This is a genomic window from Embleya hyalina (assembly GCF_003967355.1).
In the GTDB taxonomy this organism is placed as follows: domain Bacteria; phylum Actinomycetota; class Actinomycetes; order Streptomycetales; family Streptomycetaceae; genus Embleya; species Embleya hyalina.
Map to the genome: position 1 here is coordinate 281,084 of NZ_BIFH01000013.1, position 56,543 is coordinate 337,626.

General features: G+C 72.5%; 54 protein-coding genes and 1 pseudogene (1 of these 55 cut by a window edge). 31 read left to right on the forward strand and 24 right to left on the reverse strand.

Annotated elements, in window-relative coordinates:
* Positions 1–184 precede the first annotated feature (184 nt).
* Complete coding sequence (locus EMA17_RS01290) at positions 185–1,609, reverse strand: gluzincin family metallopeptidase (protein ID WP_126634968.1); 1,425 nt, start codon at positions 1,607–1,609, stop codon at positions 185–187.
* A gap of 224 nt (positions 1,610–1,833) precedes the next feature.
* On the reverse strand, positions 1,834–2,472 hold the full coding sequence (locus EMA17_RS01295) for a TetR/AcrR family transcriptional regulator C-terminal domain-containing protein (protein ID WP_126634969.1): 639 nt from the start codon (positions 2,470–2,472) through the stop codon (positions 1,834–1,836).
* Positions 2,473–2,586: 114 nt separating this feature from the next.
* Between EMA17_RS01295 and EMA17_RS01300 the strand changes: the two genes are divergently transcribed.
* Positions 2,587–3,837: an FAD-dependent monooxygenase gene (locus EMA17_RS01300; RefSeq protein WP_126634970.1), complete on the forward strand. Its 1,251-nt coding sequence runs from the start codon at positions 2,587–2,589 to the stop codon at positions 3,835–3,837.
* Positions 3,838–3,876: 39 nt separating this feature from the next.
* On the opposite strand, the gene EMA17_RS01305 is transcribed toward EMA17_RS01300, so the two are convergent.
* Entirely contained in the window at positions 3,877–4,545 is a 669-nt protein-coding gene (locus tag EMA17_RS01305; protein ID WP_126634971.1) for a TetR/AcrR family transcriptional regulator, read from the reverse strand.
* Between the two features lie 79 nt (positions 4,546–4,624).
* On the opposite strand from EMA17_RS01305, the gene EMA17_RS01310 reads away from it, so the two are divergent.
* The 6 genes from EMA17_RS01310 (at position 4,625) to EMA17_RS01335 (ending at position 10,577) form a co-directional block, all read left to right on the forward strand.
* Positions 4,625–5,275, forward strand: a complete 651-nt coding sequence (locus EMA17_RS01310) for an O-methyltransferase (protein WP_126634972.1) — start codon at positions 4,625–4,627, stop codon at positions 5,273–5,275.
* Positions 5,276–5,708: 433 nt separating this feature from the next.
* The gene (locus EMA17_RS01315) at positions 5,709–6,221 is read left to right on the forward strand and encodes a hypothetical protein (protein WP_126634973.1); all 513 of its coding nucleotides are present in this window, start codon (positions 5,709–5,711) and stop codon (positions 6,219–6,221) included.
* Positions 6,222–6,782: 561 nt separating this feature from the next.
* A complete protein-coding gene (locus EMA17_RS01320) occupies positions 6,783–7,589 on the forward strand; it encodes a hypothetical protein (protein WP_126634974.1) in 807 nt (268 codons plus the stop codon).
* A gap of 241 nt (positions 7,590–7,830) precedes the next feature.
* Positions 7,831–8,226 (forward strand): hypothetical protein, encoded by a 396-nt coding sequence (locus EMA17_RS01325; RefSeq protein WP_126634975.1) that lies wholly within the window; start codon positions 7,831–7,833, stop codon positions 8,224–8,226.
* A gap of 177 nt (positions 8,227–8,403) precedes the next feature.
* Positions 8,404–9,900 (forward strand): serine/threonine-protein kinase, encoded by a 1,497-nt coding sequence (locus tag EMA17_RS01330; RefSeq protein WP_218042585.1) that lies wholly within the window; start codon positions 8,404–8,406, stop codon positions 9,898–9,900.
* Positions 9,901–10,013: 113 nt separating this feature from the next.
* On the forward strand, positions 10,014–10,577 hold the full coding sequence (locus EMA17_RS01335) for a helix-turn-helix domain-containing protein (RefSeq protein ID WP_126634976.1): 564 nt from the start codon (positions 10,014–10,016) through the stop codon (positions 10,575–10,577).
* A gap of 37 nt (positions 10,578–10,614) precedes the next feature.
* Here EMA17_RS01335 and EMA17_RS53725 read toward each other — a convergent pair whose 3' ends face one another.
* Positions 10,615–11,706, reverse strand: coding sequence for an AraC family transcriptional regulator (locus EMA17_RS53725; RefSeq protein ID WP_246126381.1), 1,092 nt, complete (start codon positions 11,704–11,706; stop codon positions 10,615–10,617).
* A gap of 386 nt (positions 11,707–12,092) precedes the next feature.
* On the opposite strand from EMA17_RS53725, the gene EMA17_RS01345 reads away from it, so the two are divergent.
* The gene (locus EMA17_RS01345) at positions 12,093–13,109 is read left to right on the forward strand and encodes a helix-turn-helix domain-containing protein (RefSeq protein WP_126634978.1); all 1,017 of its coding nucleotides are present in this window, start codon (positions 12,093–12,095) and stop codon (positions 13,107–13,109) included.
* Positions 13,096–14,289, forward strand: coding sequence for a hypothetical protein (locus EMA17_RS01350; protein WP_126634979.1), 1,194 nt, complete (start codon positions 13,096–13,098; stop codon positions 14,287–14,289). The genes EMA17_RS01345 and EMA17_RS01350 overlap by 14 nt, the downstream gene beginning before the upstream one ends.
* Before the next feature lie 42 nt (positions 14,290–14,331).
* Here EMA17_RS01350 and EMA17_RS01355 read toward each other — a convergent pair whose 3' ends face one another.
* Entirely contained in the window at positions 14,332–15,243 is a 912-nt protein-coding gene (locus EMA17_RS01355; protein WP_126634980.1) for a hypothetical protein, read from the reverse strand.
* Positions 15,244–15,734: 491 nt separating this feature from the next.
* On the opposite strand from EMA17_RS01355, the gene EMA17_RS01360 reads away from it, so the two are divergent.
* Entirely contained in the window at positions 15,735–16,730 is a 996-nt protein-coding gene (locus EMA17_RS01360) for a hypothetical protein (RefSeq protein ID WP_126634981.1), read from the forward strand.
* Between the two features lie 101 nt (positions 16,731–16,831).
* On the opposite strand, the gene EMA17_RS01365 is transcribed toward EMA17_RS01360, so the two are convergent.
* Positions 16,832–17,977, reverse strand: coding sequence for a Glu/Leu/Phe/Val family dehydrogenase (locus tag EMA17_RS01365; protein WP_126634982.1), 1,146 nt, complete (start codon positions 17,975–17,977; stop codon positions 16,832–16,834).
* 164 nt (positions 17,978–18,141) lie between these two features.
* On the opposite strand from EMA17_RS01365, the gene EMA17_RS01370 reads away from it, so the two are divergent.
* Both EMA17_RS01370 and EMA17_RS01375 read left to right on the forward strand, forming a co-directional pair.
* Complete coding sequence (locus EMA17_RS01370) at positions 18,142–19,128, forward strand: LysR family transcriptional regulator (RefSeq protein ID WP_126634983.1); 987 nt, start codon at positions 18,142–18,144, stop codon at positions 19,126–19,128.
* 612 nt (positions 19,129–19,740) lie between these two features.
* Complete coding sequence (locus EMA17_RS01375) at positions 19,741–20,595, forward strand: hypothetical protein (RefSeq protein WP_126634984.1); 855 nt, start codon at positions 19,741–19,743, stop codon at positions 20,593–20,595.
* Positions 20,596–21,413: 818 nt separating this feature from the next.
* Here EMA17_RS01375 and EMA17_RS01380 read toward each other — a convergent pair.
* From EMA17_RS01380 to EMA17_RS01395, 5 genes are all read right to left on the reverse strand, one after another.
* Positions 21,414–22,331: a hypothetical protein gene (locus EMA17_RS01380; RefSeq protein WP_126634985.1), complete on the reverse strand. Its 918-nt coding sequence runs from the start codon at positions 22,329–22,331 to the stop codon at positions 21,414–21,416.
* Between the two features lie 163 nt (positions 22,332–22,494).
* Positions 22,495–23,226, reverse strand: coding sequence for a hypothetical protein (locus EMA17_RS01385; protein ID WP_126634986.1), 732 nt, complete (start codon positions 23,224–23,226; stop codon positions 22,495–22,497).
* Between the two features lie 129 nt (positions 23,227–23,355).
* Positions 23,356–24,456 carry a carboxylate-amine ligase gene (locus tag EMA17_RS01390; RefSeq protein ID WP_160161264.1) on the reverse strand — a complete coding sequence of 367 codons (1,101 nt, stop codon included), beginning with the start codon at positions 24,454–24,456 and terminating at the stop codon, positions 23,356–23,358.
* A gap of 211 nt (positions 24,457–24,667) precedes the next feature.
* A complete protein-coding gene (locus EMA17_RS51540; RefSeq protein WP_160161265.1) occupies positions 24,668–25,597 on the reverse strand; it encodes a hypothetical protein in 930 nt (309 codons plus the stop codon).
* Complete coding sequence (locus tag EMA17_RS01395) at positions 25,594–27,024, reverse strand: vWA domain-containing protein (RefSeq protein WP_126634988.1); 1,431 nt, start codon at positions 27,022–27,024, stop codon at positions 25,594–25,596. The genes EMA17_RS51540 and EMA17_RS01395 overlap by 4 nt, the downstream gene beginning before the upstream one ends.
* A gap of 524 nt (positions 27,025–27,548) precedes the next feature.
* Here EMA17_RS01395 and EMA17_RS01400 point away from each other — a divergent pair.
* The 4 genes from EMA17_RS01400 to EMA17_RS01415 all read left to right on the forward strand — a co-directional run bounded on the left by EMA17_RS01400 (position 27,549) and on the right by EMA17_RS01415 (position 31,374).
* Complete coding sequence (locus tag EMA17_RS01400) at positions 27,549–28,766, forward strand: carboxylate-amine ligase (protein ID WP_160161266.1); 1,218 nt, start codon at positions 27,549–27,551, stop codon at positions 28,764–28,766.
* A gap of 183 nt (positions 28,767–28,949) precedes the next feature.
* Complete coding sequence (locus EMA17_RS01405; protein ID WP_126634990.1) at positions 28,950–29,765, forward strand: class I SAM-dependent methyltransferase; 816 nt, start codon at positions 28,950–28,952, stop codon at positions 29,763–29,765.
* Positions 29,766–29,902: 137 nt separating this feature from the next.
* Positions 29,903–30,754 (forward strand): metalloregulator ArsR/SmtB family transcription factor, encoded by an 852-nt coding sequence (locus EMA17_RS01410; protein WP_126634991.1) that lies wholly within the window; start codon positions 29,903–29,905, stop codon positions 30,752–30,754.
* A complete protein-coding gene (locus EMA17_RS01415; protein ID WP_126634992.1) occupies positions 30,751–31,374 on the forward strand; it encodes a dihydrofolate reductase family protein in 624 nt (207 codons plus the stop codon). Before EMA17_RS01410 ends, EMA17_RS01415 begins: the two co-directional genes overlap by 4 nt.
* 21 nt (positions 31,375–31,395) lie before the next feature.
* Here the strand turns inward: EMA17_RS01415 and EMA17_RS01420 are convergent, their stop codons facing one another.
* Positions 31,396–32,718: a phosphoribosyltransferase gene (locus EMA17_RS01420; RefSeq protein ID WP_126634993.1), complete on the reverse strand. Its 1,323-nt coding sequence runs from the start codon at positions 32,716–32,718 to the stop codon at positions 31,396–31,398.
* A 161-nt stretch (positions 32,719–32,879) separates the two neighbouring features.
* On the opposite strand from EMA17_RS01420, the gene EMA17_RS01425 reads away from it, so the two are divergent.
* The 3 genes from EMA17_RS01425 (at position 32,880) to EMA17_RS52885 (ending at position 34,826) form a co-directional block, all read left to right on the forward strand.
* Positions 32,880–33,848 carry a universal stress protein gene (locus EMA17_RS01425; RefSeq protein ID WP_126634994.1) on the forward strand — a complete coding sequence of 323 codons (969 nt, stop codon included), beginning with the start codon at positions 32,880–32,882 and terminating at the stop codon, positions 33,846–33,848.
* Between the two features lie 272 nt (positions 33,849–34,120).
* Entirely contained in the window at positions 34,121–34,285 is a 165-nt protein-coding gene (locus EMA17_RS51545) for a hypothetical protein (RefSeq protein WP_160161267.1), read from the forward strand.
* A 142-nt stretch (positions 34,286–34,427) separates the two neighbouring features.
* Positions 34,428–34,826, forward strand: a complete 399-nt coding sequence (locus tag EMA17_RS52885) for a hypothetical protein (RefSeq protein ID WP_174861282.1) — start codon at positions 34,428–34,430, stop codon at positions 34,824–34,826.
* Positions 34,827–34,898: 72 nt separating this feature from the next.
* On the opposite strand, the gene EMA17_RS01435 is transcribed toward EMA17_RS52885, so the two are convergent.
* The gene (locus EMA17_RS01435) at positions 34,899–35,363 is read right to left on the reverse strand and encodes an SRPBCC family protein (protein WP_126634995.1); all 465 of its coding nucleotides are present in this window, start codon (positions 35,361–35,363) and stop codon (positions 34,899–34,901) included.
* A 204-nt stretch (positions 35,364–35,567) separates the two neighbouring features.
* Here EMA17_RS01435 and EMA17_RS01440 point away from each other — a divergent pair, with 204 nt between their 5' ends.
* Both EMA17_RS01440 and EMA17_RS01445 read left to right on the forward strand, forming a co-directional pair.
* A complete protein-coding gene (locus EMA17_RS01440) occupies positions 35,568–35,759 on the forward strand; it encodes a toxin-antitoxin system HicB family antitoxin (RefSeq protein ID WP_126634996.1) in 192 nt (63 codons plus the stop codon).
* Positions 35,756–36,052: a type II toxin-antitoxin system PemK/MazF family toxin gene (locus EMA17_RS01445; RefSeq protein ID WP_126634997.1), complete on the forward strand. Its 297-nt coding sequence runs from the start codon at positions 35,756–35,758 to the stop codon at positions 36,050–36,052. The genes EMA17_RS01440 and EMA17_RS01445 overlap by 4 nt, the downstream gene beginning before the upstream one ends.
* Here EMA17_RS01445 and EMA17_RS51550 read toward each other — a convergent pair.
* The 3 genes from EMA17_RS51550 to EMA17_RS01460 form a co-directional block, all read right to left on the reverse strand.
* Entirely contained in the window at positions 36,022–36,486 is a 465-nt protein-coding gene (locus tag EMA17_RS51550; protein WP_160161313.1) for a permease-like cell division protein FtsX, read from the reverse strand. The genes EMA17_RS01445 and EMA17_RS51550 overlap by 31 nt on opposite strands.
* 82 nt (positions 36,487–36,568) lie before the next feature.
* Entirely contained in the window at positions 36,569–37,024 is a 456-nt protein-coding gene (locus EMA17_RS01455; protein ID WP_126634999.1) for a MarR family winged helix-turn-helix transcriptional regulator, read from the reverse strand.
* A gap of 52 nt (positions 37,025–37,076) precedes the next feature.
* On the reverse strand, positions 37,077–37,985 hold the full coding sequence (locus tag EMA17_RS01460; RefSeq protein WP_126635000.1) for a LysR family transcriptional regulator: 909 nt from the start codon (positions 37,983–37,985) through the stop codon (positions 37,077–37,079).
* An 86-nt stretch (positions 37,986–38,071) separates the two neighbouring features.
* On the opposite strand from EMA17_RS01460, the gene EMA17_RS01465 reads away from it, so the two are divergent.
* Positions 38,072–39,418, forward strand: coding sequence for an aspartate aminotransferase family protein (locus EMA17_RS01465; protein WP_126635001.1), 1,347 nt, complete (start codon positions 38,072–38,074; stop codon positions 39,416–39,418).
* A 101-nt stretch (positions 39,419–39,519) separates the two neighbouring features.
* Entirely contained in the window at positions 39,520–40,167 is a 648-nt protein-coding gene (locus tag EMA17_RS01470; RefSeq protein WP_126635002.1) for a TetR/AcrR family transcriptional regulator, read from the forward strand.
* A 4-nt stretch (positions 40,168–40,171) separates the two neighbouring features.
* Here EMA17_RS01470 and EMA17_RS01475 read toward each other — a convergent pair whose 3' ends face one another.
* Together EMA17_RS01475 and EMA17_RS01480 are read right to left on the reverse strand one after the other, a co-directional pair.
* Positions 40,172–41,356 carry a GDSL-type esterase/lipase family protein gene (locus EMA17_RS01475; RefSeq protein ID WP_126635003.1) on the reverse strand — a complete coding sequence of 395 codons (1,185 nt, stop codon included), beginning with the start codon at positions 41,354–41,356 and terminating at the stop codon, positions 40,172–40,174.
* Between the two features lie 41 nt (positions 41,357–41,397).
* Positions 41,398–41,970: a TetR/AcrR family transcriptional regulator gene (locus tag EMA17_RS01480; RefSeq protein WP_126635004.1), complete on the reverse strand. Its 573-nt coding sequence runs from the start codon at positions 41,968–41,970 to the stop codon at positions 41,398–41,400.
* A 332-nt stretch (positions 41,971–42,302) separates the two neighbouring features.
* Between EMA17_RS01480 and EMA17_RS01485 the strand changes: the two genes are divergently transcribed.
* The gene (locus tag EMA17_RS01485; protein WP_246126382.1) at positions 42,303–43,910 is read left to right on the forward strand and encodes an ABC transporter substrate-binding protein; all 1,608 of its coding nucleotides are present in this window, start codon (positions 42,303–42,305) and stop codon (positions 43,908–43,910) included.
* 32 nt (positions 43,911–43,942) lie between these two features.
* Here the strand turns inward: EMA17_RS01485 and EMA17_RS55195 are convergent.
* Positions 43,943–44,539: pseudogene (locus tag EMA17_RS55195) on the reverse strand (Uma2 family endonuclease); the annotation flags it as partial.
* Here EMA17_RS55195 and EMA17_RS01495 point away from each other — a divergent pair.
* Positions 44,538–46,238 carry a DUF885 domain-containing protein gene (locus EMA17_RS01495; RefSeq protein ID WP_126635006.1) on the forward strand — a complete coding sequence of 567 codons (1,701 nt, stop codon included), beginning with the start codon at positions 44,538–44,540 and terminating at the stop codon, positions 46,236–46,238. The pseudogene EMA17_RS55195 and the gene EMA17_RS01495 sit on opposite strands and share 2 nt — an antisense overlap.
* Positions 46,239–46,309: 71 nt before the next feature.
* Here the strand turns inward: EMA17_RS01495 and EMA17_RS01500 are convergent, their stop codons facing one another.
* Entirely contained in the window at positions 46,310–47,491 is a 1,182-nt protein-coding gene (locus EMA17_RS01500; RefSeq protein ID WP_126635007.1) for a cytochrome P450, read from the reverse strand.
* 308 nt (positions 47,492–47,799) lie between these two features.
* Positions 47,800–49,389, reverse strand: a complete 1,590-nt coding sequence (locus EMA17_RS01505; RefSeq protein WP_126635008.1) for an amidase family protein — start codon at positions 49,387–49,389, stop codon at positions 47,800–47,802.
* Positions 49,390–49,600: 211 nt separating this feature from the next.
* Between EMA17_RS01505 and EMA17_RS01510 the strand changes: the two genes are divergently transcribed.
* Entirely contained in the window at positions 49,601–50,458 is an 858-nt protein-coding gene (locus EMA17_RS01510; protein WP_126635009.1) for an oxidoreductase, read from the forward strand.
* A gap of 36 nt (positions 50,459–50,494) precedes the next feature.
* Here the strand turns inward: EMA17_RS01510 and EMA17_RS01515 are convergent, their stop codons facing one another.
* Entirely contained in the window at positions 50,495–51,046 is a 552-nt protein-coding gene (locus tag EMA17_RS01515; protein WP_126635010.1) for a GNAT family N-acetyltransferase, read from the reverse strand.
* 259 nt (positions 51,047–51,305) lie between these two features.
* Here EMA17_RS01515 and EMA17_RS01520 point away from each other — a divergent pair, with 259 nt between their 5' ends.
* Positions 51,306–52,127: an alpha/beta fold hydrolase gene (locus EMA17_RS01520; RefSeq protein ID WP_126635011.1), complete on the forward strand. Its 822-nt coding sequence runs from the start codon at positions 51,306–51,308 to the stop codon at positions 52,125–52,127.
* Positions 52,128–52,273: 146 nt separating this feature from the next.
* On the opposite strand, the gene EMA17_RS01525 is transcribed toward EMA17_RS01520, so the two are convergent.
* Positions 52,274–53,437, reverse strand: a complete 1,164-nt coding sequence (locus EMA17_RS01525) for a cytochrome P450 (protein ID WP_126635012.1) — start codon at positions 53,435–53,437, stop codon at positions 52,274–52,276.
* Between the two features lie 264 nt (positions 53,438–53,701).
* Here EMA17_RS01525 and EMA17_RS01530 point away from each other — a divergent pair, with 264 nt between their 5' ends.
* Positions 53,702–54,118: a nuclear transport factor 2 family protein gene (locus tag EMA17_RS01530; RefSeq protein ID WP_126635013.1), complete on the forward strand. Its 417-nt coding sequence runs from the start codon at positions 53,702–53,704 to the stop codon at positions 54,116–54,118.
* A 76-nt stretch (positions 54,119–54,194) separates the two neighbouring features.
* On the opposite strand, the gene EMA17_RS01535 is transcribed toward EMA17_RS01530, so the two are convergent.
* Complete coding sequence (locus EMA17_RS01535; RefSeq protein WP_126635014.1) at positions 54,195–54,593, reverse strand: VOC family protein; 399 nt, start codon at positions 54,591–54,593, stop codon at positions 54,195–54,197.
* Between the two features lie 113 nt (positions 54,594–54,706).
* On the opposite strand from EMA17_RS01535, the gene EMA17_RS01540 reads away from it, so the two are divergent.
* From EMA17_RS01540 to EMA17_RS01550, 3 genes are all read left to right on the forward strand, one after another.
* The gene (locus EMA17_RS01540; RefSeq protein ID WP_126635015.1) at positions 54,707–55,711 is read left to right on the forward strand and encodes a helix-turn-helix transcriptional regulator; all 1,005 of its coding nucleotides are present in this window, start codon (positions 54,707–54,709) and stop codon (positions 55,709–55,711) included.
* A 70-nt stretch (positions 55,712–55,781) separates the two neighbouring features.
* Complete coding sequence (locus EMA17_RS01545) at positions 55,782–56,033, forward strand: hypothetical protein (RefSeq protein WP_126635016.1); 252 nt, start codon at positions 55,782–55,784, stop codon at positions 56,031–56,033.
* Positions 56,030–56,543 carry the 5' portion of an amidase gene (locus tag EMA17_RS01550; protein ID WP_126635017.1) on the forward strand. 929 nt of this gene lie beyond the right edge of the window, so the window shows 514 of its 1,443 coding nt (coding positions 1–514); the start codon lies at positions 56,030–56,032; its stop codon lies beyond the right edge, outside the window. The genes EMA17_RS01545 and EMA17_RS01550 overlap by 4 nt, the downstream gene beginning before the upstream one ends.

A 56,543-nucleotide genomic window follows, 5' to 3' on the forward strand; every position in this document is an offset into this window, starting at 1 on the left:
AAAGCGGTCGTCTCGTCGAAGGCTTCGAGTCTCGGAGCTCCGCACGCCGGCGGCGGCCCACGCCACGCCCCGGACCAATCCCGCACCAGGCCCCCGCAACCACAAGCACACCGCCGCCGAAAACCACCCCCCACCCTCGGCCGGACTTCGCCGGGCCAAGTCGTCGGTGACCGGGGTTGGGTGGTTACTTGGTGAAGGCTTGGCGGAGGTTGGCCAGTTCGTGGGCCAGGATGTCCTGGTCGGTGAGGGGGCCTCCTGCGGCCAAAGTGTTGGCGTCGATGTGTTGGAACTCGGGCATTTGCATCGTGCCGCAGCAGGTGGAACGGTCCTGGTCCGCGCGTAGGCTGGGGGAGTTCCGGTCCGCCGGTTCGACGTTGGTCACCTCGTGGGTGCCGTCGCCTGTGTAGTCGGGGTCGGTCAGGTTCAGGCGGCCCTCCAGGACCGCGTCGAGTGGGGTCGGGGAGACGACGACCTCGCGGAGCGCGAATCTGTTGCGCAGGAACGTGCGGTGGTTTGCCGGGTCGTTGCGTTCGGCGGACAGGCGCAACATCCCGTTGACCACGTCGGCGTACGTTGCGTCGGTTGCGGGGGCGGCCACGATCGCGTCGAACAGTAGTTTGCAGAGGTGGTCGGCGACCTCGATGAGGACGATCGTGGGGTCCTTCGTTCGGGCCTGGCGGATGCGCTCGAACGCGTAGATGTCGGCGAGCGTGTCGTAGATTCCGCCGGTGAACACCTGCGAGATCGCGTGTACTTCGTTGCCGACCTCGCTCAGCTTGAGGTCGTTGTCGGCGTTGCGCAGTCCGAACGGGAGCCCGAGGGCCCGGCCGAACTGTTCGGCGAGGGCGGACAGGAACTGGCGGGCGTGCAGGTCGGCCTTGGCCAGGGCGACCAGTGCCTCGGCCTGGTCCGGCTGGGACAGGGCCAGGAAGATCGCGGTGAGGTCGCCGAAGGACTCGTGCAACCCGCCGGTCTGCGGGGTGTTGCCGCTGCTCAGCCAGCCGGGTTTGAGGCCGTCGAGGATGGAGTGTCCGGTCTCGTGCGCGACGATGTCCAGGGACCGGCACGTGAAGACCGGCGAAGTGCCGCCCTGGGGTGTGAAGAACAGGAACTTCAGTGCCTTGGCCGCCCGGCTGTAGAAGGCGTTGGCCCCGGATCCGGCTCGGGGGAAGACGGTCAGCCGGTCGATGTTGCCACCGACGTTCCAGGCGAACGGGATCGGCGCGCCGTCGTTGTGTCGTTCGTACATCGACACGGTCTCGCGCACCACCGCGAAGGTGTGCGCGCAGTCGAACTCGGCGGTGTCCGGCTCGAATTCGAAGTCGCCGGTGGTGTTCCTGGCGACCGGGGTCACCCCGGGAAGCTCGGTCGAGACGCGGGCGTCGGTGGGGCCGTTGAGCACGACCGTGGGTACGAACACCGACCGCACGGCCGGGTCGGCGACCGTCGGGTCCTGCTTGAAGATCCGGAACCGGTGGCCGGGAACCGGCGGCACCGGCACCGGAATCGGCCGCGGCGCGGGCCGCGGGACCGGCTGCGGGATCGGCGCCGGCGCGGGATCCCCGGCGCGCGGCGCGGGGATCGACGGGGCGGGGATCGAGTCGGTCACAACCGCGCCGTGAACGCTCCGGGGAATCGGCATGTATCCCGCCTTCCTGCAACGCGACACGGCGCGTTGCCGCCTGCCGGTAAGGGCGACCACGAAGAGCGGCACGGTTCGCCGCCGCCGCGGCACACCCGGGTACCCAGCAGACTCCGCCGGGTTCGCCGAATGGTCAATACAATGATTTACGCCGATTCGGGACACCGCCGGCGCACCCGAATTCGCCCTGGTTACACCCCTGTTGCGCCGGTCGTGGTGCCGATCCGGGCGGCCAGGCCGTCGAGGATCAGGCGTACGCCGTAGCGGAAACGCGCCGCGGAGTCGGTGGCCGTCAGGGCGTCGAGCGCGGGGCCGACGTCGGGGTATTCGCGGGCGTCGATGTCGACGGTATGTTCCTCCCAGACGCCCCGGGCGACGAGTTCGTCGCGCGCCTGCTCCTCGATGGTGTGGCCGAACACGAAGTGCAGCAGGGCGAACGCGGCGAGGGCGGCCTCCTCGCGCGGAGCCCCGGCGGCGATCACCGCCCGGATGGCGACCTGGCCGACCCGCAGCGTGTTGGGTTCGCGCACGTAGGTGCCGGAGACGACCCGAGCGCCGTCGCGGTGGGACATCAGCGCGGCGCGCAGCCGCCAGGCCAACTCCGCCAGCCGATCCAGTCCCGGTCGGTCGGGATCGACGTCGCCGACGCCCTCCATCAGCCGCTCGGACATCGCGTCCAACAGTGCCTGCTTGTGCGCGAAGTGCCAGTAGAGGGCGCTCGGTTGCACGCCGAGCACACCGGCGAGCCGACGCATCGTCAGCTTGTCGAGGCCATCCGTCTCGAGCATGGCCATGGCCCCGGCGAGCACGTCCGAGCGGTGTAGGCGCACCCTGTCGATCCCTTCGTCACCGTGTTGACACGTACCGCCACCCTACCTAACCTGAACACTGTTCTACATGAACACCGTTCAGGTCTATCGGACCTCGGAGAACGAGGAGAACCCATGGAGAACCGCAACGTGCTCGTCGTCGGTGCGAGCGTGGCCGGGCCCGCGCTCGCCTACTGGCTGCATCGATACGGCTTCGACGTCACCGTCGCCGAGCGCGCGCCCGCGCCGCGGCTGGGTGGGCAGGCCGTGGATATCCGGGGTGTCGCCCGCGAGGCCGTCGAGCGGATGGGCCTGGCCGCCGAGATCCGGCGCGCCCACACCGGTGCGCGTGGTCTGGCGTTCGTCGACGCCGCCGGGCGCAGTACCGCCACCGTGCCGGCCGACCTGCTCGGCCACTCCGGTGGTGCGGTCGCCGAGATCGAGATCACGCGCGGCGACCTGGTTCGCATCCTGCACGAGGCCACCCGCGCGGACACCGAATACGTCTTCGGCGACGGCGTGATCGGCCTCGATCAGGACGACGACGGCGTCACGGCACACTTCGCCGGCGGCGCCGATCGCAGGTTCGACCTGGTTGTCGGTGCCGACGGGTTGCACTCCGCTGTGCGGGCCGCGGTCTTCGGGCCGGAATCGTCGTACGTGCGGCCGCTCGGCTCACACCTCGCGATCTTCGCCACGCGCAGCCCCGTGCCGCTCGACGGCTGGTGGAAGTTGTACAGCGACCCGGTGCGCGGCGGTGCGCGGACGGCGGGCCTGTACCCGATCGGCGTGGACGGCGAGGCTCGCGCGATGTTCTTCTTCGACGCGCCGCCCCCGGAGTTCGACCGGCACGACGCGGTGGCCGGGCGGGAGTTCGTCGCCGACCGGTTCCGGGGCGCGGGTTGGGTCGTGCCCGCGCTGTTGGATGCCATGTGGGACGCGCCGGACTTCCATCTCGACGCGGCGAGCCGGGTGTACATGCGGCGCTGGTCGAAGGGCCGCGTCGTGCTGGCCGGTGACGCGGCGCACTGTCCCGCGCCGCTGTCCGGCATGGGTACCAGCCTCGCCTTGGTCGGCGCGTACGTTCTCGCCGGCGAACTCGCGAGCGCGGGCGGCGAGTACCGCACGGCGTTCGCCCGCTACCGGCACGAGATGGCCGACTACGTCGAGCGCGGCCAACGTCTCGCGCTCGACAACATCCCGGCGATCCTGCCCGGGAGCCGGACCGCGGTGTGGGTACGCGATCGCACCACGCGCATGTTGCCGTGGACGCGGCATCTGCCGCGCCTGCCCTGGGCGGGCGGCGACGGGACGGACGAGGCCGCGAGCGCGCTCACGCTCCGGGACTACGCGAAGCGGACGCGCCCGGTGGAGCGGACGGGCTGAACCGCGCAGGGTGGGAGGCCCTGTTCCGGCCCGGCGCGGTCAGGGAGTCGCGGGGCGTGCGTGGCGATCGAGGAAGGCTTCGACGAGGGCGTCGGTGTAGGCGTCGTCGATCGGCTCGTCGGTGACCAGGACGCGGTAGTAGAGCGGGCCCACCAGTCGGTCCGTCTCGCCGGCGATGTCGAGGTCGGCGGGCAACCGGCCGTCGGCGATGGCGCGTTCCAGGGCGAGGCGGTCGCGTCGGCGTTGCGCGTCGAGCCACTTGGCACGGAAGTCGCGGCCGAACGCCGGATCGTGCTGGGCCTGGGCGATCAGCGCGCGAAAGACCGCGCCGGAGTCGGACTTCGCGAGGAAGTACGCGAGCCGGCGCAGGTATTCGCGCAGGTCGCGGGCGAGGTCTCCGGTGTCGGGCATCGTCAGGTCCTCGGCGGCGTCCTCGAGGAAGGCGTCCATCAGCACGTCGGTCTTGGTGCTCCACCACCGGTAGATGGTCTGCTTGGCCACCCCGGCGCGGGCGGCGATGCCCTCCATCGTGACGCCGGCGAAGCCCTTCTCGACGAGCAGGTCGTCGGCCGCCTCGATCACCGCCAGGCGGGCTCGTTCGCTGCGTCCGTGTCGGTTGCCGTGGTGCTGTCGAGCCGATCCGCCGGGGGCATCCGATCCGCCGACGGTGGTGGTGCGGGCGTCGGCACCCGGTGTCCTCGATGTCATCTCGCCTCCTCGGGTCGAGGGTATTGCATCCGGGAAAGGCCGCTAGCGTAGACGCTACGTTGCGTCTACGCTGAGTGGCATGACATTCACTCACACGCTCGCCGACCCCCGCATCCGTACCGCCCTCGACCGGATGTTCGGACTGGCCGAGCGCGACGACGCCATCGCCGCGACACTGCCCGCCGGCTACGCCTCGATGTCGGCCCACGAGAAGGCCGACGCCGCCGCGGGGATCCACATGCCGATCTCCGCCGCGGGCGGTGTGCTGCTCTACAACCTGCTCCGGGCCACCCGCCCGACCACGGTGGTCGAGTTCGGCATGTCGTTCGGGATCTCCACGCTGCACCTGGCCGCGGCCCTGCGGGACAACGGCGCGGGACGCGTGTTCACCACGGAACTCAGCAAGGAGAAGATCGCCGCGGCCCGCGGCACCTTCGCCGAGACCGGCGTGGACGACCTGATCACCGTGCTGGAGGGGGATGCCCTGGACACGCTCGCCGCACTGGAGGCGCCCGCCGACTTCGTGCTGCTCGACGGCTGGAAGGACCTGTGCCTGCCGGTGCTGCGCCTGCTGGAGCCGCGCCTGCGGCCGGGCACGCTCGTGGTGGCCGACGACATCGACCAGAGCTCGATGCGGCCGTACCTGGACTACGTACGTGACTCGGGCAACGGCTACGAGAGTGTGAGCTTCCCGGTCGAGGACGGGATGGAGATCAGCTGTCGCCTGTGACGGGGCGGAGCCGGGTGCGGCGATAGGGGGCGCGGCGGCCGGGGCCGAGGGCCCGAGGGTCAGCCGAATCGCGTGCGAGGGGTGGGTTGTCGCGCGCGATTCGGCCTATCGGTCGCGCCGGGCGGTTTCTAGACTCCCCATGGGTTCCACCGGGATCGTGGGGCGGCAGGCCGATTTCCGGCCGCGGCCCCGGGCGTCGACGCGGGTGTTCGACCCGTTCATTCGCCATGCCATCCAGGGGGACACCGTGCGCGTCCGGAGGTCGGATCGCACGTCCCGACGGGCGCTCGTGCCGCCGCCGATCCCGCTCGCACCGGGAACGCGGCCGGAGGAGTACCAGCCCTTCGGGTACGGCGGACCCGTGGCTCCCGATGAATGGGGCCGCCACGGCGGAGACTTCGTCGATCGGGAGCGGGGGTCTCGGGGGAGGCTCGTGCTCGCGGCGTTGCTCCTGATCGCCGGCGCCGTCGTCGCCACCGTCCTGTTGACCGGTGGTGACGACTCCGCCGACGCGGCGGCGCCACCCGGACCGGGCACCTCGGGGGCGCCCGGCCCGGGGGCGTCCGGCGGCGTGAGTCCGGTGACCGGCGAACTGCTTGCCGCCTATCAGCCGCAGCAGGTGACCAGACAGGCCGTCGAGGGCGGGATCCGGGTGACCTGGCGAGCACCCGCGCGCACCGACGGGATCGCGGGATACCTGGCCATCGCGCAGAGTCCGTCCGGCACCTACCAAAAGACCGCGTTCCCGGCGACGAACACGCTGGACGCCATGCTCTCGGGGGACCCGGTGACCGCCGATTCGTGCGTGATCGTGGTGACGGTGATCGACGGAACACCCGGGATGAAGGTGGCACCGGGCGGGCTGGTGTGCGCGACCGGCGGGCCGGGGGCGCCCGGATCGGTGCCGCCGTCCGCCGCGACGAGGAAACCGGAATCCAAGCCCTGACCGAAATCGCGACCGAACCCGATGTCGACGCCGCGACGCCGTCGCCGACGCCCGGATCGGCACCGCCGGACCGTGCCGCCCGAGCCGTCCGCCCACACCGCGCCTCGTGCCCGTGCATGCGCTTCGCCTGACCGAAGGAGCCCTCGTGACCGGTCGTTCCACTCCTTCCGTGGTGCCCGCGTGGCCCGTCGTCCGCATCGAACTGTCGACGGACGGCAGGGTCCGGGTGGACGGGACCGAGGTCGCGGTGCCGCCGGGCGTCGACCCCCGCGCGACCGCGCTGGAGGCCGCCGCGGCGACCGCACGTCTCCTGCGCCGTCCGGTGCGGGTCGCCGCCGTCGAGCCGGACGGCACCCTGTTCCCGCTCATCGTCACCGGGAGCGGCGAGGCGACCGCGGCGAACGACCCGGTCGCCTCGCCACACAAGCGGCGCTCGCGCCCCGGCCGACGCAGGCGCGACCCAGAGGCCCCCACCTCACCGGTCCGGGGGTTCGGCGAACCGAGCGGGCCGACGGCCGTGTTCGGCGCTCCCGAAGCCCCGACGCGGGGCACCTCGGCCGAGTGGGGAGCCGAACCGACACCCACACCGATGGCCCCGGAGGACCTCGCACCACCGACGACGGACCTCCCACCGCCGAAGGCGGAAACCCCACCGACGCCGACGGCCACGCCCTCGCCTGCGACGGCGATGCCCACGCCCGCACCGACGCCCGCGTCCGCGTCCGCGACGTCCACGCCCCTGCCTGCGACGGGGATGCCCATGCCCGGACCGACGCCCGCGTCCGCGACGGCGACGCCCACGTCCGTGCCCGCGACGGGGTTGTCCGCGTCGATGTCCGCGCCCGTGACAGGGGAGTCCGCACCGACGCCCGCGTCAGCGTCAGCGATGGCGACGCCCACGCCTGCGATGTCGACGCCTGCGCCCACGCCTGCGATGTCGACGCCTGCGCCCACGCTTGCGATGGCGATGCCCATGCCCGGACCGACGCCCGCGTCCGCGACGGCGACGCCCACGTCCGTGCCCGCGACGGGGATGCCCGCGCCGATGCCCGCGCCTGTGACAGGGGAGTCCGCGCCGGTGGTGGCGCCTGGACCCGCGTCGACGGCGGCGCCCATGCCCCCGTCTGCGACGGGGATGCCGACGCCCGCGTCCGCGACGGGGTTGTCCGCGCCGATGTCCGCGCCCGTGACTGGGATGTCCGCGCCGGTGGTGGCGCCTGGGCCCGCGCCGACGGCGGCGACGCCTGCGCCCGTGTCGATGTCCGCGTCCGGGACGGGGATGTCCGCGCCCGTGTCGGCCGTGGGTCGGCAGGCAGGGTCGGTGGTCGGTTCGGGTGCGGGGGCGGCCGCCGGTTCGGCTGCGCCTGAGGCGTCCGCGTCCGCCTCGGCTTCGGTGGCCGCTTCGGGGTTGCCCGAGGTGGCCCCGTCCGCGTTCCCGGAGGATTCGGCGCGCGCCGCCTCCGCCGAGGGAACCTCGACCGGTTCGGAGGTGCCCTCCTGGCAGCCGCCGGGTCGGCGTACCGCGCCTGTGGCCGAGCCGGCCGTATTGCGACCGCCCGCTCCCGGGCCAGCCGATGCGCCGAAGCCGACCGTCGAACAGGCCCGGACCGTGGCCGAGATCGCGCGGTCGCTGCGCGCCGGCGATGGTGAGCGGGCGATGACGCTGGCCGCCGCCCTCGATGCGACCGTCGAGGCGGGCACCGACCAGCGGGCCGTGCCCGCCGCGCGTGAGGTGCACGCGTATGTGGCGCTGATGACCGATCGGCCGGGACTCGCGGTGGAGTTGTACGCCGATGCCGCGCCGGCCTGGGTCGGCCGGCCCGAGGAGACCGCCCGGATGGCCAGGAACGCGCACTACTCGTGGTTGCGCGTCGCCGAGCCGCGGTCCGCGTACGATCTCGGCGAGGTCGTACTGCGCGCGTACGCGACCCTGCCCGACGACCCCGGGCGTGAGGCGGTCCGCGACCGGATGCGCGCGTTGCGCTCGCGGCTGTCCGACGGGTAGCCCGAAGGCGCCCCCCGACGTGCCCCCGGAACCTCTGCGGAACGCCCCGGCGCGGCCCCGGAACCCGCGTCGTCCCGATCGCGTGAGGGCGACGATCCGGATTGCGTTCGCAAACCCGGGGCTACCCACGGGTAATGGGGTGGGGAGGAGCCGTGACCCCTGCGCTAGGGTGACGCCGTGCCTTCACCGCTCGCCGGCCGTTTCACCCTCGTCGACCCGGTCGGGACCGGAATGTCCGGCTCGGTATGGCGGGCGTTCGACCATCGGTTGGGCGGCTACTGTGCCGCCAAGCTGGTGCGTCCGGCCGACGCGGGCCTACTGCTGCGTGTGGTTCGCGAACAGGGCTTCCGGCTGGAGCACCGGCACGTCGCGTCGCCCTACACGTGGGTGGCCGACGGCGACGTACTGATCGCGATGGAGCTGTTCGCGGGCGGATCGCTCGCGTCGTTGATCCGCGACTACGGCGCGCTGCCGCAGTCGTACGCGGCGGCGATTCTCGGCCAACTCCTCGACGCCCTGGACCACGTGCACACGGTCGGCCTCCTGCATCGCGACGTCAAACCGGCGAACGTGCTGCTCGACGTGACCGGTCACGACCTGCCCCGCTGTCTGCTGGGCGACTTCGGCCTGGCGCTGCCGCAGGAGGGACCGAGGCTGACCGAGTCCGGTCATGTGGTGGGTACTCCGGGCTACCTGCCGCCGGAGGCGTCGCTCGGCGCGGCGCCGGACGTGCGGCGCGACCTGTTCGCGCTGGGCGTGCTGGCGTGGCAACTGCTCACCGGACACGAGGATCCGCCCGACGAGCCGCCGACCGTGCCGGTGGGAGCCGGTCCGTTGTGGGACCTCGTGGGTGCGATGACCTCCGCCGACCCGTACGGGCGGCCCGAGAGCGCCGCGCGGGCGCTGGCCCGGCTGCGGGAGATCGGGCGGAGCGCCGGGGAACGCGAGCCGGCGGTACCCGCGTTCACCGCCGACGGAGAGCCGATCGAGGTCTTCGACGTGCTCGGCCCGCTCCCCGAGCACGCTCCGGCGGGGCCGGTCCTGCGGGGCGTGCCGCGCGACCCGGAGATCCGGATGGACGGCGGGCCGGGGGCCCGGGGGAGCGCCGCGCTGCGTTTCGTGCCGATACCCGAGCCGATGCCCGGACCCATGCCGAGACCCACCGCCGAACCCGGGCCCGGGTCCACGGCCGTACCCATCCCCGGGTCCGCGACCGCACCCACGCCCGTACCGGCAACCCATGCGCCGCCGGGCCGCGAGCCCGGCTCTCCGGAAGGTACCTGGGCCACGTTCGAGCCGGTCGCGCGGCCGGCCGGAAACCCACGTCCGCCGACACGTGTCGTGGGGCGGCGCGGTCTGCTGCTCCTGGGCGGACTGGCCGCCATGGGGGCGACCACGGCGTGGCTGACCATCGGCGGGGACCCGGCCGACCCGCCGACCCCGACGTCGCCCCCGAGGCTGACGGGCTCCACGGTGACGGGCGCGGTGTCCCCCGGCACCGCCCCACCACCCACGCCCTCCGCCACCACCCGGCCCCCGGCGCCCGTCGCGGGCGACACCCCCTGCCAGTGGTACGAGGTGATGACCGAGGCGCGGACCGCGTCGGGCACGCGGGTGCGCTGCACCTATCGCGACGACGGCTCGTATCGCTGGACCCCGCTCGGGACGGGGTGAGACGAGCCGGGGCCGGCGCGATTCCGGACGCTGTGCCGAAGGCCACGCGACAACCCGTCGGCGGACCCGAAATTGCAATTGCAAACGCGTCGTTCGAGGGGCATCATGCGACGATGACGAAGGCACCGGGGGACCAGGAAGCCATCGCGCGCAACCGCGCGCGGCAAACCCAGTGGTACGGCGAGCCGTTGCAGGATCGCTTCCGCCGGCTCCTGGGACGCCTGGGCGCGTCGCAGTTGGAACTCGCCGCCCTGCTGGGCCTGTCCGCGCCGATGCTCTCCCAACTGATGTCCGGGCAGCGGGCCAAGATCGGCAACCCGGCCGTGTTGTCCCGACTCCAGGAGGTCGAGGCGCTGGTCGCCTCCGCCGACTTCGAGCGTCTGCCGGACGCCGACCGGGTCGTCGCGTTGGAGCGGATCAGGTCGCATCAGCCCAGTACCCGTACCGCGTTGCGACTGAACGGGCCGGAGGTGCTGACCGGGCCGGCCGCCGATCCGGCCGTCTCGGTGCAGGCCGTGTTGCGGGCGGCGGCCTCGGCCGCCGAGATCGAAGCCGCGGCCGAACTGCTCGCGGCGGAGCACCCGGGCCTGGCCGAGGTGTTGCGCGTGTACGGCAACGGGCGCACCGCCGATGCCCGCGAGCACTTCCGGGCCGTGGTGCCGCTTTCGTCGTGGTGAGCCGGCGGCCGCCGCCGACCGCCGGCTCGCGCCCGGCTCATCCCGCGGCGCGCGACACCTTGTCCTCGGCGGCCCCGTGCCGCAGGGTGTACGACGGCAACTGCCCATAGGTTTCGCGGTACATCGACCCGAAGCGCCCGAGATGGCCGAAGCCCCAGCGCAGGGCGATGTCGGTCACCGTGTCCCGGGACCTGCCCTCGGCCACGTTGACCAGGTCGGCGTGCGCGCCCGCCAGGCGCACCCGGCGCAGGTGGCCGACGGGGGTCACGCCCAGGTGTACGCGGAACTTCTCCTGGAGGGTGCGCACACTCATCCCGGCCGCCGCGGCCACGGCGCCGACCGAGATCGGCTCCCCGGCGTGTTCGGCGCAGTACGCCAACGCCCGGCGCAGCCCGTTCGGTTCGTCGGCCCCCGCGCCGGTCCGCAGCGGCCCGGCGCCGTGGGCGGGCGCGCAGGAGAGCAGGCCGTGTACGAGGACCTGCTCGAAGTGCCGGGTGGCCGTGCGCGAACCGACCAGGTGCCCGCCGCCGGAGTCGACCATCGTGGCGAAGTCGCGGGCCAGGGAGAGCCACTGCCGCACCCCGAGGTCGCCGGCGTCCAGGTAGGGCCCCAACTCGCGGGGGCTCCAGGGCGAGCGGACCACGCCGTTGCCCATCGCGCGCCGCATCACCTCGCCGGGGATGCGCAGGAGCACCACGGAGGTGTCGGGCTCCCAGGACAGGCGCGACGGGCGATCGGGGCCCAGGACACAGGGGGAGAGCGTGTTCTCCGTGCCGTCGATCAGCACCCGGCCCCAACCGCGGTGGCGGATCGGGATCAGGTAGTCCGGCGAGCTGCCGTCGAGGTACACGTCGGCCCGAGCGCCGTAGGCGAGTTCGTGGATCGTGACGATGCCCTCGTGCAGGGCCCGGAAGGTGGCGTTGATCCGGCCGCCGGGCACGCGCAGGCGGTGCGGGCCCAGGCGGGACGCGACCGCCGCGTGCACGGCGGCCGGGTCGGTACCGCGGTAGAGCGCACGTCGGTGGGGGCCGGCATCGGTCGGCCGGGGGCGCGGTATCGCGGGCGCGGACCCGGGGCCGCCCTGCTTCCGCTCGACCAGGACGGGTCGGAAGTCTGTCGATGCGGACATGATCTCCTGGCTCTTCACGTCGCGGGGACGGTTCACGGGGGATACGGTGCGCCCGTCGTCGCGGCGCGGCGGGCGCACCGACGCGACGGACGGGTCCCGGATCGGCGACCCGGCGACCGGGCCGCGGGCGGCGTCGCGGCCGCCCGCGGGCGGGAGAATCGGGCGCCGGTGATACGTACCCGTCGGCCCCATTTGCCCGTCCCGCATTGAGTCCGCCGATCGTTTGGGACATTCGAATGTCACGGACCGCGTTCGATTGAACGCCGGTTTGTAGATTGTGTATCGGAGCGGGAATCGACATAAGGTCGAGGACGTTACCTAGGACTGGTAAATTCACCGGTAACTACGTGGGCCGCGTAGGGTCGGCTCAGTCACGGGGGCTCAGAATGTCGAAAATTGAAGACCGAAACCCGCTGCCTACCGCGTTGTTGGCCACCCCGGCCATGATCAGGGCCTGCGCCGACCGCGATCTGGGGGCCATATTCCGGCTCGCCCAGGACGACCTCGGATTTACTCTGAGCAAATTGGCGCGGCTGTGCGAGATGACGCCGAGTCGTGTCGCCGATTACGTCAAGGGAAGGGCCCAGGTCCGCCAACAGCACGTGGTCGAGCGTGTTTCCCAGGGCCTGCGCATTCCCGGCGAGATGCTGGGTCTGGCCCCGCAGCCGTGGGAGGAGGACGCGCCCGCGCAGACGCCCGACCCGGTCGCGCCCGGGGCCCGGACCCCGGCGCCGCGCGGCGCGGGCGCCGACCGGCGCGAGCCCGGGCAGCGCGGCGTGGCCGACTACTGGGAGCCGACCCCTCGGGACCCTTCCCCGCACGCGCCGCACCCGTTCGGCGACGCGGTCGAACTCTCGCTCGACGTGGACATCGTGGTGGACCGGGACGGGCACGTGCGCCTGACCTACCGCCAGGTGGTGCTCAACCTGACCGGCCGCCCGCTCACCCGGATGGTCCGGGAGTTGTGGTTCGAGCGCACCCGCGGCCGGCTCACCATCACCCCGACCGACGCCTGCGACCGACAGATCGCGATCCAGCGACTGTACGACACCACCGGGCTGACCAAGTTCGCCTGCCAGATCTCGCCCCCGGTGCCGCCCGGGGAGACTACCGTCATCGAATACGTGTGCGAGGGAGGGTTGTTCGTGGATTCGACGTACTGGCACCAGGCCATCGCGCGGCCCACACGACAGTTCTCCCTGAGCGTGACCCATCACGGTGTCGCCGAGTTCCGCGGATGCGGCGCGGTCGAGGAACATCCGGACGGCTCGGAGAACTCGATCACCCAGCACACCCGCTGGAGCCTCGACGAGGACCGACTGCACGTGACGCTCTCCAGGCAGGATCTGGTCGCCAACGAATACGTGACGCTGCGTTGGGATGTGGTTCATGACAGTGCGTAACGAGGTCGAGGCGGCGATCCGCGCCTGGCACCGCTTCGAGACCGAGCGGGGCGGTGCCGCGATCATCGACTTCGACTTCTTTCCGCGGGCCGATCCGGTGCCGGCCGCCGGCAGCCGGCTGGAGGTGCACGCGCGGCTGACCGAGCTGGCGCGGGCGCCGGAGGTGGCCGACGTGCCCGGTCTGGCCGGCCGGCTGGCCGCCGATCTCGCCTACCTGGGAACGCAGTTGGGCGAGTGGCCGGCGCTCGGTCCGTACGTGCGGGCCACCCAGGGATGCGCGGTCGCCGGCTGGTCGGCCGACTACGTCGGCGAACGCGGCCTGCTGGCCCAGCGGCTCCTGGACAAGCTGGGGGTCGGCTGGCACGGGGCCACCGATCGGGACCTGTGCGTCCTGGAGGAGCCGGTGGCCGCCGAGCACGTGGCCGCCGAGATCCGGGCGGCCGCCGCCGCGTACGAGCCGGCCGTCCGAGCGCTCGCCGGCGCGTACGCGGCGTACGAGCTGAGCATCGAATGTGTCGACGTCGACGCCTACTGGGCCTACTGGCTCGACGGCGCCGGGCTGAACGTGCGGCTGCGGCTCAATCCGCGCAACGCCCGGTTCACCCGGGCCGGCACCCGGCAGTTCGCCCTGCACGAGGTGCTCGGCCACGGCCTTCAGGCGGCGAGCTTCGCGGACCGCTGCGGCAGCGAGGACGTGCCGTGGGTGCGGGTGTTGTCCGTACACGGGCCCACCCAGGTGGTTCTGGAGGGTCTGGCCCAGGCGATGCCGCTGCTCGTGGCACCCGACGACGACGTGCTGATCGCCCGCGTACGTCTCGACCACTATCTCCAACTGGTGCGCAGCGAACTGCACCTGGCGATCAATCGGGGCGTCGGCGCCGGGGCGTGTGCGGCGCACGCCCGCGCGCGAGTGCCGTTCTGGGGCGACCAGGAGATCGCCGACCTGATCGGCGACCGGGGAGCCAACCCGCTCCTGCGCTCCTACCTGTGGGCGTATCCCGCCGGATTCGACTGGTTCGTCCGGCTGATCGAGGAGGGCGGCCCGGTGGCCGACGAGGTGGTGCGCGAGGCATACCGCAGCCCGCTGACCCCCGACGACCTGCACCGACTCTGGGCCGAGGGACCGCGCGTCGGCGGCAGCGGGAACCCGCCGCCGCCGCGCCCGCTCGCCCACCCGTGACCCCGCCGCACCGGGCTCGCGATCGGGCCCGGTGCGGCGGGGTCAGGAACCGGCCCGCGCCGTCGTCAACCGCCGCCGGGCCGCGCGCGCCCCCGGCGAATCCGCGACCCCGCCGACCGCGTACGCGTGCAGCACCAACGCGCCGGCCGTGTCCGCCGCGACCGGGTCGGTCACGCGCAGCCAGCAAAAGTGCGCGTTGGCGGCCATCCGGGCCGGCGCCTCCCCGGCCCCGCCGTCACCCAGCGTGGCCGCCTCGGCATACAACCGCACCGCCACCTCGGGGTGCCCGGTGGCCAGCGCCACGTACCCGTAGACCTCGCGCGCGGCCAACCGCTCCGCCGGATGGGCCGCGGTCGCCCCCGTGCGGGAGTCCAACTCGGCGGCCAGCGTCATCGCGCCGGCATGGTCCCCCGCGCCCATCGCCGACCGGATCAGGTCGAGCAGTCGGCGCTGTTCGGCGCCGGGCGTCGGCACGCCGGCACCGAAGGTGTGCGCCGCGGGGGCCGGCGGATGTGCGCTCGCGGCCGGCTGCGGCGGGGTCCACGACGGCGTCGCCACGTCGGCCTCGGCCAGGGCAGGCGGCGCCACGACACCCGGAGTCGGTGCCGGCGCCGGCGCGCCCTCGGCCGGGGTCGGCCCGGCGGCCGAGGAGGACCCGGGTCGACGCAGGCCGAATATGCCGCGTCGGCGCTCGGCCGGGATCGGCGCCCCCGCCTCGGCGATCGAGCGATCCGCGTACACGTCCAACGGGAAGATCGTGCCGTCCGCCTCCCGTGCGTGCACCCGCACCGGCTGCCCGAGCAGCCGCGCCCGCTCGGCGACCACCGCGAGCGCGGCCCCGCGCGGATCGTCCCCCGGGGACACGACGACCACCTCGCCGGCCACGCGCACGGAGTGATCGGCCGAGATCTCGACGAGGACGACGGGTCGGTCGGCTGCGACGTCAATTGCCACGAGGGGCTCCTCGATATCAGGAATCGGCACTTACGCGACATGGGGGTGACGCGCAGTGGAAATCCGGTCACGGCGCGATCGACGGGGGGTCGCGATCGAATGCCCCGGCGCCGCGTCGATGCGCGGACCGGCCGGAATGAAACGGGACGGAACTGAGCGGAACTGAATCGGAGCATACATAGGAGAGCGTTCGACGAACAGCGGCGGGACCTCGAACGGCGCAACAGTTCGACGTCGAACTCTTGGGTTCCGATATTTCCCGGCGGCCGATTCACGGCATCGATGTTTCCGGCGTATTACCATCCGTCGGCAGCGCCGGACCGCCGCCCGCCGGGGCGATCGGGCGGCCCGGGTCCGCAATGTCCCGCATTCCATGCGGTTACCTTTCAGTTTACCGAGAACGGGTAACCGTGGCGACCTTTGCGCACCCGCTCCGCGCCGGGATCCTGGCAACCGCCAGGCACGATCTCGCATCGGCGGAGAGACGACGCATGAAACTCACGAACAAGGTCGACGTTCTCGGCGGGCCCAGGGACACGATCGAGTTCCCGTCCCCGGCCCGGACGGCCGCGGCGATCCGGCGCCTCGCGGCGGTGTACCCGCACACCGCCCTGCCGAGCATCCACGAGGAACTGGTCGCCGTCCGGCGACACGCCACCACCCTGCGGGCACCGGGCGACCCCGACGACTCGCGCGTCGACCCGCTGACCAAGGCCCTGGCGCGCGGTGTGTCCGCGTGGGCCCTGCACGACCTCGGCGACACGCGCGAGGCGCTGGCGATGGCCCAGGCCGGACTGCTCGACGCGGTCGTGGAGGCGCGCGACCCCAGCGCCGAGGTCTGGCTGCGCGGCGTACAGTCGCTGATCGCCTACCGCGCCGGCTGGGTCCACGAGGCTCTGCGCTACGCCCGACTGGGCGCCTCCGTACGCGACATGGGGGTGGGCACCGCATCGGTCTGGCTGCACTCCCTGGTCGCCCTCACCCAGGCCACCCTCGGCGACGCCCTCGCCGCCTCGGCGGCACTGCGCGCCGCGGCCGACGCGCGCAAGTTGGCCCGCCGCGACGAACTGGACGAGATCGGCGGCCTGCTCGTCTTCGACCCGGCCGAACAAAGCGCCTACGAGGCACTGACCCGGGTCTTCATCCCCGGCGCCGAACGCCGCGCGATCGAATGCGGCGAAACCGCGCTCGGCACGTACGCCGCGATCACGCCCGAACGTTATTCGAGCACCGACGAGATGATCGCCCGGGTCTCCATCGCACTCGCCTACGCGAATCTGGACGAGATCGAGGCGACCACCGAGGCGCTACGCCCCGTGCTGCGCATCGAACCCTCCTGGCGCGTCGACGGATTGCGCTCCCTCGTCATGCTGGTGCACGAGCGCCTTCGTCGGCCGATGCGCGTGCGCGAGACGCGGGTGCGCGAACTCCAGGAGGAAATCGAGACCTTCTGCCAGATGCCGCTGTCCCTGGACACCCACACCTGAGCCCGATGAATTCCCGGGAACCACGTCGCCGGCACCGCGCGGGCCCGCCGCGCATGCCGACGGGTGGACCCGGAGCCGGAGTTCGCGCCGCGCCGCGACGGTCAGGAGGCCACCCGTCCCTTCAGCCGCATCGCCGCCAGGACCCGCTCCTGCGCCAACGCGCGGGCGGCCTCGTGCGACGTGACCCCGCGCCGCGCGCTCTCCTCGTGCACCCGCACCGCGTTCTCCCGCAACTTCGTGGACACGCTCGCCCGGATCACCTCCGCGTCGGGCCGGAACGCGGAATACCGCGCGTCCATCGCGAACCCGGCGGCCACCACGCCACCCGCGTTCGCGATGAAGTCGGGTACCACCACGACCCCGCGCTCCGCGAGGACGCGCTGCGCGGCCGGCGAGGTGGGCAGATTGGCACCCTCCACCACCAACCGGGCGGTGATCCGACCGGCCACCCCCTCGTCGATCACGTCCTGCAGCGCGGCCGGGACCAACACCTCTGCGGGCACCACCAGTTCGGAACCCAATGCCTGCACCACCCCGCCGGCGTACTCCTTGACCGCGAGATCGCCGACCTCCGCGTGCAGGCGCGTAAGGCGCTCGACGTCCAGACCGGCCGGGTCGTACAACGCCCCGTGCACGGAGGAGACCGCGACCACCGTCGCACCCAACTCGGCGAACCGGCGCACCGCCGCCGACCCGACCGCGCCCAGCCCCTGGACCGCCACCCGCGCTCCGACCAGGGGCAGGTCGATGCGCGCGGCCAGCGCGTCGGCCACCTCCGCGACCCCGTACCCGGTCACCCCGAGTCGGTCGTAGGGCACCCCGCCCAGCACGGAGTCGGTGCCCACCGCGGCCCCGCGGTCGCCCAGTTCGTCCTGGATGATCGCGGCGTCGTCCTCGGTCAACCCCATGTCCAGGCCGAACACGTACTCGGCGGGCACCTCGTTCGACAACGCCCGCGCGAAGGCCCGCAGTACGGCCTCCTTGTCCCGACCGGTGGGATCGCCGACGATCCCGGCCTTGGCGCCGCCGTAGAAGAGGTCGACCGCGGCCCACTTCCACGTCATCACCCGGGCCAACCGGGCCACTTCGCCGGTGGTCACCGTCGGGGACATCCGGGTACCGCCCTTGCCCATCCCACGGGCGGTGTTGTCGATGACCAACACGCCCTTCATACCGGTTCGGGTGTGTGACACGGAGACGACCTTCTCCGGCCCCCACTGATCCATCAGCGACAGGACATCCGACATGGCGAAGCACTCCTCGAGACCCAACGATCGATTCGGTCGACGTGCTCCAACAGCGTCGTGGCCGGCACCACGGGTGCCAAGGTCCGCCAGACCGCGACCTCTTTCGAGCCAGGGCAAGGAACTCTGATGCTCAACCCCCGTTCGAGCCAGGCCAAGGACATCTGATGCTCAACCCCCTGCATCTGCGCACGCTCGTCGAGGTGGTGGTCACCGGATCGTTCGCCCGCGCCGCACGCCGCACCGGATACACGGCCTCCGCCGTGTCCCAACAGATCGCCGCACTGGAACGGGCGGTGGGCACACCGCTGTTCGAGCGCGAGGCACACGGGATCCGACCGACCGGGATGGCCTTCACGATCGCCGAGCGGGCCCGCGAGTCGATCGCCGTACTGGACAGCCTGGAGCGCGACATCCGCGACGTGGTCCAGGGCCGCAGCGGGCGCCTGCGCCTGGGCACCTTCCCGACCGCCGGGGAACGTCTGGTCCCCTCCGCGGTGGCGGAGTTGACCCGTTCGCACCCCGGCGCGGAGATCCTGCTCGACGAGGCCGAGCCCGACGATCTGCTGCCGCAGGTACAAAAGGGCGACCTGGACCTGACCCTGGTCTTCGCCTACGACCTGGTGCCCCGGGTGTGGCCCGTCGAACTCACCGTGTTCCCGCTGATCGAGGAGACGCTGGTCGTGCTGGTGCCGGCCGGGCATCACGCGCTGCGCCGCTCCGACGGGATCGACCTCGCCGACCTGGCCGACGAGCGGTGGGTGGCCAGCAGGCCGGGAACCGCGGGCGCCACCAGCCTGTTCCGGATCTGCGCGGTGCACATGTTCGCCCCCAGGGTGGCCTTCCGGAGCAACGACTACGACGTGGTCCAGGGTCTGGTCGCGGCCGGCGCGGGGGTGGCCATCGTGCCCGGTCTGGCCTACCAACCCCGGGAGGGCATGGTCGCCGTACCGCTGGCGCAGACCCCGTCGCACCGGCGGGTGTTCGCGCTGTATCGCACCGCCAACCACAACCCGCTCCTGAAGGCCGCCCTGGACGCGTTCGTGCTCGCCGGGCGCGGCCTGCAGGGCCGTTTCGTGCGCGCCGACGAGTCGATCCGGTCGACGTCCGAGGAGGACGAGACGCCGACGACCGAACTCGACGAGGCGGTCTGATCGGCGTGATCGGCGTGTGACAGGTGACCGAAAGCGGGTTTCCGATTTCCGCTGCACGGTCGGGATTTCGATATTCGAGGCGGCGGTCCGGCATCTGCCGTGATCGCCGATTCGAAATATTTCGGAAAACGGGGAGCGGCTCCCCGGTGGATGGCCCCCGGGGATCGTGGGAGGTGTGTGCCGGCGTCACAACGGATGGAGAACGGGTAGAAATCGGGAGTAAATCGGACTGATCGACCCGACGATGCGACCCCGCGCGCCCGTTCGTGGGCGGCGCTCCACCGTGGGCACGGGCCGTCGCGAGCCGGCTCCTCCGGTGTCCGGGCCCGGGGGAGAGGGGCGGTTCCACATTACCGATCCATTCGCCCGCCTCAGTGAAGCAAAGCGCGGATCCCGACGTCAAGGACGCCGGGCGAATATCCATTGTGCGCGACCGGCGGCTACCGGCGGCATTCCGAATTCGGCACGGAAATACGCGTCCGTCGGCGCGGATGGCCCTATGGTGTCCCCGATGCGCGTGCGCCGACTCGCGCCGTCGGACGCGCGGGGAGGTCTCGATCGAGACCGGACGACGCGGGCGCGGCGCGCGTCGAGGATCCAGGGGAGGCGCACATGATCGACCCGGCTTCGGTACCGGCCCTGCCGGTGATCGTGATCGAGATGACCGCGCGGGGCGAGACGGTGGTGGACGGTGTACTCGTGCCCGCGCCGGCGGAGTTCGCCCGCACGGAGGCGATTCGTCGGGTCTCGGTCAAGGCGCTGGGCCTGGGCCGGGCGGTGCGGACCGTGGCCGTGGAGGCGGACGGCACCCGATGGCCGCTGATCGTCGACGTGGACGGCGAGGTGACGGCCGTGGACGAGCACCCGGCCCCGGACCCCCCGCCCCCGCCACCGCGACCGGTGCTCGTCGAAGAACCGCCCGCTCGGCCGACCGCCGGGCGACCCGCCGCCGCGCCGGCGCGGTTCGAGACGGTCGAGGCCACGCGTGCGACCTCGGTCGAGCCCGTCGACGCGCCCGTCCCCGAACCCGTCCCCGAACCGGCCCTCGATGCCTCCGCCGCCGAGGGCCGACACGCCCTGCTCGTGCGGATCCGTGCCGCCGTGGCGGCCGAGGACTGGACCGAGGCGCGCACCCGTGCCGTGCAGCTCACCGCGGACGATCCCCATCCCCCGCGGGGCGCCCGGGAGGTGCGCGCCTACGTCGCCGCCCTGACCGGGGAACCGGAACTGGCCGCGCGGATCTACGCGGACCTGGTCCTCGAACCCGAGGCGGACGCCGAGTCGGACCTGGTGCTGCGGCAGCTCGCGGACAACGCGTACACCAGTTGGCGGCGCGTGGCGCGGCTGCGGGCCAGGCTCGACGTCGGCCCCTCGGTGCTCCGGGCCCAGGTACGGGCACGCGGCGCCGACGACCCGGCGACGGAGGCCGCTCGGCGTTGGTTGGAAGAGCTGCGTCTGTTGGACTGACGGGTCGGGCGCCGACCCGCGCCGGTACCGGTCGGCAAGCGCCAGAGCCGCTTGTCCTTCACGCCATATTCCTTCAGCCTGTGGGCACTTGGCCGGATGCGCGAGATGGCGCAGGCTGGTCGCATCGAAGGGCTCGACCCCGACTGCAGCGGATGCTCGCCTTCGATGCGAACCCGACGGTTCTCTCGAACCAACCCTCGCCATCCTTCGGGAACGGAAGGAAATCCGACATGATTTGCTCTGCTTCGTCGATGGGTGGAGGTCGCGGAGGCCGCGGTGGCGGCACCCGAGGCGGTACTCGCACCGGCGGTACGAAGCCTCCGCAGAGCGTGCACCGGTCGGTCGAGTTCTGCGACCGGTCGACCGACCACCCGACGTCCGCCGAGGCGGCTTCAGGGACCTGAGCGGCGCGGGCTCGGGCGACAGCCGGGCGTTCCCCCTCAATGGCGCGGGGGAGACGTACCCTCCCGGCACTCGCCGCCCGAGCCCGCACCGCCCGTACCCGTACGGCATCCGGAGTCCCACCCCCACCCGATCCCGTACGCGTCCGCGACGGCCCGGGTGCGCGACCCCCATCGCGCACCCGGGCCGTCGTGTTTGTGCGTCGTGGACCGGGCCCGGGTTTGAGGCCGCACGGTACGAGGTTTTCGACGACGTCCCGAACAGGCGGCGGGGCCGGGCCCGTTCGGACCCGGCCCCGCCGGTCGTACTCCCCGCCGTGACCCGTCGGCCGGGCCGCGCACCGGGACCGGGGTGGGAGGAGTGTCGGGCGATCCGCGTATTCGGGATGTCGGGCCCGGAGGTTCGGGGGCGGGTGATCAGCCTGCGGTGCCCGGCCGGCGGGGGTCGCGGCGGTGGGGGCGACGGCCGATCAGCAGGAGTGCGCCGATCCCGGAGACGAGTACGGCCGCGGACGCGCCGGCGATCCGCAGCACGCCGTCACTCGCGCCGGTGCGGGCCAGTTGGCCCGGCGCGTCGCCCGAGACGGGTGGGGTTCGCTGGTCGTCGGGAGGTGTCGACGCCGAGGTCGACGTCGAGGGCGAGGCGGAGGGGGGCTTCGACGCAGTGCCGGAGGCCGAGGGGCTGGGCTTCGAGGTGGACGCGCCGGTACTGGGCACGGCAGTCGTCGGCGGGGCCGTGCCGGTCGGCGGCGCCGTGGTCGGCTTGGTCGACGGCTTCGGCGACGACGGCGCGCATTCCTTGCCGCCGTTCCAACCCGCGATCAGGTCGGTCGGGAATTTCGCGTCGGGATAACGCGGCAGCGGGTTGGCCTTCCCGTCGAAGACCTTGTCGTTGCCGTACAGGTCGATCTGGCCGAAGCACGGCGGCGCGTAGCGGGTGATGTCCAGGGCGGCGCCGCGGTGCGCACCGGTGAGGGACACCGTGCGGGAGCCGAGATAGCGCTGCACCCCCGAGGTCTTCCAGGTGGGGCCCTCCGCGCTGTACGCGGCGAGGGTGACCTTGTACGTGCAGGACTTCGGCACGTTGCCGGCGATCCGCACGCTCACCTTGGTGGCGAGGGAACCCAACAGGCCCGCCTTGGACCAGGTCTTGCCGTTGTCGACGGACCATTCGACGGCGACCGTCCCGCATGCCTTGGCGTCGTCTTCGGTCGCGTGGGCGGGACCGGCGCCGGCCACGGACGCGACCAGCGCCACGGCGCCGGCGCCCAGGCCCGTGGCGAACCTGCCGGGCACGCTTCGTCGGGCCGTCGTGTCGGTGTGACTTCGTTGCACTGTGCTGCTCCCCGGGCTGGGTGAGGGGTGACGACTCGATCCACGGTCGGAGGGAGTCCGGGGGCAGATTCGCGCCGTACGTGTGGCCGAGGAAGGGCGAGTCGGTCACCCGGGACGGGTATACGCGCGGGTAGCCGTCGTCCGCCGTCCCCGTCGTCCGCCGTCAGGCCGACCGGGCGCCGACGCCTTCCGGCAACACCCGACCCACCCAATCCCGTACCGCCGCCTCGGTGGACGCGGCGTCGGTCGACTCGCGTCGGTCGAAGACCCGGAACCGAGCCGCGTCGTCGGCCGCGAGCCGCTCGAACAGGACCGCCTTCTGGTGGAGTTGCCCCGGGTCCAGCAGTTTCTCGTGGTCCTGCGCGCGCAACCGCTCGACGACGGCTTCCGGTTCGTCCACGTTGATCAGGACGACACCGGGGAGCGGTCGCCATTCGGCGACGGTCGCCAGGAACCGGCGCGCGCTGCGGTGTGCCCGGTCGACGTCGCCGGGATGGCGGGTGACCGCGTCCTCGACGGCCGCCGTGTAGATGCCGCGCTGCTCGACGACGGTGCGCCCGGCGGCCAGGAACAGCCGGGCGGATTCGTAGCGGTGGGCCTGCATCGCGATCAGGGTCAGCGTCTCCGAGGCGGACCGTCCGCCCCTGATGTACGGGTCGCCCCCGACCGCCTCGGCCAGCGCCATCAAGGTGGCGAAGTCCGGCCGGGCGTTCGGTTCGCGGGTGGATCCGACGAAGATGCGCGGGGGCGAGATGATCGACCGCAGCAGCGCCGAGCTCACCTCGTACGCCTCCAGTCCCTCCACCCCCACGAGCAGGCCGGGGCGTCTGACGCGCCCACCCGCGGTGACCTTGGATTCGCGTTCTCGGGTGGGGTCCTGCGTTTTCTGAGGCATGGTCGAATGTTGCGCCGGGGCGACCGGCGACAACAGGTCGCGACGGGCATCAGCGACAGGTAAACCCCGTGGTAATAAGGAGAGTTCGCCGAACCCGGACCGAGCACCGGGAGCTCGATCGCCGATCGCTCACCGGACGGCGGTGCCGAGCGTCGAGGCGGCGTCGAGCGCCGGAGCGGTGTCGGTGACGACCACGCAGGCCATGGTACGGGCCAACTCCCGGTCCACGACGGCGGTCAGCCCGCCCCGGCGCGCGGCGTCCCGCTGTCGCGAGGCACCGGAACCCTCCGCGAGCACCCGCTCGATCGCGGTCTCGACCCGGTCGAGGTCGTCGGTCTCACGCAGGTACGGGGCCATTTCGGCCAGCAGGGCACGGACCACCGTGGCCGCAGGACGCGTCACTGCGGCCACGGGGTCGATCAGGTCGTGCGCGAGCCCGGAGCGCGCCGCGTGGCGGATCGCGTCGTGGGCGACCGTCGGCGAGGCCGCGGGGGGCGTACGGTGCGCAACGACGGCACGGGAGGCGTACCGGTAGAGCGCGCGGAACAGGGCCGCGATCGCGACGGTCGCCTCGACGTCGGCGATGGCGTCACAGACGCGGAGTTCGAGCATGGGCGCGTGCGCCGACAGGCGGAGCGGCGGCCGCGGCGTTTCGCGGGGCGAAGCCGCGGCGCCGACACCGCGTACGGCCTTCGTCGGGGCCGAGACCTCCGGGCGGTTCCAGCGCCAGCTGGCGTGGCCCGTGTCGCGGCCGGCCCAGTACGGCGAACTCGACGACAGGGCCAACAGCGTGGGGACATGCGGCATGATCCACGCGATCGCCCGGCTCGCCACCTCGCCGTCCTCGGCCTCGACGCGGACGAACATGCCGCAGGTGACCGGGCCGGCGGCGGGCTCCGGGGCGCGGTGCGGATGGTCGTGCTCCGGGAACTCCCGGTCCGGGTTCGAGCTCGGGCCCGGGTTCGGCAGGGGTGCGGTTCCGCTTGCCAGCGCACCCAGGTGCAGGCCCGCGGCGCGTTGCACCAGGATTCCGCGCAGCGCTACCAACTCCCCCCGCAAGTCCCCGAGTTCGTGGTGCGCGGAACCGACGAGCCGGATCGTCGAAGCGGTGCCCCCGCCGACGAAGGCGCCGATCGGAAGTCGGTCCAGGAGCCCGCGAGCCGACGGGACCACCCGTTTGGTGGCCAAGTCGACGACGTGGAACTCCTCTTCGATACCCAGCTTGAGCACAGTGACCCCTTCATCGGCCTCGGCAGGACGCCGACGAGGTCCGGGCACCCGTGTCCGTGGGCACCCCGTCTCGTCGCCTGCCGCCTCGGACCCATCCGATCGGCGTCCGGAACAACGGAGCCCATCGTCGCCACGGGCCGGGCGGGGCAAAAGGACGGGATGGTTACCACGTATGGGTAAATCCCCCGGTAGCCCGGGTGTCCGGTGCGGCTCAGTCCGCCGGGGGTGGGCTGCCGGGCGGCCGCGCCGGTGGGTGTTGCGGAGGTGCGGGCGGCCGCGTGTGCGCGCTCCACGGCGAGACGGGTACCGGGGCGGGTGCGGCGGACCTGCGGCGCAGTGCGTAGCCCGCGGCCGTCGCGACCAGGAACGCGGCGAGCGTTCCGCCGACCGGGATGCCCCAGTCGGAGGCCGTGGACGACGTGTCGCCGTCGCCGGTCCGGGCCGCTCCGTGGGTGGGCGAGTCGGCGACGGGGCGGCTTTGGGCGCCGGCCGGCGTTCGGGTCCGTGTCGCGGCGTCGGGGTCGATCGGCTCGTCCGGGTGTCGGACGGGCACACCCTCGACGGATACCTCCAGCGTGATCGGGACGACGACGCCGCGTTGCGGTCCCTGGGCGCCCGAGATCGAGACCTGGATGTAGTACGGCCCGCGCAGTGCGTAGTGGTCGTCCTTGAACTCCTTGAAGGAGCCCTTCGTCCCGTCGAAGTTCTCGTACTTCTTGCCGTCGCCCACGGTCCACGCACCCGAGGACACCTCCAGATGCGGGGTGCCGGGCGCGAGTTGGTTCGGCGGGGCGGCGGTGTTCGGGATGGCCTCGCGCAGCGGGTTGTAGAGGTTGACGACGAAGCGGGGGCCCTGCTTGTGCGGGAAGTCGGTCGGGATGTCGACGGAACCCTTGACCGACAACTTCTGGCCCGCCTGCACGTTCACGCGCCAGAACAGGAAGTCGCCCACGACCAGGCTCTCCCGATGCACGCCGGAGACGAGCGTGCCCGCGCCGTTGAACGAATAGCCGCCGGCGGCATCGTCCGCGGTCGGGGGTTCGGCCCCGGCCGCCGTGCCGGTGAGGGCGATCGGGGCGGTCAGCGCGGTGACGGCGGTCAGGACGACCGCTGCCCGACGGATGCCCGGTATGCGGCTCATGTTCGGCTCCGGCGGCGGCGCGAGGTGGTGGCCACGAAGGAGCCCAGGGCGCCGCCGAGGAGGATCGCGGTGGCGACGAGGGCGACGGTGGTCGTGGTGCCGGGACCGTTGTCGTCGTCGGCCGCGCGGGCGGAGACCGAGGCGCGGGAGTCGTCGGCGGAGCCCCCGGAGGGCTTCTCGGCGTTCGCGTCGGCGTTCGCGTCGGCGGTGGCGGTCGCGGTGGGAGCGAGGGCCGGGTCGCCGTCGGGCTGCGTGGCGCCCGCCCGCTTCGGATGGCTGATCAGGAGTTCGAGCAGGATCCGACGCTGGGGGTCGACCTCGGCGTTGTGCGAGATCCGCAGGCATCCGATGCCGTCGGGCGCCTTGGCCGTGTTGTGCTTTCCGCCGGTCGCGCCGGTGGTGACGATGTTGTTCGCCTCCAGGGCCACGCCCTCGCTCAGGAGCCAGCTCTGCGGCAGGTCCGGCGGACCGGAGCGGATGAACAGGTGGGTCAGGAACGCCGAGTTCTCCCGACTGTCCTCGTGGCGCATGCGCTCCGAGAAGATGGCGGTGGCGCCGATGGCCAGGTCCTCGTCCGGGTTCTTGCGGATGCGATACCAGAGGTCGCGGCTGGTGGTGAACGCGTCGAGATACTGGCCGTCCTCGACCATCGGCGCGTTCGGGCAACCGGTCGTGGCCCCCTGGACGGGGCGTCCGGAGGCCGTGTACGGGGTCGCGGCCCGCCGGAAGAGGCTGGTCATGCCGGCCACCAGGGAGTCGGCGTCCTTCGCGTCGGCGTAGGCCCCGCCACCGGCGGTGGTGATGCACTTGAGCTGGTCGCGGGCCGCCCCCGAGACGTTGAAGCCGACCGCGTCCACCGTCAACCTGGTGCCGCCCGCGTTCAACTCCTTGGCGACCTCGCACGGTTGCGGGGGCGCGCAGGTGTCCTCGCCGTCCGACACGAGGATCACGTGCCGCTCGCCCTGCGTACCGAGGTCGTTCGAGGCGGCCCGCAAGGCGTTGCCGATCGGGGTGAATCCGATCGCGGTCAACCCGGCGACCTTCTGTCGGGCCGTGCTCTTGGCCTCCGCCGTCGGCGTCGCGACCGGCATCAGGAGTCGGGTGTCGGCGCAACCCTGGACCTTGTCCGTTCCCGGGTAGGTCGAGCCGTAGACGCGGATGCCGACCTGTGCGGTGGCCGGAGCCGCGTCGATGATGCGGTTCACCGCCTGCTTGGCGGCTTCCAGGCGCGTCTGTCCGCCGCCGGCGTCGTTCTGCTTCATCGAGCCGGACAGGTCGAGCACCAACTCCACCCTGGCCGGCTCCGGCGCGCTCTGCGGTGCCGGATCGGCGGCCGCGACGGAGGCGGGCCCGCACAGCGCGAGGAACAGCGCGGCCGGCGTCACGGCCGAGCATGCGCGTAGGTATCGGATCACAGAGTCGATCATGGGAGCCGGAACCTCCGATGCCAAGAGGGAAGGCCCGTCGGACTCGCCGCACCGATCGTGGTCCGGCTCATCCTGAACGCCGAAGAACGAGGCGGATAGCCGGATTGCGCGAGCGGCGAGCCGGCCGGACGGCCTGCCGCCCGACCGGCGACGGGCGGCGCGGGGGTGGCGCCGAGGGCGGGCCTGGTGTTGGGTTGGGCTTTGCGTCGAGTCGGCCCCGGTGCCCGCGTCCGGTTCCCGAGCACAGGCCCAGAAGCGCCGTTGCTCAGCGTAAGACTTCTTGGACCCAGCGGGTCTTGGCAGCACGGTCACCAAGTCGCAGTCTTGTCCAACGGCCTTGCAAGCCAACGGATTTCGGCTGTTTCGACGACCCGCCCGAGGGCGCGCCGACTTCGCTCGACCTCGAGGACGGCCCGACCGTCGAGGGCACGGGACGGTACCGACGCCATGGCTGTCCGGCCGAGGGAACACGCGCGGGCGGCGGAACACGTGCAGCCGACACTGGACACATCTCAAGGGGACGCATGTCGATTCGGACTGTGGGTGTCGAAGAAGAGTTTCACATCGTCGACCGTCGGACGGGGAGGTTGAGCCCGGCGGGTACGGAACTGCTCGCCGAGCTCCCGGCGGCCGGCTTCACCGGTGAGGCCAAGGAAGCGTCGATCGAGACCAACAGCCAACCACACCGCGAACTGGCCGACCTGCGCGCCGACCTGATCGCCTCGCGAAGTCTGCTGGCCCGTGCGGCCGAGAAGATCGGCGTGGCGGTGATCGCCTCGGGCACCGCGCCGTTGATGGACCTGGCGGACTCGCCCCAGGCCCCGGGCGACCGCTACGCCTCGATCAAACGCGACTACGCCCTGGTGGCGGACGAGCAGGTGATCTGCGGGATGCACGTCCACGTCGGGATCGAGGACCGCGACGTGGCCGCTCGGGCGATGGCCTGGATCTCGCCGCATCTGCCCACCCTCCTCGCGCTGTCGGCCAGTTCCCCCTACTGGCTCGGTACCGACACCGGATACGCGAGTTGGCGCAACATGCTCTGGCAACGCTGGCCGTCGGCGGGCCCGGCCGACGGTTTCGCCTCGGCCCGGGAGTACGACGCCATGTTGGAGGGCCTGGTGCGCTCGGGGGTGATCCTCGACATCGGCATGCACTACCAGGACCTGCGGCTGTCCTCGCACGTGCCGACGATCGAGATGCGCATCTGCGACGCCTGCCCGGACGTGGACACGTCCGTGCTCATCGCCGTGCTCTTCCGCGCCCTCGTGCACCGCGCGATCCGGGCCGTCGAGGCGGGGGAGCGACCCCCGCAGCACTCGCCGGCGTGGCTGCGCGCCGCGACCTGGCGGGCCGCGCGCTCGGGTCTGGAAGGGCAGTTGATCGATCCGACGACGATGGCCGGCGACTCGGCGCGCACGGTGATCTGGACGCTGATCGAGAACCTGATGCCGGATCTGGTCGCGGCGGGGGACTTCGCCTTCGTACGCGCGGTGACCAAGCGGATGTTGGATGCCGGGAGCAGCGCCGCGCAGCAGCTTCGGGTGGACGATCCGTCGCCGCGGGCGGCGGCGCAATTGTTGCGGGCGCAGACGGTGGCGTTCGGTGAGATGCCGGGTGCGAGCGTGGGTGCGGGTGCGAACGGGGTTGCGCGCAAGAAGCGTTCCGACGCGGTGGGCGAGGGAGAGGGTGCGGATCCGAGTGTGGAGAGGGTGACCGATACGCCCACTTTGGTTGCCTGATGTCGATGGTTTCGCGGTGGTGATTGAGCGCTTGTCGGAACGGGTGCACGGATTTCCGTGCACCCGTTCTGCTTTGCCGCGAAGCATGTCTGTCCACATCTTGATACGTGAATCTCATCATTCGACATGACGGCGTACGGTGAGGCGCATCGGCGAATCGGGATCGCGAGAGGCGAGGGCGTCATGTCGAAGGAATCCGCGGTATACACGCACGGACATCACGAATCCGTGCTGCGTTCGCACACCTGGCGGACCGCCGCCAACTCGGCGGCCTATCTGCTCGACCGGATCGAGCCGCACATGAGGATCCTGGACATCGGGTGCGGGCCGGGCACCATCACGGCCGATCTGGCGGCACTGGTCCCCGACGGCGGGGTCACCGGTGTCGACCACGCGCCGGACATCCTGGACCGGGCGCGCGCCACGGCCGCCGAACGCGGGCTGGACAACGTGGAGTTCGCGGTCGCCGACGTGCACGCCCTGGACTGCCCGGACGACACGTTCCACGTCGTGCACGCGCACCAGGTGCTGCAACACGTGGGCGACCCGGTGCGGGCCCTGCGGGAGATGTACCGGGTGACCAAGCCGGGCGGCTTCATCGCCGCCCGGGACGCGGACTATCCGGCGATGGTCTGGTTCCCGCCGGTGCCCGGCATGGACGAATGGCTGGACCTGTACCTGCGGGTGGCCCGCGCCAACGGTGGGGCGCCGGACGCGGGGCGGCGGCTCAAGTCCTGGGCACTGCAGGCCGGTTGCCCCGACATCACCGCCTCGTCGAGCACGTGGTGCTTCGCCGACCCGGCGGAACGCGCCTGGTGGAGCGGCCTGTGGGCGGATCGCACCCTGGCCTCGGCCTACGCGGACCGCGCCGTCGCCGGCGGCCACGCGACCCCCGAGGAACTGCACGCGGTGTCGAACGCCTGGCGACGGTGGGGCGGTCACGAGGACGGCTGGTTCTCGGTGCAACACGGAGAAATCCTCTGCCGCAAGCCGGCCTGACCACCGCAAGACACCGCCCGCACGGGTGGCCGACCCGGACGTGTCCTTCGATATCGATAACAGGCTCTTTGAAGGCTGATCGAGCCTTCCCGAAGTATTCGTTGACACGAATATTCGTGAGGGTGAATACTTGAGGCATGGACGAACTCCTTGTCGCGCTGGGCGATCCGGCGCGTTGGCGGCTTGTCGGGTTGTTGGCGGAGCGGCCTCGGGCGGTCGGGGTGCTGGCCCGGTTGGCCGGGGCGCGGCAGCCGCAGACGACCAAGCATCTGCAGACGTTGGAGCGGGCCGGGATCGTTGCGTCGCAGCGCAGCGGGCAGCGTCGGATCTACGCGCTGCGACCCGGTCCGCTGCGGGAACTCGCGGACGTGCTCGGGCGGATCGCCGACACGGCCGAGCGGGCCGGCGGGCCGGGGGAGACCCACGACCGCTACGGGCGCAGGTTGGAGGTGGAGCGCCGCGCGGCCGGGGAGGCGGGGTGGGCCGACGGCCGCGTGTTCGGGTTCGCCCGGTCGTTGCCGGCGCGGCCGGACGCGGTCTGGCCGTATCTGACCGAGGCGGCCCTGCTCGGTCGATGGTGGGTGCCCGACGATCTCCGGGTCGCCGAACTGGGCTTCGAGGCCCGACCGGGTGGGCGGGTCGTGCTGGAGTATCGCGACGCGGAGGACGTCGACGACACCGGCCCGGTCGTGGGCCGGGCGGAGGGCGTCGTCGACGAGGTACGCCCCGGCGAGCACCTCGCGTACCGGCTCTCGCCGCTGCTGCCCGACGGCGGGCTCGCCTTCACCTCCCACGTCGAGCTGGACCTGCGCCCCGACGGCGCCGGCACCGGGCTCGACGTGCGTTGGCGGATCACCGACAGCACCGTCGAGTCGGCCGACTTCGTCGCCGGCATCGAGATCGGCTTCGGCCGGAGCCTCGACAAGCTCGTGGCGACCCTCGCCGCGGGCGCGCACACCTTTGACACCGACACCGGGAGCACGAGATGACCACGCGGACCACCGGTCGCAGGATCGTCACCAACATCGCCCTGTCCCTCGACGGCCGCTATGCCCGCCCCGACGCCCCCGAGGACATGAGCTGGGTGATGCCGTACGCGCTCACCGATGTGGCCCGCGACCACCTCGCCGGCCTGTGGGAGCCGGCCACGACGGCACTGCTCGGACGGGTCAACGCCGAGGGATTCCTGGGCTTTTGGCCCACGATCATCGGTGCGGAGGGCGTCGATCCGCGCGACGAGGGCTTCGCGAAGTGGCTCGTCGGGACCGAGAAGGTCGTGCTCTCCTCCACTCTCGGCGAGGTGCCCGCGCCCTGGGAGCGGACGACGATCGTGAACAAGCCGACCGCCGAGGTGGCCGCCGACCTCAAGGCGACCGAGGGCGGCGACGTTCTCGTGCTCGCCAGTGCCGGTGTGATCAAGGCGCTGTTGGCCGCGGACGCGGTCGACCGTTTGGCGCTCACCGTGTTTCCGGTCTTCCTCGGCGGCGGCCCGCGCCTGTTCGAGGACGGTCTGCCGGCGGCCGAGTGGACGCTCACGGCGCAGTCCGCGGGTGAACACGGCGCGCTGTGCCTCGTCTACGACCGCGTCCGAGCGGGGTTCGCGGGGTGACTGCGGAGCGACCGGGCGCGGTCAGGACGCCGGCGGTGGCGGGGCGGGGTGGTGCGGGTCGCCGGTGAACCAGGCCTCGGCCAGGTCGGCGACGGCGGCGAGGGTGCCGGGTTCGGCGAAGAGGTGGCCGGCGTGGGGGACGACGGCAAGGTCGTTCTCGCAGCGCAGGTGGGCGCGGGCCTGTTCGTTGAGGGCCAGCACGCTCGCGTCGTCGCCGCCGACGATGAGCAGGGTGCGGGCGGTGACCTCGGGCAGGCGGGGTGTGGCGAGGTCGGGCCGGCCGCCGCGGCTGACGACGGCGCTCACCCGGTCGCCGAGGTCGGCCGCGGCCCACAGCGCCGCGGCGGCGCCGGTACTGGCGCCGAAGTAGGCGACGCTCGCCGTCCGCGTCTCGGGTCGTTCGCGGAGTCCGCGGGTGACGGCGACGAGGCGTGCGGCCAGGAGTTCGATGTCGAAGACGTTGCCTCGGGCCTGTTCCTCGGTTTCGGTGAGCAGGTCGAAGAGCAGGGTGCCCAGGCCGGCCCGGTCGAGCACATCGGCCACGAAACGGTTGCGGGGGCTGTGTCGGCTGCTGCCGCTGCCGTGGGCGAACACGACGATGCGGTCGGCTCCGGTGGGGACGGTGAGTCGGCCGCGCAGTCGCACGGCGCCGACGGGTAGGTCCACGTCCTCGTCCGTGCGGCCGGCCCCGCCGGACGGCCCGGCTTGCGGGATCCGGGCGGCGGCTCGGGCCAGGCAGTCGACGACCTCCTCGTCGGTGGTCTGGGAGAAGTCCGAGTAGAACTGCCCGACCGCCATGAAGCCGAGGGGGTTGTGCAGGCAGACCAGTTCGTCGGCGTCGGCTCCCGCCGACCAGCCGGACGGCGCGACGGGGACGGCGAGGACCACGCGGGCGGCGCCGCGGGCCCGGACGGTGCGGCAGGCCGCGAGGGCGGTGGATCCGGTCGCGATGCCGTCGTCGACGATCAGGACGGTGCGATCGGCGAGTTCCGGGGGTGGCCGGCGGCCCCGGTAGCGGTGCGCGCGTTCGGCCAGCAGGGCCCGCTCGCGCTGTTCGATGTCCCGCAACGTGGTCGCGGAGACGCCCGAGGTGCGCACGACGCGCTCGTTGAGCACGCGCGTTCCGTCCTCGGCGATGGCGCCCATGCCCAGTTCGGGTTGGGACGGCACGCCGAGTTTGCGCACCAGGCATACGTCGAGGGGCGCGTGCAGGGCGTCGGCCACCTGCGCCGCGACCGGTACCCCGCCCCGGGGCAGGCCCAGGACGATCACGTCCTCGCCGGCGAGGTGATCGAGCCCGGCGGCGAGTTGTCGACCCGCGTCGACACGATCGGTGAAGAGCATGGTTCCTCGTCTCGTCCTCCTTCGATTCTGCGACGACCGCCGGTCGAGTGCGCGTCGTCGCGACGACGCGCACGTACGCGAGACAGACACCGGACGGACGAGGGACAGTGGAAGGACAGCATCGCCATCGAGGGGGGTTCCCAGGGTTACCGGGAGCTGTCATGACAACGGGACGTCGGCCCGTGGTGGTCGGAGTCGAGAACTCGGCGGCGGGCATGCTCGCCGTCTCCTGGGCCGCCGAGGAGGCCGCCCGACACGCGCTGCCGCTGCGCCTGGTCCACGCGTCGGAGTGGCCGGCCGATCCGGCGGGCGCGGAGGCCGCGGCGGAGCAGGGCCGGCACGACGGCCGGCTGCATCGGGCGCACGTCTACGACTGGTCGGTCGAGACGTATCCCGAGGCCGAGACCCCGGTGCTGCGCCGCAGCTGGGCCGAACGTCGGCGCGCGGCCGACGAGGCGCTGTTGGACAAGGCCCGGGTGGTGGCGGTCAAGCGCAGACCGGACGTGGCGGTGAGTATGGCGGCGATCGACGGGCGCACGGTGGACGTGTTGCGGGCGGAGGCGCGTGCGGCGAGCGTGCTGGTGCTCGGGTCGCGGCGGTTGTCCGCGTTCACCGAGTTGATGACGACGGGCGGCATCGCGGTTCCGGTGAGTGCGCACGCGCCGTGTCCGGTGGCGGTGGTGCGTGGGCCCGAGCCGATCACCGGCGAGCCGCCGACGGTGGTGGTGGGCGTCGACGGGTCGGCCGGTTGCGAGCGGGCGGTCGGGTACGCGTTCGAGGCCGCCTCGTTGCGTGGTGCGGGCCTGCGGGCGGTGCACGTGCGTCCGCCGACGGCGAGCATGGTCGCCGCGTTCGGCAGCGAGGCGGAGGTGGAGGAGGCGCTGATCCGGCTGGGCGAGACCCTGGCGGGGTGGAGCGAGAAGTATCCGGACGTGCCGGTGGAGCGGGTGACGATCCTGGGCCATCGGGTGCGCGCGCTGGCGGATGTGGCGGCGGAGGCGTTGTGTCTGGTGGTGGGCAGCCGGGGCATGGGCGGTTTCCGCGGCATGCTCCTGGGCTCGGTCACCAACGGCCTGATCCACCACGCTCCCGGGCCGCTGGTGATCGTGCCGCAGGGCGACGTCGGGTGAGTGTGCGGCGGGCCGGCGTACGGGTGCGGAAACCGGCGCCGGGAGCCGGTGCGGGGTGTCCGGCGGCGCGGCGCGGGTGGAGGACGGGCGGGTGGTGGACGCGTCGCGGCGCGGGATCCGGGTAGGCGGCCGGTCGAGTGCCCCGAGCGCGCGAGTCGTCAGGGACGTGTCGGGGGGCGATCCGAGCGGGAGACGGACGGGAGGTCGCGGGTACAGACGCCGCCGAGCGGCCCCGGGGCGATCCCGGGGAGCGATCCGAGGGAGACAGTGCGATGACCATTCCCATGCCGGTGGACCCGGATACCCGGCCGCCGCAGCCGACGCCCTGGCCGGGCCCGGACCCGGACCCGGTACCGGTGCCCGTGCCGGAGCCGCCGCGACCGGAGCCCACGCCCGAACCGGAGCCCGGTCCGGAGCCCGAGCCGCAACCCGTCTGACCTCGGCGATCGTGTCGGCGCGTGTCCGGCCGGGGACGCGGTGCGAGCGTGTCCGGTACGGGTTGGGCCGGCCCGTGGACGGGCGTAGCGTGGTCGGGTGGGGGTGCCGCGCGCGATCCCGAGCGGAACGGATGTGAGCTTCGTGATCATCATCGGACTCTTCATCGCGGCGGCGAGCGTCGCGTTCGCGGCCCTGCTCGTCGCGTACAACACCTCCGGGGGTCCCGAGTACACGGTGAGCATGTTCGACACCGACATGGTCACCCTCGACACGACGGCGGCGTTCCTGGCCGGTCTGGCGCTGGCGTTGTTGTTCTGTGCGGCGTTGGCGATGGTGGCGACGGGGATGCGGATGCGCACGCGGCGGCGCAACTCGGCGGCGCGCGTGGGGGATTACGACCGGAGTGGTCGGGCGGCCCGCTACCGGGCCGCGCACGAGTGGCAGGCGGATCCGGCCCGTACCGAGCGTGCGGACGTGCGTCGGGAGCCGATGGGGCCCGCGCCGCAGCGGCCGCCGGAGCCGCCGGAGGGCCGTGTGTGAGGGGTGGTCGTACGAGGTGCGGGGCCGGTTCGGCGGATGGCCGAGCCGGCCTCGTCGTGTGGTGGTGCGGGGTCAGCCCGGGGGGATGCGGCCGCGTTCGGTGGGGCCCGGGGTGTCGCGCATCTCGGCGAGTGCCCGTGTCTCGACGAGTTCCTTGAAGCGCAGCAGGTCCGGCCGGACCCGGGTCGCGGTGAAGGGCGGGGTGGTCTCGGTGAGGCCTTCGGGTTCGACCTCGGTGACGACGTCGATCGTGGTGTGGTCGGCGTCGACCGCGCGGAAGGTCACGAGTGCGTGGTGGCGGGGTTCGTCCGACACGGTGCGCCAGGAGACGTGTTCGTCGGGGAGTTCCTCGGTTTCGGTGCCGAATTCGCGGGTCACGCCCGCGGTGTAGGTCTTCCAGTAGTGGTGGTGGGCGTCGAGCCGGACCACCTCCTCGACCCCGTCCATGAACCGCGGGTACTCCTCGAAGCGGGTCCACTGGAGATACGCCGTGTGCAGCGGGACGTCCACGTCGACGGACTCGGTCACGGCGGCCATACAGGTCACCTCCCACGGTGGGGCGAACCGGATATGTCTGCGGCCTGCCCTGGGGTCGCGAGCCCAAACGACGTCGGTTCGGGGTCGCGGGCGCGGGTGGGGTGGGGGGATGCGCGCGGGGTGGGAGGGGAGGATCGAGGTCCGGTCGGGCGAAATCGCCGCCACCGGAGGACGCCACCGGGATGTGGTTGCTACGTTGGTGGCATGACGGTGATGACGTTGCGGATTCCCGACGACCTCGACGCCTCGATCCGGGCGGGTGCGGCGGCGGCGGGGCTGTCCCTGAACGCCTATATCGTGCGGGCCGCGCGCCGGCAGGCGGTGCTGGACGCCGCTCGGCAGTTGGCCGCGCTGGGTCTGGGCGAGGAGTTGTGCGACGAGGGCGACGCGTTGTGAGGCGTGGCGAGATCTGGACGCTGGGCGACGGTCGCGATGTCCTGGTCGTCTCGCTGGACGGTCTCGAACAGGCCTTTGCGGCGGTGCTCGCGATCGTGCTGCATCCGGCGGGTCGCTTTCCGGACACGGCGATGTCCGTGGTGATCGAGCAGCCGCTGCCCTCGACGGCGGTGGCGGTCGATCTCCAGCGGTTGCGCACGGCCCGGTTCGACGGCGCGAAGCTCGTCGGCACGGTGGCCCGTGAGGTGATGGAGCGGGTCGATCAGGCCTTGCGCGCGGTGCTGGACCTGTAGCTTCCGGCCGGGGCGGCCGGGGTGTGTCGCGTCGTCGACGCGACGCCGGGGTGTGTGGTGATCGCGGAGATCACGGTCGGGGCGGTGGCGGGGTCGCGGACGCGGAACGAGTCCGGCAGGTGTTCGGGGCCGATCGCCGGGGCCGGGGTGGTGTGCCTCCACCGCAGGCGCAGCCGTTCCCACGCCTGCTCGTGATCCTCGTAGTACACCTGGCGCACCTGCGGCATGGCTTCGAGCGCGGTGGAGATGTCGGCGCGCTGGGCGGTGGTGACGGGGCCGGTGGCGCAGCCGCCGGTGCGGGGGTCGCCGGCGTGGCACAGGAATACGGAGAGGTCGGCCTTGCCGGCCCAGTAGTCGGCGCCGGGGGGCAGGTTGTCCTCGGCCCAGGCAACAGCGCGGCCGCGCAGCCCGCGGCGATGGTGCCGGTGCGTAATGTGAGGTGGGTGGTCATCCTTGTCCCCGAGTGGTGAACATCCGAAGGTGCTCGGCGTGGTTGGTCCGTCGCGCGGTGTCGGGTCATCCGTCGTGGGGGCGGCGGGTGCGTCTGGTGTCGACGTTGGTGGTCAGTGTGGCGAGGAGGTGGGGGAGTTCGGCGACGGTCCGTTCGGGCAGTCCGGTCACGGTCTCCTCGGCCAGGGTGCACCACGCGTGTTTGATTTGCTCGACCAAGTCGGTGCCGTTGTCGGTGAGTTCGACGACGGCGGCGCGTTTGTCGGTGGGTGCCGGGGTGCGGCGGATGTGGCCGGCGGCCTCGAGTTTTCGGGTCATCAGGGTGACGCTGGGCGGTTCGCAGCCGAGTGCGTCGCTGAGTCGGCCCTGGATCATCGGGCCGTTGCGGGCGAGTTCGAGCAGCAGTGCCTCCTGGCCGGGGTGCAGGCCGAGTGGGGCGAGCAGGGTGGTGATCCTGGCCCGGTGGCGCAGGCTCAGCAGGCGGATGGCCTGGTTGAGGGCGTCGGCCCGGTCGAAGTCCATGGTTCTTCTCGGCTCTCCTCGGATTACTTATGCGCATACCATTATCAAGGTGTCAGGCGCGGCCCGGCGGTGGTGGTTGCGGGCGGTCGCGGAGTACGTCCAGCACGGCGCGGACCGCCGCGCGTTGCGGCGAGCCCCGGCGGATCGCGGCCGTGATCGTGCGGGTCTGCGGGGTCGCGAGTTCGCGGGTGAGCACCCGATAGCGGTGATCGACGGCCAGGCCCGGCAGCAGCGCGATGGACAATCCGGCCTCGACGTGCTGGAGCGTCATCATGTAGTTGCTGAACCGGCACACCACCCGGGGCTCGAAGCCCGAGCGGCGGCACAGGCGCAGCGCGAGGTTCGCCATGTACGACTGCGGCATGTCGAACGCCCACGGCTCGTCGGCGCAGGCCGCAAGGTCCGCGGTGCCGCGCCCGGCGGCGGGATGCCCGGGCGGGACCACCAGCACGATCGGATCGGTGCCCAGCGGGACCAGGTCGAGGTCGGGGCCCAGCGGCAGTTCGTCGAAGTCGGTGGTGGTGATGATGACGTCCGCGTCGCCGACGCGCAGCGCCGGCATGCTCTCGTGCGGTTCCAGCTCCAGCAGCTGCACGTCCAGGCGTGGATGTTCGCGGGCCAGGCGGGTCACCGCGGGCACCGCCATGGAGTGGATGGCGCTCTGGAACGCGCCCAGGCGGACCAGTCCGGCGGGTTGCTCGCCGAAGCCGCGCAGTTCCTCCTCGACGCCGTCCATGTGGTCGAGGATCGCCCGGGCGCGGTGGGCGAGGATCAGCCCGGCCGAGGTCAGCCGCACCCGGCGGCCGGTGCGCTCCAGGAGGCGGGTGTGCGTCTCGGCCTCCAGGACGGCGAGTTGTTGGGAGACGCTGGACGGGCTCAGGTTGGCCGCCTGGGCGACCGCGCGCACGGTGCCCAGGGTGTGCAACTGGCTGAGCAGCCGCAGCCGCCAGGGGTTCATCATCTCGCCATTGTTGTACGGCGGAGCCGAACAGCAAGGCCACAATCGTGCGCTGGACGTGTGCTTCGGGTGCGACCTACCGTCGGGACATGGCTGCTTCGACCACCTCCCCGTCGTCCTCCACCGACCCGTTCTGGACCGACGCCGAGCGGCATCTGGTGCGCTACGGCGGCGAGTTCACCCGCGAGATCATCGACCGTGCCGCCGGGAGCTTCGTGTTCACCGCCGACGGCCGGCGCATCCTCGACTTCACCTCCGGGCAGATGAGCGCGATCCTGGGCCACGCGCATCCGGCGATCGTGGACACCGTGCGGCGGCAGGTGGCGACCCTGGACCACCTGTACAGCGGCATGCTCAGCCGTCCGGTGGTCGACCTGGCCCGGCGGCTGGCCGAGACGCTGCCGGATCCGTTGGAGAAGGTGCTGCTGCTGACGACGGGCGCCGAGTCGAACGAGGCCGCGATCCGGATGGCCAAGCTGGTCACCGGCCGGCACGAGATCGTCTCGTTCGCGCGGTCCTGGCACGGCATGACCCAGGCCGCCGCGTCCGCGACCTACAGCGCGGGTCGCAAGGGCTACGGGCCCGGCGCGCCCGGCAACTTCGCCATTCCGGTGCCGAACGTGTACCGGCCCGACTTCGTGGCGGCGGACGGAACGCTCGACTGGCGGCGGCAGTTGCATTTCGCGTTCGACCTGATCGACGCGCAGTCGACCGGCAGTCTGGCGGCGTGCCTGGTGGAGCCGATCCTCAGCTCGGGCGGCATCATCGAGCCGCCGATCGGCTACCTGGCGGCGCTGCGCGACAAGTGCCGGGAGCGCGGGATGTTGCTGATCCTCGACGAGGCGCAGACCGGCCTGTGTCGCACCGGGGACTGGTACGCGTTCGAGCGCGACGGCGTCGTGCCCGACATCCTCACGCTGTCCAAGACGCTCGGCGCGGGGCTGCCGCTGGCGGCCGTGGTCACCAGTGCGGAGATCGAACAGCGGGCGCACGAACGGGGTTTCCTGTTCTTCACCACGCACGTCGCCGACCCGCTGCCGGCGGCGGTGGGCAACACGGTGCTGGACGTGCTGAGCGCGGATCGGCTCGACGAACGGGCCCGCTCGCTCGGCGCGTTCCTGCGTCGGGGGCTGGTCGAGATCGCGGAGCGTCACCCGGTGGTCGGCGACATTCGCGGTCGCGGGTTGCTCGCCGGCCTCGAACTGGTCGTCGACCGCGATGCGGGGCACGGCTCCGGGGCCGGTTCCGACGAGCTCGGCGCGCGGGTCACCCGGCGCTGCCTGGAGTTGGGTCTGCACATGAACATCGTGCAACTCCCGGGCATGGGCGGGGTGTTCCGGATCGCTCCGCCGCTGACCGCGACCGAGGACGAACTCTCGCTCGGGTTGGGCATCCTGGACGAGGCGATCGGCGACGCGTGCGCGGGTTCGCGGTAGGCGGGTCCGCGCGCCGGCTTTCGGAATGTCGTTCAGGTTCGTGATAGCCTCTAACTGGAATGCGGGGATGCGGCCGGGCACGTGCGAAAAGGTGGCAGGGCATGGCGGAAACCGAGACGAACACCCCGCGCGAGCGCTACCGGACGCAGGTGCGGACGGAGATCAAGCAACACGCGTGGGAGCAGATCGCCACGGCGGGCGCGTCCGCGCTCTCGCTCAACGCGATCGCCAAGCGGATGGGCATGAGCGGGCCGGCGCTCTACCGCTACTTCGCCGGCCGTGACGAGCTGATCACCGAGCTGATCCGGGACGCGTACCGCAGCATGGCCGACGCGGTCCGGGTCGCCTTCGAGGGCGGCGCGGACGTGGCCGAGACGGCGCGCGCCATGCGCCGATGGGCGCTGGCGGATCCGCACCGCTACCTGCTGATCTACGGCACACCCGTCCCCGGCTATCACGCCCCCGACGACATCACCGCGATCTCCGGCGAGATCATGGCCACGCTGCTCGACGTGTGGAGCGCGCAGCCGCCGGCGGAGCACGCGACGACCGCGCTCGAGGCGGACCTGGCGCGGCATCGGCACTGGGCGGGCGAGCACCCCGCGCCGCCGGCCGTGCTGCACCGGGCCCTGATCTTCTGGACCCGGCTGCACGGCCTGCTGTCCCTGGAGCTGGCCGGTCACTTCGTCGGCATGGAGTTCGACCCCGAGCTGCTGTTCGAGGCGGAAGTCGCCGACCTGCGGGCGTAGCGCGTCAGCCGGTCCCGGCGGACAGCGGGCCGGCGGGGCCGAGGGCGAGGCGGGCGAAACGCTCGCCGATGCGGCGGTGGGCGGCCGGATCCGGGTGCAGCTCGTCGGGCAGCGGGAGTTCGGCCTGGTCCGCCGCGCCGTACAGGTCGAGGCCGTCGAGGTGGTGCAGGTTCGGGTCGTCGGCGGCGCGCTGTGCGACGATCCGGGCCAGCTCGTCCCGGATCACGGTCAGGGTCGGCCTTCCGGCGGCGACCTGCGCAGGGTCGCCCGTGGCCACGAACCGCAGGCGCCCCTCGCCGAACGCGGCCGGGTCCACGGCGGACGGCCCCGGGGTGTGCTCGTGGATGGCGCAGTGGATCGGCGAGACCACCAGCAGCGGGGTGTCGGGGTGTCCGTCGCGGATGGTGTCGAGGAATCCGTGCACCGCCGGGCCGAACGCCCGCAGCCGCATCAGGTCCGTGTTGACGATGTTGATGCCGATCTTGAGGCTGATCAGGTCCGCGGGGGTGTCGCGCATGGCGCGGGCGGTGAACGGGTCGAGCAGGGCGCCGCCGCCGAAGCCGAGGTTGATCAGCTCCACGCCGCCCAGGGCCGCGGCCAGGGCCGGCCAGGTCCCCGTCGGCGTGGCCGCGTTGGAACCGTGGCTGATCGAACTGCCGTGGTGCAGCCACACCTTGCGCCCGTGCGCCGGTGCCGCGTGGATGGGGGCGTCGCCGCGCAGCGCGACCAGCCGGGTGCTCTCGTCGTGCGGCAGCCAGATCTCGACGTGCTTGTCGTGGGTGGGCAGGTCGGTGAAGCGCAGGGTGCGCGTCGGGCCGGGCCGGGTGTGCGCGGTCCCGGTGGCGAGGTCGATGGTGAGCGTGTCGCCGTCGGGCACGCTCGCCCGGGCGGTCGGGCTTTTGTCGACGAGGAGTTCGTACACGCCGTCGGGGCGCGGCGGGGCTCCGGGGTAGACGCGTTTGGTGGCCACGACGTCCAGTTCGAGGGTGGCGGCCCGGGTGCGCAGGGCCAGTCGTACGCCGGAGGGTTGCGACTCGGCCGTCGCCAGTTGCTCGTCCGGGATCTGCCGGCGGGCACGGGCCGGCAACCGGTGGGGCAGTGCGCCGCGTTCGGTCTGCTCCAGGTCGAGGGCGCCGCGCAGCAGGTCGGCGGTGATGGGGGTGATGGTGTGGGTGTACGGGGTGTCCATGGTCTCGGTCTCTTCGCTGTACGGGGATGGCGGGGGAGGGGTCAGGAGGTGGTGGGCCAGGTGCGCAGCAGGCTGTCGAGCGCGTCGAGGATCGCGGTCCAGCTCTGTGCCGAGTCGGGGGAGCTGTGCTCGAAGCCGCCGGCGGACTCCAGGTCGACGAAGCCGGCGAAGACGCTGCCCAGCAGCCGCACGGCGTGCGTTCGGTGCGGCTCGGCCAGGTCGTATCCGCGCAGCAGCGCGCGCATCATCCGCGCGTGCCGGACGCCGGCGCCGGTCGCGGCCGTCGCCGGGTCGAGCCGGTATCGCGCGGCGGCGAAGCGGCCCGGGTGGGCGAGGGCGTAGTCGCGGTAGACGTTCGCGAAGGCGGTCAGCGCGTCCCTGCCCGCGCGTCCGGCGATCGCGGCGGAGACCCGGTCGGCGAGTTCCTCCAGGGCGAGCAGGGCGATCCGGGTCTTGAGGTCGTGGGCGTTGGCGACATGCGAGTACAGGCTCGCGGTCCGAACGCCCAGTCGCCGGGCCAACTCCGCGGGCGTCGCCTGCTCGAACCCGACCTCGTCGGCCAGCTCGGCCCCGGCCCGCACCACGTTCTCGGTGGTCAACCCCACGCGCCCCATGTCCATCCTCCTCATCCACTCTCGGGTTCGCCTGAATGAATTATGCATCTGCCTAATTCGTTTAGGCAAATAGCATGCCTCGTCAGGCCGGGGAAGGGGGCTTTCGCCGCGGCGCGAGGGGGTCCATGCGGCCGCGCGGCGCCCGGTCGGCCGCGCGGAGGGTGCGCGGCGGACGTGGTGAGGACTGCACGGCGCCACGCCGCCTGCCGTTGGCGATTCGGACGGATTCGATGATCGCTCTTCGTCCCCGGCGACGATACGAGGTGTCCGGGCGCTGCCTACCCTGAGCGTCCTCTGCGGCAGTCGCGCCGTTCTCCGAGGAGGTATCCAGCATGGGACGATCCGATGCGGTCGGGTCCGGTGTCCGGACCGTGAGAGGCGCCGCGCGGGCGGCGGCCGGCGCGGTGGCCCTGGGGGTGCTCGCCACCGGGTGCGGCGGCACCGGCGCCTCGAGCGCGGGCGGGAGCGACACGATCACGATCGGGATCTCCGAGGACCCCGCCAATCTGTCGCCGCTCACCTCGCTGTCCAAGATCACCTCGCTGCTGACCCGCTTCTCCTACGACGCGCTGGTCAATACCGGGCCCGACGGGCGGATCGTCTCCGGGGTCGCCGAGAAGTGGGAGTCCTCCGACGCCCTCTCGGCCACGTTCACCCTGCGGCGCGACGTGCGGTGCGGCGACGGCCGGGTGTTGACCGCGTCCGCCGTCGCGGCCCAGTACAACTACATCGCCGACCCGAAGAACACCTCGCCGCTGTACGGCCTGGCCGTGACGCCGGGAACCGTCGCCACCGCGGACGACGCCACCAACACGCTCGTCCTGCGCACGCCCGAACCCACCCCGTTCCTGCTGCGCGGCGCCTCCCAACTACCGCTGGTGTGCCCCTCGGCACTCGCGGCGCCCGGCACGCTCGACCACGCCACCGACGGCACCGGGCCGTACCGGCTCGTCGAGGCCGCGGCGGGTGACCACTTCACCTACGCCAAGCGGCCCGACTACGTCTGGGGACCGGGCGGCACGAGCTCCGCCGAGCTGCCCGAGCGATTGGTGTTCAAGGTCGTCACCAACCCCTCGACCAGGGCCAACCTGCTGCTGGGCAAACAGCTCGACATCGCCTCCGTGACCGGCGCCGACCGGGTCCGGCTGACCGCGGCGGGGCTGAAGTACCAGGTCCAGCGCGACCCGTACGGCATGTTCCTGTACAACGAGGCGCCCGATCACGTCACCGCCGATCCCGCGGTGCGCTGGGCGCTGACCGCCGCGCTCGACCTCAAGCAGCTGGGGGCGGTGGCCACCGGCGGCAAGGGCTCGGCGCCGACCCGGGTCGCCGTCACCATGCTGCCGACCTGCCCGGCGGACGCGGTGAGCGCGAACATCCCGCCGCACGACCCGGCACGCGCGGCGGCCGCGCTGCGCGGGGCCGGGTGGACGAAGTCCGGCGGGCACTGGACCAAGGACGGCAGGCAACTGTCCATCGTGCTGCCCTACTCCGGGGCGGCCGGCTCGGAACTGATGTCCGCGGTGGAACTGGCGGTCGAGCAGTGGCGCTCGTTCGGGGTCAAGGTCAACCGCCGGCCGCTCACCGCCGGGACCACCGGGGAGGTGCTGGCCTCCGGGCAGTGGGACATCTCCTGGACGCCGGTCACGCTGACCCAGCACGACCAACTCGTGCCCTTCTTCAGCGGCCCCAAGTCGCCCGACGGGCTCAACTTCGGCGCCGTCGACAACCCCGAGTACAAGCGCCTGGTGGGCCTGGCCATGGGCAAGCCGGACATCGCCGGCTGTGACGAATGGACCGCGGCCGAGGCCGAGTTGGTCAAGCGGGTCGACGTGATGACCTTCGCGGACATGCTGACCCCGTACTTCGCCACGCACGGCACCACGTTCGCCATCGACGCCGGCGGACTCGACCCGATGTCGCTGCGCCGGACCGGCTGACCCCTACGGGCGCGCGTGCCCACCTCGGCCCTGCGCCGATCGACGACGAGGTAGAGCGGGATGCCGCTCGCGGCGTACTGACGTGGTTTGGCCGCCGGATCGTCACGGTCGAGGTCCTCGCGTCTCGTGGAATTCGACGTCACCTCGACCAGCATCAGGATCCCGGCGGGGGACATGGCCTTGCCGGCTCGGACCAGGACGCGGCGGGACGGGTCGAACACGACCAGGTCGGGCGTGCGCTCGGACGCGCCGAATTCCACCGAGGTGTTCTCCCGCATCGCTCGCTCGGCCGCGCCGTCGTTCGGCAGGGAGGCGAGGAAGGAGCGCAGGTTGTCGAGGATGTCCCCGTGCGCCGCGTCGGGAGGGGTCCGCATCACGATGCCGTGCGGTGTGGCCTCGAACCTCACGGGCTCGGACAGCGCGGCGAGTTCGGGCACCTCTCGTACGTGGTCGAGAATGCGGCGCGCGACGAAGGCGATGTAGTCGGGGTCCCGGGGGCCGGGGCGCGTGTTCGGGCTTTCGTGGGGGTGTTCGGGTGGGGGTGGGGGGCTTGGTGCGTGGTTGTCGGGTCGGGTGGTGGGGTGAACCCGGGTGACGTGGGGGTTGTCGGCGTATGAGGATGGGGTCATGTCAGTCAACAGTGTTCCGCTTCCGCGTCAGGTCGCCGACTCCTATGTCGACGAACTCGTTGTGCTCGATCCGGTGATGGGGACGTTTCTCGGTGTTGCGGAGTGTTCCGGGCGGTTGCCCGATCTGTCTCCCGACGGGCAGGAGGCGCGGGCCGCGTTGGCGCGGGTCACGCTTGCCGCGCTCGCCGAGGCCGAGCGGCGGGACGGGGCGGAGGTGGAGGTCGAGCGGCGGTGTGCCCGGCTGTTGCGCGAGCGGTTGACGGCCGAGCTGGCCGTGCACGAGACCGGGGAGGGGCTGCGGACCGTCGGGAACATGGGCACGCCGATGCACTTCGTGCGTGAGGTGTTCACCGTGACGCCCGCGGAGACCGACCAGGACTGGGCCGCGATCGTCGAGCGGTTGCGGGCGGTCTCGCACGCGCTTTCGGGGTATCGGCAGTCGCTGGAGCTGGGCCTGGAGCGCAAGTTGTACGCGGCGCCGCGCCCGACCGGGGCGTGTGTCGCCCAACTCGGCGAGTGGGCCGACACCGACGGCGACGGACGCGGCTGGTTCGAGGACTTCGCCGCCGCCGGCCCGGAGGCCCTGCGCGCCGACCTCGACGAGGCCGCGCGCGCCGCGACCGCCGCGGTGGTGGAACTGCGCGACTGGATGCGCGACGTGTACGCCCCCGCCGTCGCCGACGCCCCCGAGGTGGTCGGGCGCGAGCGGTACGCCGTGTGGTCGCGGTACTTCAACGGCGCCGACCTCGACCTGGACGAGGCCTACGCCTACGGCTGGTCGGAGTACCACCGCCTCCTCGGCGAGATGCGCCACGAGGCGGAGAAGGTCCTGCCCGGCGCCGCCACGCCGTGGGTGGCGCTCGCGCACCTCGACGAGCACGGCACGCACATCGAGGGCGTCGACGAGGTGCGGGCCTGGCTCCAGGCCCTGATGGACGAGGCGATCGACCACCTCGACGGCACCCACTTCGACCTCGCCGAGCGGGTCCGCCGCGTCGAGTCGTGCATCGCCCCGCCGGGGAGCGCCGCCGCGCCCTACTACACGCAGCCGTCCGAGGACTTCAGCCGCCCCGGCCGGACCTGGCTGCCGACGATGGGCCGCGACCGGTTCCCGGTGTACAACCTCGTGTCCACCTGGTACCACGAGGGTGTCCCCGGCCACCACCTCCAGCTCGCCCAGTGGGCGCACATCGCCGGCGACCTGTCCCGCTACCAGGCCACCGTCGGGGTGGTCAGCGCCAACGCCGAGGGCTGGGCGCTGTACGCGGAACGCCTCATGGACGAACTGGGCTTCCTCACCGACGCCGAGCGACGCCTGGGCTACCTCGACGCGCAGATGATGCGCGCCGCGCGGGTGATCGTCGACATCGGCATGCACCTGGAACTGGAGATCCCGGCCGACGCGCCGTTCCACCCCGGCGAGCGCTGGACCCCGGACCTTGCGCAGGAGTTCTTCGGCGCGAACAGCAGCCTCCCCGCCGCCTTCGTGGACAGCGAACTGACCCGCTACCTGACCATGCCCGGCCAGGCGATCGGCTACAAGCTCGGCGAACGCGCCTGGCTGCGGGGCCGGGAGAACGCCCGACAGGCGCAGGGCGCGGCGTTCGACCTGAAGGCGTGGCACATGAGCGCGCTGTCGCAGGGGTCGTTGGGCCTCGACGACCTGACCGACGAACTCTCCGCGATTCCCGCGCCGTAGCCCCGGACCGCCCGCGGATTCCGACCGGATCGGCCGCACCGGTCGGAATCCGCGGTGGGCGGTGCGGCGGGCTACGCGGCGACGAGCGGGAGGGTGTGCAGGCCGCGCAGGATGTTGTGGACCCGCCGCGTGGGCGCCCGGTCGGGCGCGGCGGCGAGGGTGTGGAAGCGGTGGCCCAGGGCGGTGAGCACCGCGTCGAGTTCGAGGACGGCGAGGTGGTTGCCGGCGCACTGGTGCACGCCGAGCCCGAGCGCGAGATGGTCGCGGCCGTCGGGGCGGGTGACGTCGAACGTGTCGGCGGTCGGGCCCCACTTGCCGCGGTCGCGGCCCGCCGAGCCGTAGAGCAGGAGGAGTTGTTCGCCGGCGGGGACGACGGTCTCGCCGATCCGGGTGTCGCGGGTGGTACGGCGGCCGAACCACTGGATCGGGGCCTCCATCCGCAGCGCCTCGGCGAAGACCGCGTCGCCCGGGACGGCGCGCTCGCGGACCAGGCGCCACTGCGCGGGGTGCCCGGCCAACAGGTGCAGGGCGGTGGTGACGGCGTGGATGGTGGTGTCCATGCCGGCGACGGTGTAGGAGAGCATCAGCGGGACGGCCTGGGATTCGTCGATGTCGCCCCGGTCGGCCGCGGCGTGGATGGCGCCGAGCCAACTCTGCGGCGCCACCCGGCCCCGTGCGGCGAACCGTTCGAGGTAGGCGAACATCTCCTCGGCGCGCGGGAACGCGGCCCGGGTACGCGCGGTGTCGGGGCCGAAGGTGTCGAACGTCGCGTCGGCGAGGTCGAGCAGCCGCGCGCGGTCGCGGTCGGGTAAGCCCATCAGGCGCATGACCGTGCCGGAGACGAACGGCGCGGCCAGGTCGGCCACGCCGTCGAAGACCTCGCCCCGCGGGAGCGCGTCGACCAGCACGCGGGCGTGTGCGTACATGCCGGCGCTGAGGGATTTCAGCGCCCTGGGCGCGAGTTGGCGCGAGAGCACCCGGCGCAGGCGGGCATGGGCGGCCCCGTCGGTGCCCACCACGGTGTCGGTCAGGACGCGCTCGTTGACCTGGTCGGTCAGCGCCAGGGCACGTTCGCTGGAGTAGGTGATCGGGTCGCGGAGCGCGTCGGCGACGGCCGCGTGGCGGGGCAGGGCCCAGACGGCGTGCGCGTCGAGCCGTACGACGGCGCCGAGTTCGCGCAGCCGGGCGTAGGTCGGGTAGGGGTCGGCGAGGACGGCGTCGTCGAAGAGATCGATCCCGGAGGAGACGTGCACGTTGGCCCTTTCGTCGCGAGGCCGGCGCCCGCGTGTGGTGCGACCGCCGCCGACGGTGATCGGAAGGCAGGGCGGCCATGATCGGCCGAGCCCCGACCCCGGTCAAGAGCGCACGGGCGCACGGACGGCGCGGACGGGCGCCCCATGCGGACCCGGCCCCTCCGGGGGTGTCCGGGGACCGCGGGGCGCCCGTTCGCTTCGGTGCCGCCGGTCGGCACGACGCCGCCTTCGAGCGGCGGGAGTTCGGGGGGAGCGAGCCGACGGGCCCGGCCGCGGGGCGGAGGTTCGGGCGGGCCCGTCGGCGGGGGTCAGGAGCCGACGGTCGGGAGGTAGCGCGGGGCGCGCCAGGCGTGGAGGTGGTGTTCGATCGAGGCGCCCAGGGACAGGAGTTCGCCGTCGCGCAGGTTGCCGGTCATCAAGAGCAGGCCGACCGGGAGTTCGCCGACGAAGCCGGCCGGGACCGACATCGACGGGTATCCGGACACGGCGGCGGGGGTCGAGGACGGGATCACGTCGTTGTCACCGCGCGCACAATCGGTGGTCCAGGCGGGCGGGTTGGTCGGCGAGGCGATGGCGTCGAGCCGTTCGGCGGCCAGTGTCTCGTCGATCGAGCGGCGGGACAGGTCCTTCAACTCGGCGCGCGTCTGACGGTATCGCGGGTCGGTGGTGGGCGGCGCGACCAGGGCCTGTTCGAACAGTTCCTGGCCGGCGAAGCAGGTCTGCTCGGCCGGGTGGGTGCGGTTGAACTCGATCAGCTCGGCGAGATCGCGCGGGCCCTGGCGGGTGGCCAGGTAGGCGTCGATGTCGCGGTGGAACTCGCTGAGCAGGGCCGGGAATTCCAGTTCGGCGATGCGCTCCTGGTAGGGGAGCTTCACCTCGATCACCTCGGCGCCCGCCGCGCGCAGGCGTGCCGCGGTGCGGGTCATCAGGGCGTCCACGTCCGGGCCGAGCGTGGGCAGGCGCCACAGGCCGACGCGTTTGCCGCGCAGCCCGCCGGGGCGGGCGGAGGCGGCGGCGAGGTCGAGCGGGTCGCCCGCGTGCGGTGCGCGGCCCTCGGCGAGCACCGCGAGGGTCAGCGCGGCGTCGGTGACGTTGCGGGCCATGGGTCCCGCGGTGTCCTGCTCGGCGGAGATCGGCACCACGCCGGACTGGCTGACCACGCCCAGGCTGGGTTTGACGCCGACCACGCCGTTCGCCCCGGAGGGGCACACGATCGAGCCGTCGGTCTCGGTGCCGATCGCCACCTGCGACAACGACGCGGCGAGCGCGGCGCCCGAACCGGCGGACGAGCCGCAGGGGTTGCGGTCCAGGACGAACGGATTGCGGGTCTGGCCGCCCACCGCCGACCACCCCGAAGTGGGCTTGGCGCCACGGAAGTTGGCCCATTCGGACAGGTTGGTCTTGCCGAGGATCACCGCCCCCGCCGCGCGCAGTCGGGTCACCAGTACCGCGTCGGCGTCGGGCGGGCTGCCGGCCAGCGCCGTGGAGCCGGCCGTGGTCGGCAGGTCGCGGGTGTTCACGTTGTCCTTGAGCAGGACGGGAATGCCGTCGAGCGGGCCCCGGCTCTGCCCGCGCCGATGCCGGGCGTCACTGGCGGCGGCCTGGCGCAGCGCGGTCGGGTCGGTGCGCAACACCGCCTTGATCGTGGGATCGACGGTCCTGATCCGCCACAGGTAGGCGCCGGTGAGCGCGGTCGAGGTCAACGATCCGCGCGCCATGCGGGTTTGTAATTCCGGGATGGTCACGGTGTCGAGATCGACGCCCAACCTCGGCGCGCCCGCGGCCGACGGTGTGCCGTCCGCGCCGGCGGCGGTGTCCGCGTGGGCACCCGGCGCGCCGGCGAACAGGCAGCCGGCGACCAGGGCGGTGACCAGTGGGGTGACTCGTCTCTTCGTCATGGGAAAGACCATGGGAGCCATCGCACTACACGGCCGATGTCCGACACAAGCACCGTCGGTGTCGACAAGATGAGGTCGACGGAGGGGCATAGGAGGGATTTGGTACTATTTCGAGAGGGTTGGTTCCCGGGGTCGGCGGGACGAATAGGGCGGATGCGAGCCCTGTGGCAAACATCGGCAAGTGGTTTCGGGGGCCGTTAGGGTGTCGCGCGTGAGCACAGAGCGATGGACATTCGGCGGCGATACGAGCGTCGCCAGGATCGGCTACGGGGCGATGCGGTTGACCGGTTGGCCGAAGGGCGAACCACCGGCCAGGGACACGGCGTTGGGCATCCTGCGGCGGGCCGTGGAGTTGGGCGTGAACCACATCGACACCTCGAATTACTACGCGCGCGACGGCATCGCGGCCAACGAGCTGATCCGGGAGGCGCTGCACCCCTACCCCGACGACCTGGTGATCGTGACCAAGGTGGGCGCACTGGTCGAAGGCGCGGACGTCGCCCGGCCGGCGGCGGACAAGACCGGACTCACGCCCGACAACCTGCGCCGCGGCGTCGAGGCGAACCTGCGTTCGCTCGGCCTGGACCGACTGGACGTGGTGAACCTGCGGATGGGCGACCTCGACCGGAGCCTGACCCCCCTGGCCGAGCCCCTGGAAACCCTGCTCGCGCTGCGCGACGAAGGTCTGATTCGGCACCTGGGCGTCTCCAACGTCACCGCCGCCGAGTTCGCCGAGGCCCGAAGGATCGCGCCGATCGTGTGTGTCCAGAACCTCTACAACCTGTCCCGTCGCGAGGACGACGCACTGGTCGACGCCTGCGCGGCGGCCGGCGTCGCCTACGTTCCGTACTTCCCCGTCGGCGGCTTCCAACCCCTGGCCGCCGCCCGCCTGGACACGGTGGCCGCGCGCCATGGAGCGACCGTGTCGCAGGTGGCGCTCGCATGGCTGTTGGCCCGCTCGCCCAACATCCTGCTCATCCCCGGGACCGGCTCGCCGGCCCATCTGGAGGAGAACATCGCCGCCGGCGCGCTGCGGCTGACCGGGCGGGACCTGGCCGAACTGGGCTGACCCGGCCCGGGGAGCGGACGGCGCGGCAGCGCCGCCCTACGGATCGGACCGGGTCAGCGCGTACAGCACGACGTCGACCCGCCCGCCGTGCAGGCGACCGGCGTTGCGCAGGATGCCCTCCCGGTGCAGGCCCGCGTTGACGGCCGACTTGCGCGCGGGGATGTTCCCGACGGCGGCCCGCAGTTCGAGGCGTTCGAAGCCCTGCTCGATCAGCAGCCAGTGCCCGAGCGCGCGGGTGGCCCGGGCGGCGATCCCGCGGCCGCGGGCCCACGGCGCGACCCAATAGCGCACCTCGCTGACCAGGTCGTCCCAGTCGGTGCGGCGCAGCCCGATCGCGCCGAGCAGTCGGCCGTCGGCCGGGTCCCCGATCACGAAGTGGATGCCGTCGCCCGACTCGCGCCGGGTGTGCGCGGTCTTGGTGCACCAGTCGACGGCCGCATCCGGCGAGTACGGGCGCGGCAGCGGTATCCAGCGTTGGATCACCTCGTCGGCACAGGCGGTTCGGGTGTCCCGGACATCGTCGGCGGTGAACGGTCGCAGGGTGATCGGGCCCGCGGGCAGGACCGGTTCGGGAAAGACGTCGCTCACGGACAGGATTCGCCCCCTCGTCTGAAGTCGCACGATTCTGTCGTCCCGAGCGGCCGGCGCGTAAGTATCCCGCGCGGAATTCACCCGCTGCGCCCAATTCCCGACGTCCGTCCCGGCAGGGTGGGGCGGTGCGGTGCGGACGACGGGGTTGCTCCGTGCGGGTGATGCCCGGCGTCCGGGAACGCCGGACGCGCGTTCGCGGTTTGCCGAGACGTCGAACGGCGGATCCTCCCCATGGCCCGAGCAAGGAGAAGGCGGCATGCCACACCTGCGGTCGACCGGCGCGGATCTGTACTACGAGGTCACGGGCGAGGGCGACCCGCTCGTCCTGGTCCACGGCTCGTGGACCGACCACACCGGGTGGCGGTCGGTCGTCCCGGCGCTCGCCGCCTCCCACCGCGTGGTCGTGTACGACCGACGGGGGCACAGCCGCAGCACCGGCGGGACCGGCCCGGGCAGCCGTACCCGGGACGAGGACGACCTCGCGGCGCTGCCGGAGCGGCTCGACCTGGCACCGGCGCACGTCGTCGGCAACTCCTACGGCGCGTCCACGGCCCTCGGACTGGGCGCGCGCCGGCCGGAGTTGTTCCGCGGCCTGGTCGCGCACGAGCCGCCGCTGCTCGCGACCGTGGCGAACGATCCGGAACTGCGGCCGCTGATGCGCGTGGCCCGGGACCGGATCGACGCGGTGGTCGAACTGCTGCGCGCGGGCGACGACCGGGGCGGGGCGCACCTGTTCGTCGAGGAGGTCGCGCTCGGGCCGGGGATGTGGGAGCGGCTGCCCGACCGGGCCCGCGAGACCTTCGTCGCCAACGCGGCCACGTTCCTCGACGAGCAGAACGATCCGCACTGGGACGAACTCGACGTCACCCGCCTGTCCGCGCTCACCGCCCCCGTGCTGCCGAGCTACGGCACGACGAGCCCGCCGTGGTTCGCGAGGATCGTCGGCGGGCTCGCCGACGCGATCGCACACGCGCGGATCCGCACACTGGAAGGTGCCGGACACGTCCCGCACACGACCCACCCGGAGCTGTACGTCGCGACCGTGACGGGTTTCCCGGCCGACCCGACGGCGGGGTGACCCGGCAGGGCGAACGGCCCGCACGGCGTGGGTACGTGCGCCGTGCGGGCCGTTCGGGTGGGGCTCGGGTCACCAGGGATCCTTCGGATTCCAGATCAGTGGCGGCGTGTTGGTGAGAATGCGCCGGATGACGGCCATCATGGTGGTCACCTCCTCTTCGAAGCGGGCGATCGGGTCGCGGACCTGGTGGTGCGGCTCAGGGTGAACGGTCGCGGCGCGGCGGCGTTGGTCACGACCGGCCGCGCCTCGGCGCCGGCGACGCTCAGGCGGGCGTCGTCGGCCAGCGCCGCCACCGCGTCGGTGGCCATGGTCTGGGCGACGACGGCGCCGCCGCAGACGAACGGGCCCGTGCTGAACGGCAGATACGGGCCGCACGCCTGCGGTAGGGCCCAGCGTTCGGGCCGGAAGAGATCGGGTCGACTCCAGCGCCGTTCGTCGTGATGCAGGAGGTAGGGGCTGACCGACAGGATCGCGCCGGGCGGCAGCGCCACACCACCGAACTCGACCGCACGCGGCGTCGGACGGCCCACCATCCAGACGAACGGACGATGCCGCGCGGCCTCGCGCACGATCCACTCGGCGGGCCACGGCCACGGCTCGCCCGGCGCGCCGTGCAGACCGGCCAGCAGCACGCTCCAGGCCACGGTGTAGCCGACGTTTCCCACGATCGAGCGGTACAGCAGCAGGTACAGCTCGGCCACGACAGGATCCCGCGTCTCCTCGGGACAGCCGCCGATGACGGCGTCGAGCAGATCGCGCGGCTCCCCGGCATCGCCGCCACGTGCCCGGCGTCGCGCGATCTCGCGGGTCAGCGCCGCCATGAGCCTGGGGCGCAGCAGTTCCGTGCGCAGCCGGCCGCGGATCGTCGGTGACCGGATCAGCACACCGGCGCCGACGGATCGCGCCAGCAGGAGCCGCAGTTCGGGGGTCGACGTCGGGTGCAGCAGCAGGTCCGCCAGAGATCGACGCACCAGCGCGGGGCCGGTCTCGGGCCACCGTGCGGCCGCGGGGAGTTGGGCCACCGCCTCGGCCAAGTTGGCGCGATACTCGGGTAATCGCGGTCGGATGGTGTTGCGTATCGTGTGACCGAGCGCGATCTGGGCCGATCGCGAGGGCAACAGGTCGCCATAGAAGGTGGACAACCCTCCGTTGAATTCCGGATCGCGCAGCACCACCAGTGCCAGGTCCGAATCGCCCACGCACCAACCGCCCCAGGGCAGTCGGAAGACATCCGTGGTGCGAGCGCGGGACAGGCCGTCGAGAAACCCCAACGGATCCCGGTGGAACCGACGCAGATCTCCCCTACCCATCGAGCGGTCTCCCCCTCCGGCAGGCGGCTGTCGGGTACGGCGGACGCACACGCCCGCCCGCCCCCGCGACAGGGCCGGCGACCTCAGGTCAGTATCGGCGGCCGCCGGCCGCCGAACAAGGCGGCAATCCAGCCGAATCGCCCCACCCGCGACAGCGGCGGCGTGGGGGTGATCGGTCGCGAAAACCGGGTACCGGCGGGTCGCGTTGTGATGAGGTGGTCGGTGTCCGCGTCCACGTCCACGTCCACGTTCGAGGAGGTTGTGGTGTCCGCAACGCCGCAGGAGATCTTCGGTAGGTACATCCACGCGGGAACCGTGACCCGCAACGCCGATGCCCTCGCCGAGTGTTTCACCGAGGACGGCGTCTTCGAGGCCCCGCTCGTCCCCGCCGACGCCACCTTTCCCAGGCGACTGGTGGGCCGAGCGCAGATCCGCAGCGCGATGGCGGCCCACTACGAACGGCAGGCGAAGACCGACGGTCCCGCGCCCGACTTCGCGAAGTCCGGCTACGTCCTGCACATCACCTCCGACCCCGACGTCTTCATCGCCGAGATCGACGCGGTGTTCGACGGCGAGGGCGGCGAGGTGGACACGGCGGTGTCCCTGGTGCAGATCTTCCGCGTCCGAGACGGCAGGATCGCCCGACTGCGCGACTACTTCGCCCCGATCCTGGTGCAGTGAGCCCCACCACCGCGACCGCGACGGCGACCGCGGCCGCCGGTTCGACCGAGGGCCGGTCGAGTGTCGATGTCCGACGTCAGGGGGTGAATTTCGCGATGGCGGTCGGGGTCACGGGGGTGAAGAAGTTGACGAGGTTGCCGTCGGGGTCGCGGAACAGGAGTGCGCGGTTGCCCCACGGCATCGTGGTGGGCTCGTTGACGAAGTCGGTCACGACGCCGGTCAGGTTTCGGTGGACGGCGTCCACGTCGTCGACGAGGAATTCGACGATGACGCTGTGGTTGTCGGCCGCGTGGGCGGAGCCGGGGGCGAACAGGGGGACGGTGCGGGTGCCGCCGATCGCGAGGGTGGTCGAGCCGATGCCGAGTTCGGCGAAGTCCTCGGTGAACCGGGTGGCCGGCACGCCGGTGACCCGCTCGTAGAAGTCGACGAGGCGGTCGACGTCGTCGGTGATGATGCGGATCGAGACGAGGTTCACGGGTTTCTCCTGAGGGGTCGATGCCGCCGCCGGGGGTCGGTCGGCGCCTTCGGTGACACGCTAGGGGTGATACCGGACGGAATCCGCCCGGTATTCGCGAGAGACTTGCGCTCATGGCCCGACCCACCACCCGCGTGCTCGCCCTCCTGGAACTGCTGCAGGCCGGCGGTACCCGCACCGTCGCCGAGCTCGCCGATCGTCTGGAGGTCGACGAGCGCACCGTGCGGCGCTACGTCCGGCATCTGGTCGACCTGGACATCCCCGTCGAGTCGGTGCGCGGGCGCTACGGCGGATACCGGCTGTCGGCCGGCTACCGCGTGCCGCCGCTGATGCTGACCGACGACGAGGCGCTGGCCGTGCTGCTCGGCCTGATCGCGGGTCGGCGGACCGGTCTGACCACGGCCGCGGGGACGGCGGGGGACACGGCGGCGGCCAAGATCCGGCGGGTGTTGCCGCGACCGCTCGCCGGGCGGCTCGACGCCGTGCTCGACTCGCTCGCCTTCACCACCGCGCCGGACGAGCCGACCGCTCCGGAGACGGCGGTGCTGCTCGCGATCGCCGACGCCGTGCGTCATCACCGGCCGATCTCGCTCCGGTACACCGCCGCCGACGGCCGGCGCGGCGAGCGCACGCTGCACCCGTACGGGCTCGTGGCCCACTCGGGCCGGTGGTACGTGACGGGTGCGGACGTCGGCGCCGGCGAGGATCGTACGTTCCGCCTGGATCGCATCGCCGACGCCCGGGCCCTGCCCGGCACGTTCGAGCCGCCCGCCGACCTCGACCCGGCGCGGCGCGTGCTGACCGGATTCGCCCGCGCCCCCTACCGCCACGAGGTGAGCGTGCTGGTGCGGGAGACGGCCGAGCGGATCCGGGCCCGGCTCCCCGCGGCGCTCGCGATCGTCGCGGAGGCGTCCCCTCCGGGCGGCGCCGATCCGGACGCCGAACCCTGGTGTCGGGTGGAGGTTCACGCGGAACGACTCGACTGGGTGCCGGCCCTGCTGGCCTCCCTGGACCGGCCGTTCGTCGTCGAGCGGCCGGACGAACTCCGGGACTCGGTACTGGCGTTCGCCGAGCGGTTGCGCGATTCGGCGCGGCGCGGCAGGCCGGACGGCGGATGATGGGCACGTAGGACAGGGGTCGGGACCGAGCCCCGCCTCCGCAGCGCACCGCAGAGCAGAGGAGCCCGCCATGACCGACACCACCGACACCACCGAGACCGACGGCACCGCCGAACCCCCGCCCCCCGAGCCCGACTTCACCCCCGCCGACATCGCCCGGCTCGCCGCCCGGGCCGGGCTGCCGGTGGACGCGTCGCGGCTGCCCGTGATCGCCGCCACCGTCAACCACCTCCACGGCCTCGTCGCCGCGCTGAACGACATCCCGTTCGGCGAGACCGCGCCCGCCTTCGTCTTCGACGCCCGGCGGGACGACGCCTCGTGACACACACCGAGCCGTACGCCCTCACCCTCGACGAGGCCGCCCGCGCGCTGGCCGACCGCTCCCTGTCCCCGGTCGAACTCACCGCGTCCGTCCTCGACCGCATCGCGCACACCGAACCGGCGATCACCGCCTACGCGACCGTCACCGCCGAGTCCGCCTCGGCGGCGGCCCGCGAGGCGGAACGGGAGATCGCCGCCGGTCGCCGGCGCGGCCCGCTGCACGGCGTGCCGATGGCGCTCAAGGACCTCGTCGACACGGCCGGCGTCCCCACCACCGCCGGCTCCCTGGTCCGCGCCGGCCGGGTGCCCGCCGAGGACGCCGAGGTCACCACCCGGCTGCGGGCGGCCGGCGCCGTTTTGGTCGGCAAGACGCACACGCACGAGTTCGCGTACGGCACCACCACCCCGCAGACCCGAAACCCCTGGGCGACCGACCGGGTGCCCGGCGGCTCCAGCGGCGGATCGGCCGCCGCCGTCGCCGCCGGCGCGGCCACCTTCACGTTGGGCACCG

Coding starts and splice junctions, on each gene's coding strand:
- EMA17_RS01300 (WP_126634970.1), top strand. CDS start 2,587: ATGGAGAACCGCAACGTGCTCGTCGTCGGTGCGAGCGTGGCCGGGCCC.
- EMA17_RS01305 (WP_126634971.1), bottom strand. CDS start 4,545: ATGACATCGAGGACACCGGGTGCCGACGCCCGCACCACCACCGTCGGC.
- EMA17_RS01310 (WP_126634972.1), top strand. CDS start 4,625: ATGACATTCACTCACACGCTCGCCGACCCCCGCATCCGTACCGCCCTC.
- EMA17_RS01335 (WP_126634976.1), top strand. CDS start 10,014: ATGACGAAGGCACCGGGGGACCAGGAAGCCATCGCGCGCAACCGCGCG.
- EMA17_RS53725 (WP_246126381.1), bottom strand. CDS start 11,706: ATGTCCGCATCGACAGACTTCCGACCCGTCCTGGTCGAGCGGAAGCAG.
- EMA17_RS01345 (WP_126634978.1), top strand. CDS start 12,093: ATGTCGAAAATTGAAGACCGAAACCCGCTGCCTACCGCGTTGTTGGCC.
- EMA17_RS01350 (WP_126634979.1), top strand. CDS start 13,096: ATGACAGTGCGTAACGAGGTCGAGGCGGCGATCCGCGCCTGGCACCGC.
- EMA17_RS01360 (WP_126634981.1), top strand. CDS start 15,735: ATGAAACTCACGAACAAGGTCGACGTTCTCGGCGGGCCCAGGGACACG.
- EMA17_RS01365 (WP_126634982.1), bottom strand. CDS start 17,977: ATGTCGGATGTCCTGTCGCTGATGGATCAGTGGGGGCCGGAGAAGGTC.
- EMA17_RS01370 (WP_126634983.1), top strand. CDS start 18,142: ATGCTCAACCCCCTGCATCTGCGCACGCTCGTCGAGGTGGTGGTCACC.
- EMA17_RS01375 (WP_126634984.1), top strand. CDS start 19,741: ATGATCGACCCGGCTTCGGTACCGGCCCTGCCGGTGATCGTGATCGAG.
- EMA17_RS01385 (WP_126634986.1), bottom strand. CDS start 23,226: ATGCCTCAGAAAACGCAGGACCCCACCCGAGAACGCGAATCCAAGGTC.
- EMA17_RS51540 (WP_160161265.1), bottom strand. CDS start 25,597: ATGAGCCGCATACCGGGCATCCGTCGGGCAGCGGTCGTCCTGACCGCC.
- EMA17_RS01395 (WP_126634988.1), bottom strand. CDS start 27,024: ATGATCGACTCTGTGATCCGATACCTACGCGCATGCTCGGCCGTGACG.
- EMA17_RS01400 (WP_160161266.1), top strand. CDS start 27,549: ATGTCGATTCGGACTGTGGGTGTCGAAGAAGAGTTTCACATCGTCGAC.
- EMA17_RS01405 (WP_126634990.1), top strand. CDS start 28,950: ATGTCGAAGGAATCCGCGGTATACACGCACGGACATCACGAATCCGTG.
- EMA17_RS01410 (WP_126634991.1), top strand. CDS start 29,903: ATGGACGAACTCCTTGTCGCGCTGGGCGATCCGGCGCGTTGGCGGCTT.
- EMA17_RS01415 (WP_126634992.1), top strand. CDS start 30,751: ATGACCACGCGGACCACCGGTCGCAGGATCGTCACCAACATCGCCCTG.
- EMA17_RS01420 (WP_126634993.1), bottom strand. CDS start 32,718: ATGCTCTTCACCGATCGTGTCGACGCGGGTCGACAACTCGCCGCCGGG.
- EMA17_RS01425 (WP_126634994.1), top strand. CDS start 32,880: ATGACAACGGGACGTCGGCCCGTGGTGGTCGGAGTCGAGAACTCGGCG.
- EMA17_RS51545 (WP_160161267.1), top strand. CDS start 34,121: ATGACCATTCCCATGCCGGTGGACCCGGATACCCGGCCGCCGCAGCCG.
- EMA17_RS01435 (WP_126634995.1), bottom strand. CDS start 35,363: ATGGCCGCCGTGACCGAGTCCGTCGACGTGGACGTCCCGCTGCACACG.
- EMA17_RS01440 (WP_126634996.1), top strand. CDS start 35,568: ATGACGGTGATGACGTTGCGGATTCCCGACGACCTCGACGCCTCGATC.
- EMA17_RS01455 (WP_126634999.1), bottom strand. CDS start 37,024: ATGGACTTCGACCGGGCCGACGCCCTCAACCAGGCCATCCGCCTGCTG.
- EMA17_RS01460 (WP_126635000.1), bottom strand. CDS start 37,985: ATGATGAACCCCTGGCGGCTGCGGCTGCTCAGCCAGTTGCACACCCTG.
- EMA17_RS01465 (WP_126635001.1), top strand. CDS start 38,072: ATGGCTGCTTCGACCACCTCCCCGTCGTCCTCCACCGACCCGTTCTGG.
- EMA17_RS01470 (WP_126635002.1), top strand. CDS start 39,520: ATGGCGGAAACCGAGACGAACACCCCGCGCGAGCGCTACCGGACGCAG.
- EMA17_RS01475 (WP_126635003.1), bottom strand. CDS start 41,356: ATGGACACCCCGTACACCCACACCATCACCCCCATCACCGCCGACCTG.
- EMA17_RS01480 (WP_126635004.1), bottom strand. CDS start 41,970: ATGGGGCGCGTGGGGTTGACCACCGAGAACGTGGTGCGGGCCGGGGCC.
- EMA17_RS01485 (WP_246126382.1), top strand. CDS start 42,303: ATGGGACGATCCGATGCGGTCGGGTCCGGTGTCCGGACCGTGAGAGGC.
- EMA17_RS01495 (WP_126635006.1), top strand. CDS start 44,538: ATGTCAGTCAACAGTGTTCCGCTTCCGCGTCAGGTCGCCGACTCCTAT.
- EMA17_RS01505 (WP_126635008.1), bottom strand. CDS start 49,389: ATGACGAAGAGACGAGTCACCCCACTGGTCACCGCCCTGGTCGCCGGC.
- EMA17_RS01520 (WP_126635011.1), top strand. CDS start 51,306: ATGCCACACCTGCGGTCGACCGGCGCGGATCTGTACTACGAGGTCACG.
- EMA17_RS01525 (WP_126635012.1), bottom strand. CDS start 53,437: ATGGGTAGGGGAGATCTGCGTCGGTTCCACCGGGATCCGTTGGGGTTT.
- EMA17_RS01540 (WP_126635015.1), top strand. CDS start 54,707: ATGGCCCGACCCACCACCCGCGTGCTCGCCCTCCTGGAACTGCTGCAG.
- EMA17_RS01545 (WP_126635016.1), top strand. CDS start 55,782: ATGACCGACACCACCGACACCACCGAGACCGACGGCACCGCCGAACCC.